This window comes from Nisaea acidiphila, from assembly GCF_024662015.1.
Lineage (GTDB): Bacteria > Pseudomonadota > Alphaproteobacteria > Thalassobaculales > Thalassobaculaceae > Nisaea > Nisaea acidiphila.
Window position 1 is genome coordinate 3,102,584 of the sequence record NZ_CP102480.1, and the last position, 57,671, is coordinate 3,160,254.

The 57,671-nt window shown below is 63.1% G+C and carries 53 protein-coding genes and 1 riboswitch (1 of these 54 cut by a window edge); of the genes, 37 read left to right on the top strand and 16 right to left on the bottom strand.

The window, feature by feature from the left end:
• The 5 genes from NUH88_RS14375 to NUH88_RS14395 form a co-directional block, all read left to right on the top strand.
• Positions 1–44, top strand: partial view of a carboxymuconolactone decarboxylase family protein gene (locus NUH88_RS14375; RefSeq protein ID WP_257767099.1) — the final stretch only. It extends 388 nt beyond the left edge of the window; 44 of the gene's 432 nt are visible here — the last part of the coding sequence; the start codon falls outside the window, past its left edge; it ends in the stop codon at positions 42–44.
• Positions 44–928, top strand: coding sequence for an RNA polymerase sigma factor SigJ (gene sigJ, locus NUH88_RS14380; protein ID WP_257767100.1), 885 nt, complete (start codon positions 44–46; stop codon positions 926–928). The genes NUH88_RS14375 and sigJ overlap by 1 nt, the downstream gene beginning before the upstream one ends.
• Before the next feature lie 67 nt (positions 929–995).
• Positions 996–2,255, top strand: coding sequence for an MFS transporter (locus NUH88_RS14385; protein WP_257767101.1), 1,260 nt, complete (start codon positions 996–998; stop codon positions 2,253–2,255).
• A 71-nt stretch (positions 2,256–2,326) separates the two neighbouring features.
• Entirely contained in the window at positions 2,327–2,851 is a 525-nt protein-coding gene (locus NUH88_RS14390) for a hypothetical protein (protein ID WP_257767102.1), read from the top strand.
• Between the two features lie 80 nt (positions 2,852–2,931).
• Positions 2,932–3,840 carry a ChaN family lipoprotein gene (locus tag NUH88_RS14395; RefSeq protein WP_257767103.1) on the top strand — a complete coding sequence of 303 codons (909 nt, stop codon included), beginning with the start codon at positions 2,932–2,934 and terminating at the stop codon, positions 3,838–3,840.
• 53 nt (positions 3,841–3,893) lie between these two features.
• Here the strand turns inward: NUH88_RS14395 and NUH88_RS14400 are convergent, their stop codons facing one another.
• The 7 genes from NUH88_RS14400 to NUH88_RS14430 form a co-directional block, all read right to left on the bottom strand.
• Positions 3,894–4,277: a c-type cytochrome gene (locus tag NUH88_RS14400; protein ID WP_257767104.1), complete on the bottom strand. Its 384-nt coding sequence runs from the start codon at positions 4,275–4,277 to the stop codon at positions 3,894–3,896.
• Positions 4,278–4,429: 152 nt separating this feature from the next.
• The gene (locus tag NUH88_RS14405; protein ID WP_257767105.1) at positions 4,430–5,557 is read right to left on the bottom strand and encodes a DUF1513 domain-containing protein; all 1,128 of its coding nucleotides are present in this window, start codon (positions 5,555–5,557) and stop codon (positions 4,430–4,432) included.
• A gap of 4 nt (positions 5,558–5,561) precedes the next feature.
• A complete protein-coding gene (locus NUH88_RS14410; RefSeq protein WP_257767106.1) occupies positions 5,562–6,647 on the bottom strand; it encodes an imelysin family protein in 1,086 nt (361 codons plus the stop codon).
• Positions 6,648–6,657: 10 nt separating this feature from the next.
• On the bottom strand, positions 6,658–8,151 hold the full coding sequence (locus NUH88_RS14415) for a di-heme oxidoreductase family protein (RefSeq protein ID WP_257767107.1): 1,494 nt from the start codon (positions 8,149–8,151) through the stop codon (positions 6,658–6,660).
• A gap of 143 nt (positions 8,152–8,294) precedes the next feature.
• The gene (locus NUH88_RS14420; RefSeq protein ID WP_257767108.1) at positions 8,295–9,584 is read right to left on the bottom strand and encodes an imelysin family protein; all 1,290 of its coding nucleotides are present in this window, start codon (positions 9,582–9,584) and stop codon (positions 8,295–8,297) included.
• A gap of 174 nt (positions 9,585–9,758) precedes the next feature.
• Positions 9,759–10,136 carry a PilZ domain-containing protein gene (locus NUH88_RS14425; RefSeq protein ID WP_308220066.1) on the bottom strand — a complete coding sequence of 126 codons (378 nt, stop codon included), beginning with the start codon at positions 10,134–10,136 and terminating at the stop codon, positions 9,759–9,761.
• 9 nt (positions 10,137–10,145) lie between these two features.
• Positions 10,146–11,384: a pentapeptide repeat-containing protein gene (locus NUH88_RS14430; protein WP_257767109.1), complete on the bottom strand. Its 1,239-nt coding sequence runs from the start codon at positions 11,382–11,384 to the stop codon at positions 10,146–10,148.
• Positions 11,385–11,631: 247 nt separating this feature from the next.
• Between NUH88_RS14430 and NUH88_RS14435 the strand changes: the two genes are divergently transcribed.
• Positions 11,632–12,693 carry a nucleotidyl cyclase domain-containing protein gene (locus NUH88_RS14435; protein ID WP_257767110.1) on the top strand — a complete coding sequence of 354 codons (1,062 nt, stop codon included), beginning with the start codon at positions 11,632–11,634 and terminating at the stop codon, positions 12,691–12,693.
• A gap of 13 nt (positions 12,694–12,706) precedes the next feature.
• Here NUH88_RS14435 and NUH88_RS14440 read toward each other — a convergent pair whose 3' ends face one another.
• A complete protein-coding gene (locus NUH88_RS14440) occupies positions 12,707–13,912 on the bottom strand; it encodes a pentapeptide repeat-containing protein (protein ID WP_257767111.1) in 1,206 nt (401 codons plus the stop codon).
• 234 nt (positions 13,913–14,146) lie between these two features.
• Here NUH88_RS14440 and NUH88_RS14445 point away from each other — a divergent pair, with 234 nt between their 5' ends.
• The 8 genes from NUH88_RS14445 (at position 14,147) to NUH88_RS14480 (ending at position 20,072) form a co-directional block, all read left to right on the top strand.
• Positions 14,147–14,587, top strand: a complete 441-nt coding sequence (locus tag NUH88_RS14445; protein WP_257767112.1) for a protein tyrosine phosphatase family protein — start codon at positions 14,147–14,149, stop codon at positions 14,585–14,587.
• A 205-nt stretch (positions 14,588–14,792) separates the two neighbouring features.
• Entirely contained in the window at positions 14,793–15,347 is a 555-nt protein-coding gene (locus NUH88_RS14450; RefSeq protein ID WP_257767113.1) for a PAS domain-containing protein, read from the top strand.
• A gap of 71 nt (positions 15,348–15,418) precedes the next feature.
• Positions 15,419–16,552: a TIGR03364 family FAD-dependent oxidoreductase gene (locus tag NUH88_RS14455; protein WP_257767114.1), complete on the top strand. Its 1,134-nt coding sequence runs from the start codon at positions 15,419–15,421 to the stop codon at positions 16,550–16,552.
• Between the two features lie 17 nt (positions 16,553–16,569).
• Positions 16,570–17,385 (top strand): phosphonoacetaldehyde hydrolase, encoded by an 816-nt coding sequence (gene phnX / locus NUH88_RS14460; protein ID WP_257767115.1) that lies wholly within the window; start codon positions 16,570–16,572, stop codon positions 17,383–17,385.
• A 143-nt stretch (positions 17,386–17,528) separates the two neighbouring features.
• Positions 17,529–18,128: a DUF2062 domain-containing protein gene (locus NUH88_RS14465; RefSeq protein WP_257767116.1), complete on the top strand. Its 600-nt coding sequence runs from the start codon at positions 17,529–17,531 to the stop codon at positions 18,126–18,128.
• A gap of 30 nt (positions 18,129–18,158) precedes the next feature.
• Positions 18,159–19,100: an acetamidase/formamidase family protein gene (locus NUH88_RS14470; RefSeq protein WP_257767117.1), complete on the top strand. Its 942-nt coding sequence runs from the start codon at positions 18,159–18,161 to the stop codon at positions 19,098–19,100.
• 17 nt (positions 19,101–19,117) lie between these two features.
• A complete protein-coding gene (locus NUH88_RS14475; RefSeq protein WP_257767118.1) occupies positions 19,118–19,582 on the top strand; it encodes a DUF8265 family protein in 465 nt (154 codons plus the stop codon).
• A gap of 7 nt (positions 19,583–19,589) precedes the next feature.
• Positions 19,590–20,072, top strand: coding sequence for a gamma-glutamylcyclotransferase family protein (locus NUH88_RS14480; protein WP_257767119.1), 483 nt, complete (start codon positions 19,590–19,592; stop codon positions 20,070–20,072).
• A gap of 10 nt (positions 20,073–20,082) precedes the next feature.
• Here the strand turns inward: NUH88_RS14480 and NUH88_RS14485 are convergent, their stop codons facing one another.
• Positions 20,083–20,670 (bottom strand): 3'-5' exonuclease, encoded by a 588-nt coding sequence (locus NUH88_RS14485; RefSeq protein ID WP_257767120.1) that lies wholly within the window; start codon positions 20,668–20,670, stop codon positions 20,083–20,085.
• Between the two features lie 439 nt (positions 20,671–21,109).
• Between NUH88_RS14485 and NUH88_RS14490 the strand changes: the two genes are divergently transcribed.
• Positions 21,110–21,877 (top strand): short-chain dehydrogenase/reductase, encoded by a 768-nt coding sequence (locus NUH88_RS14490; RefSeq protein WP_257767121.1) that lies wholly within the window; start codon positions 21,110–21,112, stop codon positions 21,875–21,877.
• Between the two features lie 93 nt (positions 21,878–21,970).
• On the opposite strand, the gene NUH88_RS14495 is transcribed toward NUH88_RS14490, so the two are convergent.
• On the bottom strand, positions 21,971–22,651 hold the full coding sequence (locus NUH88_RS14495) for an energy-coupling factor ABC transporter permease (RefSeq protein WP_257767122.1): 681 nt from the start codon (positions 22,649–22,651) through the stop codon (positions 21,971–21,973).
• 58 nt (positions 22,652–22,709) lie between these two features.
• Positions 22,710–22,921, bottom strand: a riboswitch (cobalamin riboswitch).
• 193 nt (positions 22,922–23,114) lie between these two features.
• Here NUH88_RS14495 and gdhA point away from each other — a divergent pair.
• Entirely contained in the window at positions 23,115–24,470 is a 1,356-nt protein-coding gene (gdhA, locus tag NUH88_RS14500; RefSeq protein WP_257767123.1) for an NADP-specific glutamate dehydrogenase, read from the top strand.
• Between the two features lie 115 nt (positions 24,471–24,585).
• On the opposite strand, the gene NUH88_RS14505 is transcribed toward gdhA, so the two are convergent.
• A complete protein-coding gene (locus tag NUH88_RS14505) occupies positions 24,586–25,044 on the bottom strand; it encodes a GNAT family N-acetyltransferase (protein ID WP_257767124.1) in 459 nt (152 codons plus the stop codon).
• Positions 25,045–25,093: 49 nt separating this feature from the next.
• A complete protein-coding gene (locus NUH88_RS14510; RefSeq protein ID WP_257767125.1) occupies positions 25,094–27,343 on the bottom strand; it encodes a CHASE2 domain-containing protein in 2,250 nt (749 codons plus the stop codon).
• Positions 27,344–27,480: 137 nt separating this feature from the next.
• Here NUH88_RS14510 and NUH88_RS14515 point away from each other — a divergent pair, with 137 nt between their 5' ends.
• The 12 genes from NUH88_RS14515 to NUH88_RS14570 all read left to right on the top strand — a co-directional run bounded on the left by NUH88_RS14515 (position 27,481) and on the right by NUH88_RS14570 (position 38,693).
• Complete coding sequence (locus tag NUH88_RS14515) at positions 27,481–29,118, top strand: GspE/PulE family protein (protein WP_257767126.1); 1,638 nt, start codon at positions 27,481–27,483, stop codon at positions 29,116–29,118.
• A gap of 10 nt (positions 29,119–29,128) precedes the next feature.
• On the top strand, positions 29,129–30,145 hold the full coding sequence (locus NUH88_RS14520) for a type II secretion system F family protein (RefSeq protein WP_257767127.1): 1,017 nt from the start codon (positions 29,129–29,131) through the stop codon (positions 30,143–30,145).
• A 20-nt stretch (positions 30,146–30,165) separates the two neighbouring features.
• Complete coding sequence (gene gspG, locus NUH88_RS14525) at positions 30,166–30,600, top strand: type II secretion system major pseudopilin GspG (RefSeq protein WP_257767128.1); 435 nt, start codon at positions 30,166–30,168, stop codon at positions 30,598–30,600.
• Entirely contained in the window at positions 30,597–30,962 is a 366-nt protein-coding gene (locus tag NUH88_RS14530) for a PulJ/GspJ family protein (RefSeq protein ID WP_257767129.1), read from the top strand. Before gspG ends, NUH88_RS14530 begins: the two co-directional genes overlap by 4 nt.
• Entirely contained in the window at positions 30,959–31,510 is a 552-nt protein-coding gene (locus NUH88_RS14535; RefSeq protein WP_257767130.1) for a PulJ/GspJ family protein, read from the top strand. Before NUH88_RS14530 ends, NUH88_RS14535 begins: the two co-directional genes overlap by 4 nt.
• Entirely contained in the window at positions 31,507–32,253 is a 747-nt protein-coding gene (locus NUH88_RS14540) for a hypothetical protein (RefSeq protein WP_257767131.1), read from the top strand. Before NUH88_RS14535 ends, NUH88_RS14540 begins: the two co-directional genes overlap by 4 nt.
• Positions 32,254–32,319: 66 nt before the next feature.
• A complete protein-coding gene (locus NUH88_RS14545) occupies positions 32,320–33,330 on the top strand; it encodes a PilN domain-containing protein (protein ID WP_257767132.1) in 1,011 nt (336 codons plus the stop codon).
• Positions 33,327–33,872 carry a type II secretion system protein GspM gene (gene gspM, locus NUH88_RS14550; RefSeq protein ID WP_257767133.1) on the top strand — a complete coding sequence of 182 codons (546 nt, stop codon included), beginning with the start codon at positions 33,327–33,329 and terminating at the stop codon, positions 33,870–33,872. The genes NUH88_RS14545 and gspM overlap by 4 nt, the downstream gene beginning before the upstream one ends.
• Before the next feature lies 1 nt (position 33,873).
• Positions 33,874–34,395 carry a type II secretion system protein, XpsN-like gene (locus NUH88_RS14555; RefSeq protein ID WP_257767134.1) on the top strand — a complete coding sequence of 174 codons (522 nt, stop codon included), beginning with the start codon at positions 33,874–33,876 and terminating at the stop codon, positions 34,393–34,395.
• Positions 34,392–36,470 (top strand): type II secretion system secretin GspD, encoded by a 2,079-nt coding sequence (gspD, locus tag NUH88_RS14560; protein WP_257767135.1) that lies wholly within the window; start codon positions 34,392–34,394, stop codon positions 36,468–36,470. The genes NUH88_RS14555 and gspD overlap by 4 nt, the downstream gene beginning before the upstream one ends.
• Entirely contained in the window at positions 36,467–37,606 is a 1,140-nt protein-coding gene (locus NUH88_RS14565; RefSeq protein WP_257767136.1) for a zinc-dependent alcohol dehydrogenase family protein, read from the top strand. Before gspD ends, NUH88_RS14565 begins: the two co-directional genes overlap by 4 nt.
• A 7-nt stretch (positions 37,607–37,613) precedes the next feature.
• A complete protein-coding gene (locus NUH88_RS14570; RefSeq protein WP_257767137.1) occupies positions 37,614–38,693 on the top strand; it encodes a hypothetical protein in 1,080 nt (359 codons plus the stop codon).
• 47 nt (positions 38,694–38,740) lie between these two features.
• On the opposite strand, the gene NUH88_RS14575 is transcribed toward NUH88_RS14570, so the two are convergent.
• A complete protein-coding gene (locus tag NUH88_RS14575; RefSeq protein WP_257767138.1) occupies positions 38,741–40,060 on the bottom strand; it encodes a multiheme c-type cytochrome in 1,320 nt (439 codons plus the stop codon).
• Positions 40,061–40,131: 71 nt separating this feature from the next.
• Positions 40,132–40,485, bottom strand: coding sequence for a tetratricopeptide repeat protein (locus NUH88_RS14580; protein ID WP_257767139.1), 354 nt, complete (start codon positions 40,483–40,485; stop codon positions 40,132–40,134).
• Positions 40,486–40,593: 108 nt separating this feature from the next.
• Here NUH88_RS14580 and NUH88_RS14585 point away from each other — a divergent pair, with 108 nt between their 5' ends.
• The 9 genes from NUH88_RS14585 to NUH88_RS14625 all read left to right on the top strand — a co-directional run bounded on the left by NUH88_RS14585 (position 40,594) and on the right by NUH88_RS14625 (position 55,076).
• Positions 40,594–41,325: a prepilin peptidase gene (locus tag NUH88_RS14585; protein WP_257772222.1), complete on the top strand. Its 732-nt coding sequence runs from the start codon at positions 40,594–40,596 to the stop codon at positions 41,323–41,325.
• 166 nt (positions 41,326–41,491) lie between these two features.
• Positions 41,492–43,885, top strand: coding sequence for a cyclic nucleotide-binding domain-containing protein (locus NUH88_RS14590; protein WP_257767140.1), 2,394 nt, complete (start codon positions 41,492–41,494; stop codon positions 43,883–43,885).
• Positions 43,886–43,887: 2 nt separating this feature from the next.
• Positions 43,888–44,715, top strand: a complete 828-nt coding sequence (locus NUH88_RS14595) for a hypothetical protein (protein ID WP_257767141.1) — start codon at positions 43,888–43,890, stop codon at positions 44,713–44,715.
• A 7-nt stretch (positions 44,716–44,722) separates the two neighbouring features.
• On the top strand, positions 44,723–46,441 hold the full coding sequence (locus NUH88_RS14600) for a hypothetical protein (RefSeq protein WP_257767142.1): 1,719 nt from the start codon (positions 44,723–44,725) through the stop codon (positions 46,439–46,441).
• Positions 46,438–46,884, top strand: a complete 447-nt coding sequence (locus NUH88_RS14605; protein ID WP_257767143.1) for a hypothetical protein — start codon at positions 46,438–46,440, stop codon at positions 46,882–46,884. The genes NUH88_RS14600 and NUH88_RS14605 overlap by 4 nt, the downstream gene beginning before the upstream one ends.
• Positions 46,885–46,900: 16 nt before the next feature.
• Positions 46,901–48,790 (top strand): heme-binding protein, encoded by a 1,890-nt coding sequence (locus NUH88_RS14610; RefSeq protein ID WP_257767144.1) that lies wholly within the window; start codon positions 46,901–46,903, stop codon positions 48,788–48,790.
• The gene (locus NUH88_RS14615; RefSeq protein WP_257767145.1) at positions 48,775–50,559 is read left to right on the top strand and encodes a hypothetical protein; all 1,785 of its coding nucleotides are present in this window, start codon (positions 48,775–48,777) and stop codon (positions 50,557–50,559) included. The genes NUH88_RS14610 and NUH88_RS14615 overlap by 16 nt, the downstream gene beginning before the upstream one ends.
• An 11-nt stretch (positions 50,560–50,570) precedes the next feature.
• Positions 50,571–54,344, top strand: a complete 3,774-nt coding sequence (locus NUH88_RS14620; protein WP_257767146.1) for an LVIVD repeat-containing protein — start codon at positions 50,571–50,573, stop codon at positions 54,342–54,344.
• Positions 54,345–54,428: 84 nt separating this feature from the next.
• Entirely contained in the window at positions 54,429–55,076 is a 648-nt protein-coding gene (locus NUH88_RS14625) for a c-type cytochrome (RefSeq protein ID WP_257767147.1), read from the top strand.
• Between the two features lie 3 nt (positions 55,077–55,079).
• Here NUH88_RS14625 and NUH88_RS14630 read toward each other — a convergent pair whose 3' ends face one another.
• Positions 55,080–56,552, bottom strand: a complete 1,473-nt coding sequence (locus NUH88_RS14630; protein ID WP_257767148.1) for a hypothetical protein — start codon at positions 56,550–56,552, stop codon at positions 55,080–55,082.
• Between the two features lie 145 nt (positions 56,553–56,697).
• A complete protein-coding gene (gene rlmB, locus NUH88_RS14635) occupies positions 56,698–57,510 on the bottom strand; it encodes a 23S rRNA (guanosine(2251)-2'-O)-methyltransferase RlmB (RefSeq protein WP_257767149.1) in 813 nt (270 codons plus the stop codon).
• Positions 57,511–57,671: the final 161 nt, after the last annotated feature.

Below are 57,671 nucleotides of genomic sequence, written 5' to 3' on the forward strand. Positions count from 1 at the left end.
CGATGATCAATCTCTGGAACCGGATCCAGGTGTCGCATCACTGATGGAACAGATCTCGAACCATATCGAGGAGTTCGAGCGGGCGCGGCCGATGCTGATCGGCCTCGCCTACCGCCTTCTCGGAACGCGCGCCGAGGCGGAGGATGTCGTTCAGGACGCTTTCCTTGCCTGGAGCGAGGCCGACCGGGCGTCTATCGAGCGGCCCCGCGGATGGTTGTCCTCCGTGGTCACGCGAAAGGCGCTCGATGTCTTGAAATCAGCGCGGCGCAGCCGGACCGAATATGTCGGCTCCTGGCTTCCGGAGCCGATGGAGACGGTGGAGGAAGGAACGCCGGAGACGGATCTGCTCGTGAGTGAGAGCGTCACCATGGCCTTCCTGCTGGTTCTCGAACGGCTGGCGCCAAAGGAGCGCGCGGCCTTCATCCTGCACGACGTCTTTGGCATGGAGTATGGAGAGATCGCGAAGAGCCTGGAGATCGGCGTGGCGACTTGTCGCAAGCTGGCTTCCCGTGCGCGGGTAAACGTCCGCAGTTCCGGCAATACGAAACCGGCGCCGAAAGCGGTTCAGCAGAAGCTGGTTGAGGCCTTTCAGGCCGCTTTGCGAACCGGGGTCGCCGACGGTCTGGCGGCCATGCTTTCCAGTCATGCGGTTCTGACAGCCGATAGCGGCGGCAAGGCGGACTCGATCCGCAAACCTCTTCTGGGCGCGGAACTGATCCTGCAATTCGTCACCCGCTATCTCGGGCGCTGGTACACGCATCTTCAGCTTGCGGTCGCCGAGATCAATGCGCAGGCGGCCCTGATCGCCCGGGACGGCGCCAAGACGGAGGCGGTCATCACGTTCGCGGTGGGGGATGACGATCTGGTCACGGAGATCATGATCACCCGCAATCCGGACAAGCTCCGGCACTTCGACCTGCCGCACTAAGCCCCATTCATCGTCACCAGTCTGGCGCGGCGGGTACGAGCTCCCGCCGCGACGGGAGGAGTCCGTCGTGTTCACAGGCAAGAACGCACACGAGACCGCGGTTATGAGCGTGGTCTTCATGACAGTCCTCGTTGGATGGGTCGGCTTCTCGCTACCCTATCCGGTCTTCGGGCACCTTTTTCTCAACCCGCAAAGCGATCTGCTCCCTGCCGAAACGCCGGGAAACATCCGCACACTGCTGCTCGGTCTCGCCATTGGGCTCTATCCGGCCGGCCAGATCGCCGGGTCGATGCTCTTCGGACGCCTATCCGACCGGTTCGGGCGGGCCCCGGTCCTCGCCGTGGCATTGGCCGTCGCCGTTCTCGGCGCGTTGATGCTCTGGAGCGCGGTGGAAACCGGGATGTTGTGGCTGCTTCTGCTCGGTCGGATGGTGGCCGGGATCGGTGAAGGCAACATCGCGATCCTGCAATCGCTCGCGGCCGATGTGAGCCGGCCGAAAAGCAAAGCGCGGAACTTCGCGCTGATCGGGATCGCGATGGATCTCGGGTTTGTCGCCGGTCCGATCGTTGGCGGATTGCTCGCCGTAGGAGGCGCAGAATGGGCTCCGGATTATGGCGCGCCGTTCGCTGCGGCCGCGGCTTTGTTTGCCGCAAATGCGGTCCTTGTTCCGTGGCTGTTGCGGGGCCGTGTGAGTGCCTCAGAGCGGCGTGGTGAGCCGGGCGGCGCAGCGCTTGAACCGCGCGCGCGACGGCGCCTGATCGCGCTTCTGGGACTGTCTTTTCTCGCCTTCTGGGCTGTGATGGTGTTTCTGGAATTCTTTCCGGTGTTCTTCGTCCAGCGTTACGCGACGCCGCCGCTCGAGCTCGGGATCAACGCGGCTTTGCTATCGGTACCGTTGATTCTGTCGGGGCTGATTGTCGGCCGGATCGTCAACCGGCTTGGCGCGACCGCCGTCACATTGCTCTCCCTTCTGATGATGGGATCGGGAAGCTATGCGTTCGTCGAAGCAGGCAGCCCTCTCGGGCACATTCTGCCGGCAGTTCTTGTAGCGGCGGGAATCAATTTCGCCCAGACGGCGACATCGGTCCTCATCTCAGATGCCGCTCCCGCCGCGGCGCAGGGAGCGGCCATCGGGATCTACCGGGCGACCACGATTGCCGCGGGGGCTCTAGTCGGGATCGCCGGCGGATGGCTCTCCGGGATCGATCCGGCCGCGCCGTTTTTGACCGGCGTCGCCGCTTGCCTGCTTGCCGCTCTCGGTCTGACCGCTTTCGCGATTCGGACCAGGCGTTCCCGAACTTCCGCCGAGTGTCGGCAGTTTTCCTAAAATATACGCAATCTTAATGAGTTGGAGTGTTGTCTTGGAGAATTGCATCTGTATTGAGCCGGGAATGCGCTATGGTTGTCGCGATGGAAACGCAGCCTCGCCTGACCAAGACCTACCGATTGCTCGTCCGGGGGACGAACATCAATGAGACGTCCCTGCTGGCGACGGACTATCTGAACCATTTCAACGAAGTGGTGATGCTGTTGGAGCTGGTTCCGGACATGCCGGAAATGCTCGAGGAGGTCGAGGAGTGGAAACCGGCCACCTATACCGAGCATTTCGCCGCCAGCGGGTTCTCCGACAAGGAACTGGCAATCTGGGCCTATGAGAATGCTCCGAGCGAGTACATCCAGGCGTTCGAGGATCTCGTCGGAACCGCCAACGAGCAAGTGTTCAACGCCGCCGACCTCCTGAAGAAGCTCAACGGAACGGTCCCGGTCGAGGAGTTCCAGGCTCAGACCATGGCACAGGTGCGCGAGATCAAGGCAACGCTCGAACAGATCTCTGGCGTGATCAACGGTACGGTGCCGCGCTACGATCAGGCCGAGATCGACGACATCATGGACCAGGACGCCATCGACAGCCTGTTCGACTGACCGACTCCGACAAATCGCCGCAACGTACTAGATTATCCTTGAGACTATCTTCGTTAGACGATGTTCGAGGGAGACACCGCATGCAGTGCGTGCGATGCCGTCATTTGCTCCACTGGCTTGTGGCGGCAGTGATACTGGCGCTGGCGCCATTGCCGGATGCCAACGCGGACGTGCTACCGGAAACGTATCTGGCTCGGTCCCTGGCCGCGCACAAATTCGTCATGCTGGGGGAGAAGCACGACAATCCGGAGCATCACCGGATCCAGGCGCGCCTCCTCGCGGGATTGGTCGCGGCGGGCCGGCGCCCGGCCGTGGTCTGGGAAATGATCGTACGCGACAAGCAGCCTGCCATCGACGCATTCGCCGCCACGGGTGAGACCGATCCGGACCGTTTCGCGGAGATTGTCGATTGGGCCGGCTCCGGTTGGCCGGACTGGACTTACTACCGTCCGATCGCGGAGGTTGCGCTTGCGGCGGGGTTGCCGATGGTGGCGGGCAATATCGGACGCGACGCGGTGCGGACGATCGCCCGAAGCCCGGAGAATGTAACTCCCGAACTGCGCACCCGGCTTAAGCTGGATGAGCCGCTGCCGGAGAATGTGGAGCAGGCCATCGGCGACGAGGTCTATCGCGGTCATTGCGAACTCGTGCCGCGAGAGCATCTGGCACCGATGGTCCGGGTACAGATCGCGCGGGACGCCAGCCTCGCCGAAGCGATGGTGCGGGCGAGCGGGAGCGCGGATGGTGCCGTTCTGATCGCCGGCGGTCAGCATGTACGTAAGGATATCGGTACCGGGTACCATCTGCGGCGTCGTTTCGGCGTCGATGACGTGGCCGCGATTGCCTTGCTGGAGAGAAGCGGAACAGAGGTCGCGGAGCCGGATCTCTCCCTTTCCCGTAGCTTCGACTTCGTCTGGATGACTGACAAAGCTCATCCGGAAAAAAACTATTGTGCCGAACTGGAAGCGCGTTTCTCAAAGCACAAGTAAAAACCGCGCCGTCGGCACGTCGACGACGCGGTTCGGCGTTCAGACGTTTCGGTCTACTTGGCGGTCTCGGCTTTCAGATACGCGATGATGTTGTCGATATCGCCCTGCTTCTTCAGGCCGGCGAAGGCCATCTTGGTGCCTTTGACGTATTTCTTCGGCGCTTTCAGATACTCGGTGATGGTCTCTTCGTTCCAGACGAGACCTTCTTCGCCTTTGGTCTTCATCGCCTTGGAGTATTTGAATTTCTCGACCGTGCCGGCGGTCCGCCCAAAGAGACCGACCAGATGCGGGCCGACGCGGTTCTTTTCCTTGTCCACAACGTGGCAGGCCTTGCACTTTTTGAAGACCTTCTCGCCTTTCCCGGCGTCTCCCGCAGCCAGTGCGGGGCTCGCGACCAGGGCCAGAACGGCAGCGGCGTAAGCGACTTTGCGCAACATTTCTCTCTCCAATTCAGGTCGACGAAGCGACTGCGTTGTGAATTTAGGGCGCCGGGGTGACCCTGCCCAGTCGTCGAACTGTCGCACCGTTGATCGATGCTGACCGGGCGCAGCGTTACGCATTCAACGCGCCGGGTAAAGGTCCGCGTGCCTTAGAGCGCGCGCTCCAGCATGGTCATGTGATTGTCGAAGGCGAGGCCGGGGAAACGCTGGTCCGGTCCCTCCGCTACGGCACCGTCCGTTCCTGCCAAGCGTGTCAGCAGTCGGCCGAAGCCGGTCGAGAAGCGGAAGCCGCCGGGATGGCCTTCCGGTGCGATCCCGGCGCTGTCGCGCACCTGGTTCAGCTCGATCAGCTTGCCGTCCGGCAGAGACCAGATTGCAATCCGGTCGCCGCGCGGGAAGGTGCTGGCGCCGAATCGCCCGGAGGCATCGATGGCAACGTCCGCACAATAGCCCCGCAGTTGCGGTGTCAGGGTCTGCTCCGCATCGAAAAGGGTGCAGGTGCCGTCCGCGCCAATATAGCCGACCAGCGGCGGTGCGTCCGTCGTCGCCCCCTGATATTGCATGCCGAAGATAACGCTGCCGTCGGGACCGGAATCGAGGTGACGGATGCTGTTTTTGTGCAGTTCGGCCGGCAGTTCGATCTGGCGGAGGAAGGATCCGTCGCGCATGTCGAGAAAGGTCAGGTTCGGCCGCATGTCGGCGATGTTGAGCTTGGCGCGGCCGCTGTCCGGATGGGTGAGGATGCCGCCATTGGCGATCGCCATTGCGCCGCCGTGCGGCAGCAGCGTGAGGTCGTGCGGCCCGATGCCGTGGCTGTCCCATTCCCCGACGCGCCGGTAGCCGTCCCGGCAATCCCAGATCCCGATGACTCCGCGCGCATTGTCGTAGTCGTTCTCTGTGGTGAACAGCAGGGCGCCGTCCGGGGAGAAGCCAGCATGGCCGTAGAAATGCCGCCCGGCGGGCGCATTGACCATGTCGCTCAATGTTCCGGTTCCAAGATCGACGACCAGCATGAAGCGGCCTGGGCGGCGCGCCATATGGACCGCGGTGTTCCCGTCTGGAGATATCGTCGTCGCATGCCCGCGGCCCGGAAGCGGGATCTCGAAAGGCGTGGCGCCGGCCTCGGTGCAGCCGACCAGAACGAAGCTGCCATTCTCCTTGCGGGCGGCGGAGATCAACAAGCGGTCGTCTCCGCTGCCTGCGGTCAGCGGGCGCGGGAGCAGGGCGGCGGCGCCGGAGAGGGTAAGGCCGGTGAGGAAGTTGCGGCGTGAAATCATAGGATCAATCTCCGTCCCTGCTGTTGAAACCGGGAGAGATGTCTAGGGAAACGGCGAGGTCTGTGCGGATCATGCCGGCGAGTTCCTTCAGTTCGGCACGGATGGTCTCCAGTTTCCGGCGTGCTGCCGCGTCCTCATAGGCCCGGTAGAGCGGCATGCCGATGGCGGCGATATCGCCGGAGACTTGGCTGAACAGGGTAGCGATGCGATCCGCGAGCTTGGCGTTTCCCGCCATGCGCAGGGCGGTGTCGAAGCCGCCGTTCAGGTAAAGGTCCGCGATGCCTTCGACGGAAGTGGCCATGATCTCCAGGGAGAGGCCGCTGCGCCAGGCTTCGGCCAATTTCGGCCGGGCCGTCTCGACGCTAGAGCCGATCGGCCGCCCGATACGCAGGTCCCGGCTGGCCTCCACCTCGGCCAGAAGGCTTTGCAGCAGGTCGATAGAGACCTGACCGATCTCCGTATCGGGATCGCTGCCGGCTCCGCTGAGGTATTGGGCATAGCCGTCGGTCGGGTTCCATTCGACCGCAATATTCCGGGCCATATCGGCGAGGTTTCGGGCAATGACCGTTGTCAGCGAGCAGCGGAACGTGCCTTTCTCGGTCGCATAGCTCTCATGACCCTCCGCGAGCAGGCGCTCCAATGCGGGCAGTCCCTGGATGGCGACGCTCGTCCCTGAGAAACGGTCCGCAGAGAGAGCCGTCTCGTCTGCGGCCGACAGGGTGCGTGAGAGCTGTTTGCCGATCTTGTTTCGGGTGTCGGGCCAGAACTGGATCCGATAAGCGCGATCGAGATAGGTCACCGGACCGAACTGGATATGCCGGATTCCCGCCCAGGCGATCCAGTAATCCCGGAAGGCCCGGTCGAGCGTTGAGAACGCGGCGGCATTCTTGACCGCACAATAGGTGTCCGCGGCTGCGGTCAGCGCCTCTCCGGTTTCGGCGAGACGCTCATAGCGCGGCAGGATATGGCGCGTGACGCTCGCCTGAGCGATGGCTCCATGCGTCGCTTCGCTGTCCTGCGCCGACGCCGTGCCGGACCCCGCCATCGCCATGGCAAGCACTGCCGTCGCTCGGAAAACGAGCTGTCTCATTCTTGTCTCCTCAGAGGGAATTCAGGAAGCGGAGAAGATTCTCCCGCTCCGCGGCTGAGAGGGCGATGACGCGGTTCCGGGCCGCCTCGGCCTCGCCGCCATGCCAGAGAACTGCTTCGAGCAGATTGCGGGCGCGGCCGTCATGGAGGAAATAGGTGTGACCGTTCACCGTGCGCGTCAGGCCGATGCCCCAGAGCGGTGGTGTCCGCCATTCGCGTCCGTCCGCGATCCCGTCCGGCCGGTTGTCGGCAAGACCGTCGCCCATATCGTGCAGCAGCATGTCCGTATAGGGCCATATGAGCTGGAAGGACTGTTCCGGGCGTAGCGGATCGCGCGGCGTCACGAATTTCGGCCGGTGGCAACCGGTGCAACCAGCCTCGTAGAAGACCTTTTTGCCGGCAAGCACTTCCGGGGCTCCCACATCGCGCCGTGCCGGCACCGAGAGGTTGCGGCTGTAGAAGGTGACGAGATCCAGCAGGTGGTCGTTGACCTCTACGTCGCCGTCGGCAGGGTCTCCGCCATGTGGGGCGCCGAGGCAGACTGTCTGTGCCTCCGTACAGTCGCCGCCATTGGCGGGGTGCAGCGTCGAGGAGATCCCGATATCGCCCGCGAAAGCGCCGGAGACCTGGTCCTTCAGGGTCGGCTCGTTGGCTTTCCAGCCGAACCGGCCGAGCATGATTTCGCGGGAGAGGGCGCTCATTACCCGGTTCGCGCGGCCCGATATGCCGTCGCTGTCCTCATCGTCCGGATCGGCCCAACTCAGGATGTCGGCCTCACCGAGCGCTTCCAGCATGCCGAGCCCGATCATCGGCGAGGCGATCCGCGGCGAGATCATCAGACCTTCGGGAAAATCGCCGTAATTCGGGTCCTTCAGCGCGTAGACCGGCTTTCGCAGCTCGACCGTCGTGCCGTCAGCAAGGGCAATGGTTTCCAACGCGTAGCTGATCTCGATCCGCGCTTCGGCCTCCTGACCGGGGATCGCGAATGTCTGCAACTGCCCGCCATAGACCGGGGCCGGCAGCGAATGAGCCGCACCGCTTTCGAGCAATGCCCGTTCCTCGCCGGTTTCGGGCGGGACGCTCAGCCGGATCAGCAGGGCGACGGAATCCGCGTGCTCGCCATCCGGTGGGGCGCCGCGGCCGTCCTTCAGGTGGCAGCGCTGGCAGGAGCGTGCATTGTAGAGCGGGCCGAGCCCGTCGGAGGATTTCGTGCTGGCGGGCGAGCTCACCCACATCTTCTTGAAGATACCGTCGCCGAGTTCGAAATAGAGGCGCCGATCGAAGGCCATGTTTGCGGAGGGGTGGGAGAAGACGTCGCCGTTGACCCTTTTCCTGTGGGTCGCGGCGCCACCCTGCATGGTCTCGTACTTCTCGGCCTTGGAGAAATCCGCCGTCGGTTTCGTGACCCTGGCGATTCGCGCGGCCTCGCTCTCGGCGCGGCCTTCCGGGGCGGCTCCGAAAGCGAAAACGACTGCGGTCAGCAGCAAAAGCACTTTGTTCAGCATGACTTCGTTCTATCGCAAGAACAGGGGGACGTGCCATCCCGTCGAGCGGGACCTTTTAACGCAGCCCTACATACTCACCAAAGAAAAGCGGGGGCGGCAAAAGCCGCCCCCGAGTGGGAGAGATATGCTGGTGTCGCACCCGTTTACTGAAAAACAGCACCCGGGTTGTCGAGACTGTCGGAACCTTCGAACTCGAGGGCAGACAGACCGAGCGCTGCGACGACACGCTCGATCGACTCGGTTTGCGCGGTGAGGGCGTCGACGGCGGCTTGAACGATCTCGTTCCCGCGCGCGTTTCCTTCCGCGAGCATCTGGTCGTAACTCTGTCCATTTCCGGCTTCGTCGGAGAGGACGGTCATTTTGTTCATGGTGATGTCGAGGGCGGCGCGAAGCTCTTCGTCGGCCGCGCTGTCCTTCGCGGCAACCAGGGCAGAGAGGCTCTCGCCTTTCACCATCGTGCCGTTGGTCCGCTTGTACTCGCCGAGATAGACATTCCGGATGCCCAGTGCGTCATTGTAGTGCGAGCGGTGGGTGTTATCGCTGAAGCAATCGTGTTCTTCCTCGGGATCGTGAAGCATGAGGCCAAGCTTCATCCGTTCGCCGGCAAGCTCGCCATAGGACAGGCTGCCCATACCGGTGAGGATGGTGGCGATACCCTTGTCGGCATCGCCTTCGAGAAGGCCGGTGCGCGCGGCGCCGCCTTCGGTCCACTGGGCCGTCATCCACTCAAGTTCGTCGACCAGCATGCCGGTTGCGACGGTGAGGTAGGCGGCGCGACGCGCGCAGTTCCCGTTGGTGCAGTTCGCGGTGTCGAAATCGCTGGCCTTGCGGTCGCCGGCGCCCGGCCCGGTGCCGTTCAGATCCTGACCCCAGAGCAGGAACTCGATCGCGTGGTAGCCGGTGGACACATTGGCTTCGATCTCGTCGATTTCGTGCAGGGATTCGACGAGCGCCCGATCGATCTTGCTGGCGTCGATCGTCTTGCCGCCGATATTCACGGACGGATTAGCGACCACGTTGGCCGTATAATAGGGGTTGGCGTCTGACTCGGAGCCGTAGACATCCGCCTTCACATAGTCGATCAGACCTTCGTCCAGCGGCCAGGCATTCACCTTGCCCTCCCAGTCGTCGACGATGGCATTGCCGAAACGATAGGCCTCAGTCTGCTGGTAGGGCTCGCGCGCGGCGATCCAGGCAGTGCGCGCCACGGCCAGATTGGCTTCGGTCGGCGCTGCGATCAGCGTGGAAACGGCGCTCTGGAGGGACTTGGCGCCAGCCAGGGAATCGCCATAGCCGGCAGCGGCAATGTCCGCGTACGTCGCGAGAACCGCCTTCTTGGCGCCGCTATCGTTTGCGTCGGCCGGAAAGGCCGTCAGCGCGCCTGCTATGGAGATGGCTGCGATCGCCATGTTCACAAAAACCTTCTTGCTCATATCTCTCTTCTCGGTTCGATGTTGCTCGGTCGTTTCAGCGCCGATCACGTTGTCGATGAGAGGGACATTATTGAAAGTCATTCTCAATTGCAATAGACAATAAGCGACTAAATTGGTCTTATTTAAAATTGCGAAAATTCAATGAGTTATGTAGAAATTTACTGTTTTTGGCGGCTATCTGGCGGAATAAATACCCGGGATGGATTCAAGGATCAGCGATGCGTATGTGTCAGATTCCTGCATCAGCTGATCGATCTCGAGGTCGTCGAGTTTGATCTTTACCCGGACGCCATTCGCATTCTGGGAGACCAAGTCGCAGGGAATTCTGCTGTGGGTACCCTCGAGGACGAGGTAGATCCGGGAATTTTCGATCACGGGGAGTTCCCCGACCAGGAGCATGCCCGTCAAGGAGATGTTCCGGACCGTTACGGGCCAGGTTTCGCCAGCACCCTGTGTCGGCGATAGCTCGCCGCTGAGGGACGTCGGTCTTCTGGCGAAATCACGACGTTCCACGGGAGGCGGCATTCTTGATTTTCGATCGTTCGCGCTCATGGGCGGACCTCAATCGACTATTCCCATGCAATTTTCAATCTTAGCATGTTCCCAGATCGTGTTCATCTGGGTCGAATCCGTGAAAATTGCGCCTTCGATCTTGGCGCGGCTGAAATTCGTCTGGCTCAATACGGCGCCATTGAACATGACCGGGATCGTTTTGCCGGTCCGCTGATGCTGCGCGTTAAAGATCTCCGCCACCTCCAGGCGCGCGCCGAGAAACTTGGTCTCCTCGAGATTGGCGTTTGTGAACATGGTGCCGCGCAGGGCCGCACCGATGAAGCTGGCCCGGGTGAGGTTTGCACCGGAGAAATTGGCAAGCATGAGTTCGGACTGATCGAAGGTCGCGCCGGTCAGGTTTGCGCCGGCGAATGTCGCACCTCGAAGATCACAGCCGGTCAGTTCGATCTCACGCAGGTCCATACCGCTGAAATCCGCACGCTCCCCGATCTCACCGTTCGAGACGATCCATTTGCTGTGGAGGCCGATCATCTCGGCAACTTCGGCCGGCAGGTCCTCGCAGTTTTCCAGCGTGATCGCGCCATCGAGGTTCGTGTTGTGCAATTTCGCCGTCGACAGGTCGACATTGCGCAGATTCGCGCCGGACAAGTCGCAATTCGAGAGGTTGGTGCCGTTGACGGAGGCGCCCGCCAGAATGACGCCGCGGAGCTTGGAGCCGGCAAGGTCGGCCCCGTCGAGCGTTGCACCCGCCAGATTGACGGCGTGCATGTCGTCGTCGGTGAACATCGTGCCGATGGCCCGGACATTCGTCAGGTTCGCGTCCTGAAGATCGGCGCCGCGCAAATCGACGTCGTTCATGTTGGCGCCGTCGAGATTGGTGCTGACTGCTCCACCGCTATTCCCAGCCCAACGAACTATCTGCCCCGGACGCATGTCCACATCGAGAAGCGACGCGCCGGTCAGGTCCGCCATGATGAAATTGGCGCCACGCAGGTCTGCCTTGGAGAAGATCGCACCTTTCAGGTCGGCCCAGGCGAAGTTCGAGCCATAGAGATCCGAGTTGCTGAAATCGGTCCGTCCGCAGGACGTCTCGGTGAAATCAGCGCAAGGGAGAACGGCCTGGGTCAGCGACATGTAATCGAAGCGGCATTTCGAAACTTCGAAATTGTCGTCGTTCAGTCTGAGCCCCCCTGGACGTCCCGCTATGTAAGCATGGTGCGATTTGATCGCGGCCATGATGTCTTCGGGAATAGGCCTGTGCTCGGAGATATCGAATGCCACGGTCATTTAACATCCAAAGCGCTCGGAAGCGCAGAGACGCGACTCTTTTGGATCGGATTCGGGTGACGGCGCTGAATCCGTTCGTGTACGCGGGGGCGGTGCTGTTCTCGCCGGGCGAAAGACGAGACATTATCGAAGTTTTCGTCTGACATAGTATCGCTTAGACTAGGGGTTATTCCTTTACACTTGGTGAACAGAGATGCAGGACCCGTTGAGACAGCCGCTGCCCGTCGGACGACGGGACGACCTGCGCATGTCTCTCAACCAGCTTCTTTTCGGGATGTCGCAGTTCGGCTCCAGTGCGGTCGTGGCATGGCGGCCGTCGCGCAAGGGGCTTGAGATCATCTTGCTGCCGAAAACCCGCCTGTTCCAGCTGGAGGAACCGGAAGAGCGGGTTTTCGAAGGCCCCCGTCACTGCACTGACGAGGAGTTTCGGCGGATCTACGAGTTTCTGGGCGTCCAGCCGACGGAGATCCGGCTGGATTTCCCGATCGGCGGTGGCGCGAACGGTCTTGCGCACGAAGATGTTGAATCCGTCATGTCCCGTTACTCGATCGGTTTCGCACGCTTCCGTACGGTTTTTCTGATCGATGTCGTCGGTTTTTCCAAATATTCCCCGGAAGAGCAGGCCAATCATCTCTCGACGCTGAAGTTCAGCCTGTCTCTGGCGGAGGCGACGCTGCACCAGAAGGGGCTGCCCGTGGAAATGGGGCGCTCGACGACAGGAGACGGGTACTACGTCTGGAACCTGCAGACCGGGATCGAGGAGGATATCAGCCTGTTCGTGCTGATGTCTCTATTTTCCTTGTATTACAAGAGCTTGCAGAGGGAGATGTCGGATAAGATGCCGCTGCCGGAACTGCGCATGGCGATCAGCGGCGGCAGCCACTACGTATTCTACGAGCCGAGTCCGAAATATGTAGCTCGGCACGAATATATTGTCGGGGATGTCACCATCAATGTCGCCCGGCTGATCGGCAAAGCCCGGACCGATCAGATACTTGTCGGCGATTGTTCCAATACGACGGAGGGCTCTGACGTCTGGACCGCCCATCGCTACGTCATGGCGGCAAACAAGGTCCTTGACGGCTTCCGTACCCTGAAGGTGTTCGGGGACGAAGTTGAGGAAATCCGGTTCTACCTGACCGGCCCCAAGGACGAGGCGCGTTTCCGCAATCAGAAGATCAAAATCGTGGACAAGCACGGTTTCGAACACATTTGCTACAATGCAAAGGTCAACACGCACATGAAGAGTGCGACCTCGATCTTCGCTGGTCTGCAGCATCAGGATTTGCGGAGTTCGATGAAGGGCTGAGCCGGCGCTCGCCTTACTTCATAATGTTGTCTGTATCGACGCCGTCGAACTTCACGTTGTTGAGGTTCGCGGCTGTCATGTCCGTCTTGCGCACCTTTCCTGTCCGCTTCCCGTCGGCGCCGAAGATGGGCATTGCGCCGACATGTGCGTTGGACATGTCAGCGCCGCTGAGGAAGGCCCCCTTTAGGTTCGTGCCGAACATCAGAGCGCCGGACAGCGTGGCATTCATCAGATTGCATTTTTCCAGATCGGCCAGAACCAGGTTGGCAAAAGACAGATCGGCGTCGCTCAGGTCGCAGGAATATAGCGAGACGCCGGTCAGGTTCTGGCGCCGGAGCTTGAGTTTGCGGAGCGACATAGATTTGATGATCGCCCGCGAGCCGCGCTCACCGTTCGATTGCAGCCACTCGAAATGCTGCGCCAGCGCGATCCGGAGCTCCTGCGGGAGCGATTTGAAATCGCCCGTCGTGTTCAGATCGATGCTGAGTTTGACGTTGTTGATTTCGTCGAACGCATTCGAATCTGTCTCGGCCCTGGCGAGGGCATCCTCGCTCACCATGCTGTTGGCGAGCCGCGCGCCTTTCAGGATCGTGCGTTCGAGCTTGGCATCCGTCAGCCTAGTATCCGAAAGATCGGCATCTTCCAGATTGGCTCCGGTGAGGTCGACGCCGGAGAGGTCGGAGCCGAAAAGCTCGGCGCCCTTGAGGTTGGCGTCCCGCAGGCTTGCGCCGCTGAGATCGACATTGGAGAACTTGGCACGCTGGCCGCGCGCGAAATCCATCAGGCAGGCGCTGAGGTCGCTCTGTTCCATGCCGATGGTCTCGTCAGGCGACTCGCCGAGAACGAGTCCCCCGCGAAAATCCGCGTCCTCAAGATCGGCATGGGAAAGATCTGCATTCTTCAGATTCACGCCGCGCATGATCGTGCGCTTCAGCTTGGCGTGTTTCAGGTTCGCACCTTGGAGTTTCGCCCCGAAAAGGTCCGACTCGCTGAGGTCGGCGCCTTCCATCTGCGCGTTCTGAAGTCCTGTGCCTACGAGCACGGCACGCGGCAGAAGAGCGTTCTTGAGATTAATTCCGGCAAGATCCAGGCGCGACAAATCGCACTGCTTGCCGCCGGGTTTGCGCTGCAGCCACTTTTTGTGTTCGGCGAGGAAGGTGCCCATGAACTTTTGGGCATCTTCTTCCAAGAGATGCTGGTCGATCGACCTTGACACCATAGGTTCCCCCAAACCCATCTGCTAACCCAGTCTCATCTGTAACAGAGCAAGCGGCATGGTGGTCTTCCGCGAAATTTATATCAGATCGGGTATGATAATGAACCAGATACCGGGAATCGGTTGGTGGGATTCGTCACGAAAAAGTGCATTTCTAGTAGCCTCCGGGCGTGTATGAACCCTGCATTGTGAGAAAAATCAACCCGATTTGCCGTTCGCGCGTGGGAGAGGGCTTAAATGAATATCAAGATGATCAGCGAGAAATATGGAGTAGATGGGCAGATTCAGCCTTCCGATATGAAAGCAGTTGCGGAAGCAGGCTTTAAGCTCGTGATTAATAATCGGCCCGATGGCGAAGAGCCGGGGCAACCTCCGGAAAGTGACCTCAGGGCAGCGGCGGAGGCGGCGGGGTTGTCGTACCAATTTATTCCGATGACGCTCCCGACCCTGACCCCGGACGTGGTCTTGCAGCAGCATGGCGCGATCGAGTCCGTCGAAGGCGAGGTTTTCGCATTCTGCCGGAGCGGGACCCGGTCGACGATTCTCTGGGCGCTGTCGCAGGTTTGCTGCAATGGAAACTCCGTCGCGGCGGTATCGGCGGCCGCGGGAGAGCAAGGTTACGACCTGTCTGGTGTCGAGCCTTTGCTTGAAGGCTATCGTGAGGCGATGAAAGCCTGAATAACTCTTCAACGTGGAAAACATTCGTCGGCCTGAACCTGTAATGGTTCGCGGGGAAATCTGCTGCACCGATAAGATTAGTTCCGCGAATGTTTTTCTATTCGAAAACAATTTGAATAAATTTAAAATCGAATGATAGAACCGTCCCTGGACCGGGGGGCATTTCATTGTCGTCCAATTTGCACCGCGTTTGGGGCGTGATGCGTTGCGGGAAATTACCGAAACTGAGTTCGGGAACGGCACTCTAGGCCGGGCCTTCGACTATTGGAATGGGATCAGGGGGCAATCGGCATGGCCGATGCGCCGCGATCTCGACCCTATGGATATTGGACCGGCCTTGTTGCCACACAGCATGCTGGTCGATGTCGACCCCGTGGCGCGCAATGTGCGCCACAGGGTCGTGGGGACGAGTTTCAGCGACCATTTCGGGCGCGAGCTTACAGGCACGACACTGACCGAAATTCTCAGCGGCAGTTACCTCGATTTCATTACAGAGCTGTTCATGACCTCGTTCGAGCGCGGGGCACCGATCTTCTCCGAGAGCCGGTTCAGGTGGGATGAAGGGCGCCTGCTGCGGACCTGGCGGCTTATGATGCCGCTTTCCAGGGACGGAAAGAGCCCGGACATGTCTTTCGTCGTGCAGGTCTTCGACCAGACTCCACCCCCGCCGTTGCCGAAGGTGAAGCTCTTCGAGCGCGGTGCCTGGAACGATATCTCGGAACGATTTTCAGTATTCGCCGTTGATGCCGCGGTGCTTTAGGCACTACTCAATAACTCCGTTGTTACGCCGGTATGTTGACCGCTTCCGGCACCTCAGTTCGGACGGGCGAAATGGGACATTCCTACGACCTTGCAATTGTCGGTGGCGGCATTTGCGGACTTGCCAGTGCGCTGGCGGCGTCGAAGCGCGGCAAGAAGGTGGTTGTGATCGACCGGGACGCCCAGTCGAACGGTGCCTCCGTACGGAATTTCGGCTTTGTGACCGTTACCGGGCAGAAAGCCGGCGAGACTTGGCTGCGGGCGGCGAGATCGGCCGAAATCTGGCGAGATATTGCTCCGAAGGCGGGAATTCCTGTTCATCACGAGGGTCTTTTGGTGACCGCGCAGCGGCCGGAAGCGGTCGATGTGCTGGAAGAATTCGCCGGTACCGAGATGGGGCGGGACTGCCGTCTGCTGACGGCGGCAGAGGCGGCGGCGAAAGCGCCTGTGCTCGCGTCCGGCAATCTCCGTGCGGGTATGTGGAGTCCTCACGAGGCCCGCGTCGAGCCGCGTCAGGCTCTGCCGCGGCTCGCGCAATATCTGGTGTCGGAACACCAAGTCGATATCCGCTGGTCGACGGCGGTCGTCGGGGTCGAAGACGGTCGCGTAGAGACGACTGCGGGCCGGATAGAAGCCGGGGCGGTAATCGTTTGTCCTGGCCCGGACCTTTCGACCCTGTTCCCGGAGCGGCTCGCGGCATATGACCTGCGTCTCTGCAAATTGCAGATGCTGCGGCTCGGACCGCAACCGCCGGAATGGAAACTGCCGGGTGCCATCATGTCGGACCTCAGTCTGGTGCGGTACGAGGGCTATACCGGTCTTGCCTCGTCGGCGGCCTTGCGCGCGCGTCTCGATGTGGAGCAGCCGCAATGGCTGGCACACGGGATCCATCTTATTGTGGTGCAAGGCGCGGACGGCTCCCTGGTCGTCGGCGACTCGCATCACTATGCCGCAACGCCCGATCCCTTCGCGCCCGCAGTGGTCGAGGACCTGATCCTCGAGGAGGCTGGTCGGGTCCTCGCTATTGAGAACAGCAAGGTCATCGAGCGTTGGATCGGAATCTATCCATCCGCGGCGGATCGGACCGCGTTCATCGACAATCCGTCCGAGGGCGTGCGTATCCTCGTCGTGTCCAGCGGCACCGGCATGAGCACCGCCTTCGCGCTTGGAGAGGAGACCATCGCCTCGCTTTATGGCGCGGCCTAACCTGAAAGGAATTCCAGATGTCCGCGGAAGAGCTGGGCGTGAAAGCTGTCATCTTCGATTGGGCCGGTACGATCATCGATCATGGCAGCCGCGCACCGATGGGCGTGTTCCAACGCGCTTTCGCCGCTTTTGATGTCGAGATCACGATCGACGAGGCGCGGGCGCCAATGGGGCTGCCGAAATGGGATCATATCAAGGCCGTCGGTACCCAGGAGCGGATTGCGCAAGTCTGGGCGACCACCCACGGCGCGCCGTTTTCGGACGCGGACGTCGATCGGATCTACGAGGTCTTCGTACCGATGAACGTAGATGTCATTCCGGACTTCGCGGATATGATTCCCGGTGCGCTCGATACTGTCGCCGCGTTGCGCGGGCGTGGCCTCAAGATCGGCTCCACCACCGGATATAACCGGGAGATCATGGAAAAGCTGGTGCCGATCGCAAAGGACCTCGGCTACGCGCCGGACAATCTGGTCTGCGCAGGCGATCTCGCGCACGGTCGTCCGACGCCGCTCATGATGTATAAATGCTTTCTCGATCTCGATGTCTGGCCGGCCGCGGCCTGTATCAAGGTCGACGATACCGAGCCGGGGATCGCGGAAGGCAATGCCGCCGGATGCTGGACGGTTGGCGTGACGGTCTCAGGCAATGCTTTCGGGCTTTCCCGAGAGGAAACGGAAGCATTGGGCGAAGCGGATTTCCTGGAGCGCAAGAAGAAGGCCGAGCAGACGCTCCGGAGCGCCAACCCGCATTACTTGATCGACAGCGTGGCCGCGCTTCTCGACGTCGTCGACGATATCGGGACGCGTCTTGCCAAGGGTGAGCGCCCCTAGTGCACGGCTTTCCTGCCAAAAAGGCAACACGGTCACTAAATGTAAAGAGAATCGTGCAATTCTGACTTTGGCGCGGTGCCGCTGCTTGCTATGGCTGATCGGTACCGTTCTGTTGGCACTCTAGGCTCCGTTAGATTGACCCCATGATTACTCCGCTCAGGCGCCTCATGCGTTACCGGCTCGTCATTCCGATCCTGCGCGGGAAGGATTTGCCGGACTATACGGCACGGGGCGTCGGTATCGGCGTGGCGGTCTCCCTCACTCCTCTTGTCGGAGTGCAGATGCCGATCGTCGCGGGCATCTGGTCGCTCGTGCGTCTGCTGCGTCCGAACTGGACCTTCAGCCTTGTGGTCGCCCTTGCCTGGACTTGGGTCACCAACGTCTTCACGGTGCCGATCGTCTATTACGTCTTCCTGCAGACCGGGAACCTGATGTTGGGCCGCTGGGACAATCTCAGCGCATTCGAGCATTTCGCAGATCGACTCGACCAGATCCTCGGGCAGGACGTCACCGGTATCATGGCGGTGTGGGTTTATTTCGCTGCCATGCTGGACGAATGGGGTTTGCCGTTGTTCGTCGGCTGTCTTCCGTGGATGATCGGAGGAGGCTGGCTCAGCTACCGCTGGAGCCATGTTTACATTGAGCGCTTTAAGGCTGCACGGCGGGAACGTCAGGCTCGGAAGGCCGCTCGAAAACAGGCAGCGCTGAATACCGGGCCTGCGACGGCCGATAACGGGCGCTGACTGTTTTCGAAGCAGGCGGAAGGAAAGCGGATGTCCGGATACAGGCTTGAGAGCAGTCCTAATACAGTCCATTGGGGCTTTTTCGATGCCGGTCTAGAGCCGGTGTTGAAGGTCGCCTCCGGGGACGAGGTCACGATCGCGACCATTTCAGGCGATAAGCCGGCTCTTCCGGGGCCCGGCTATACGGTGCTGCCGGAACATCGCGAGGTCATCGAGACCATGCGGCCGGGGCTTCCGGGTCACATCTTGACGGGGCCTGTCCATGTCGAAGGGGCGAAGCCCGGGCATGTACTGCAGGTCGATATCCTCGATGTCAAACCGCGCCAGGACTGGGGCTTCAATTACAGCGCGCCGCTGAAAGGCGCGCTGCCGGACGATTTCGACGAGGTCACCCATACCATCATCGCCATCGATGCCGAGCGGAATGTCGGCCGCTTGCCCTGGGGACTGGAACTGCCGCTTGCGCCGTTCTTTGGGGTTATGGGCGTCGCCCCGCCGCCGGCCTGGGGGCGCGTCAGCACGATCCAGCCGCGGGCCAATGGGGGCAATCTCGACAACAAGGAACTGGTTGCCGGGACGACGCTCTTCCTGCCGGTTTTTGTCGAAGGAGCTCTATTCTCCGCCGGAGACGGGCATGGGGCGCAGGGCGACGGAGAGGTCTGTGTCACCGCGATCGAAATGGCGCTCGAAGGACGTTTTCGGCTCACCGTGCGGGAGGATATGAGCCTTCCGCTGCCGCGCGCCGAGACGGCGGACCATTTCATCACAATGGCGTTCAACGAGGATCTGGACGAGGCCGGGCGCGAGGCCCTGCGGCAGATGCTGGACCTGATCACCGAGCGGACCAACCGCAGCCGTCCCGAGGCGTATATGCTCTGCAGCCTTGCGGCGGACCTCCGGGTGACCCAGATGGTGAATGGAAACAAGGGCATCCATGTGATGCTGGCGAAGCATCTGCTGGATGCCGGGTAACGCGGCGGGAGATCCCGATGAGATATCCGTTTCGCAATCTGAGTACCGCAGTTCTGTGCGCCGCGCTTCTGGTCGGCGGCGCCGGGACGGTGAGCCCCGCTTCCGCGGAACGTGTCTCGCCGGACCGGACGAACGCGCGGCACATGTCGCGGGCCCCCGAAAAGCCGGACTGGCGGATGAAGAGGGTCACGTTCAAGAAGAGCACGATCTACGAGAACGCGGCGAAACGCGGTCTGCTGATGGTCGAGAGCGGTCCCTTGAGACAGGTCGCCGAATACGACAAACGTGCGACCGACGCTTGCCGGGACGGGCGTTTCAACCGCTTCGGCGGCGGGTTCGTGCGGATCGGCGGACGGACCTATCGTGCGGCACGGTCCCGCGATATCCGGCGGCCGCGCAATTTCGAAGTCCAGCCCGGCGTCTATATTTTCTCCCGTGAAGGCTCGACCCGCTGCACCGTTCATCGGGCCGAGCGCGAATAGACGACGGATGAAGCTTCCCTACTTCTTTTTCGGCACGCTGATGGATCAGGACGTGCTGGAGCGGGTGCTCGGTCGCGCGCCCGGACCGCTCTCAACGGCGGCTGTGTTGCATGGATATTCGCGGGTGCGTGTCGACCGCGAGCCCTATCCGGCGCTCGTCACAGCGCCCGGACACCGGGTGGCTGGGCTGCTGCTGCGCGACTATTCCGCCGAGGACGATCGCAGGATCCGCTATTTCGAGGATTTCGACTTCGCCATCGAGCAAACGGAGGTGGAAACCGAGGCGGGAAGCGAGACGGCACATTTTTGCGGCGCGGTCAGCAACATCACGCCGATGGACGAACCCTGGTCGTACGAAGAGTGGGTCCGGACGGACAAGGAGCGCTTTCTCAGGGTGACCGACATCTACATGAAGGGCTATGGCACGCTCGATGCCGAGGCGGCGGACCGGCTCTGGCTGGATACGGTCGCCGAGCTGTTCGGAGACTGAGCGGGCCGCGTCAGTCGAAATGTTCGTGCGGCAGGTAGCCGAGTCCGAAGCGTTCCCGCCAGGCGAGGAAAAGCCGCGCAGTGTCTACCGCATCGCTCTCCGCCCGATGCGCGGTGCCGGCGCGCTCTAGTTTCATCACCTCAAGCGCTTCGTCGAGTGAGATCCGCCGTCCGCCGGCGAGCACGTATTCCTGCACCTGGCAGAGATCCAGATAGGCGTGCGAGGCGGGATCGACGGCATCCTTGGCCCGCACCTCGGCATCGAAGAGCACATTGTCCGAGCCCCAACCGATCCAGAGCTTAGAACTCGATCCGTAGGTTTTACGCAGCCTGTGGCAAGCGTCCTGAAAGCGGATGCCATTGGCTGCGATCATCTCCTCGGTAATTCCTGTGAATGCGGCGCAGAACGGGGAAATCCGGGACGCGACCGGTTTGGTCAGTATGGAGGCGGTGCGCACGATCTCGTCGCGCTTCAGGTCGATTTCGGCGAGGCCGATCTCGATGATCTCAGGGCGTTCGCCCTCCGGCGGAGGACCGTCCCAGCAGGTCAGTTCGAGATCCACGGCCAGGAGACGGTCGTGCCGCAGATTCTTGTGCATGGCGTTGCGCTTCCGTTCGATCCGCGCGACGGGCCGCTGGATGTGAGGCTGACCGAAATGCAAAGCCCCACCGCGCGTCTGCGTCAGGTGGGGCATAGCATTTTTATGTCTGTTGCATAAGACAGACTATCGAGCCTCAGGCTCTCGGATATTCATATGTCTGCGGACTTATGACGGCCCGGGCCGTCTCGCTGCCGTTGCGTCCCTTCTTCAGAGACGCGTTTCCTGCATCGGTGGTTCCATCGCGATTAACGACCTCCCTGAGTGGGTTTCGCCTTGTCCGGATGGGACAAGAAAAGCGTGACTCCGAATCGCCGGAAGGTCAATCGGAGCGGGTGGAATCGCGGCGCATGGCACGTCCGCCCGCTTTGCGCGCCATGCATGCCGATGCTACCAATTCAACATAATCAACGATCTGAAGAACCGGGGGAGCGAAGCGATGGAACTGGGTCTCAAAGGCAAGCGGGTTCTGATCACGGGGGCGTCGAAAGGCATCGGCCTCGGTTGCGCGAAAGCTTTCGCCGCCGAAGGCTGTGCGCTCGACCTTGTCGCCCGCGACCGGGAGCGGCTGGAACAGGCGCGCGACGTGCTGAGCGGCGCCGGAGCGGACTGTGCGATCCATTCGCTCGACCTCTCGGCCTCGGGGGCCGTTGAACGGCTCTGCGAGGCCGTCGAGGTGCCGGACATCGTCGTGAACAATGCGGGCGCAATCCCCGGGGGCGACCTGCAGGCGGTGGTCGAGGCGACCTGGCGTGAGGCTTGGGACCTCAAGGTCTTCGGTTATATCAACATGGCGCGGGCCTTCTACCCGGTGATGAAGGCGAACGGTGGCGGCGTGATTTTCAACGTGATCGGCCTCGCCGGTGTGAAGCTCGACCCGAAATACATTGCGGGCACGGCAGGCAATGCCTCGCTCAACGCCTTCACCAAGGCGATGGGATCGAACGCGCTCGCCGACGGGATGCGGGTGCTCGGGGTCAATCCGGGGCTGGTGGAGACCGACCGGCTGGTTACGCTGCTGAAGACGAAGGCGAAAGACGAAAAGGGCGACGAGGACCGCTGGCAGGACTTTCTCGCCGGTCAGCCGCTTGGCCGGGCGGCGACGGTAGACGAGATTGCCGACGTGGTGACCTTCCTCTGTTCTCCGCGGGCCGGATGGGCGACCGGAATCGTGGTCGACCTCGACGGCGGCCAGACCTACCGCTGAGCCAGGCCTACCGATGAGGACGGGGCCGCAGAGCTTTTGGGCATAAAAAAACGGCCTCCGGAGAGGCCGTTTTCTCTTTCAGGAACGCCTGTCTCAGACGCCGGCCCGGTAGAGCCGGTCGTGGAACAGCGGGCTGTCCTTCATCTGGTGCAGCGTCTTCGCAGCGGCGAGGATCGCCAGATCCGCCAGCGGCTCGACGATGATAACCATCATGTAAGCGCCGCCGAACAGGCCCACCTGGCTAAGTGTCTCGGCGCCGAAGCCCTGGCCGTAGAAGGCCCAGAAACCGACCCAGGCGACCACGCCGCCCTGATAGGCGGTCGAGAGCGCGAGCGCCTGACCGTAGCCGACATCCTTGTAGGCGGTCTTCGCCGGGATGATCTTCTGCGCGACCAGATAGACCGCCATCAGCGGCACCAGCAGCGTGGTGATGTTCATGCCGTATTGCGGCAGGTCGAACGGCGCGAACAGCACGCCCTGGATCAGCAGGCCGAGGGCGAGGCCGATCGCCGCCGGCGCGAGACCGAACATGAGGAAGAGGGTGGAGCCGAGGATGAAATGCACCTCGGAAACGCCAACCGGATAGTGCGGGAGGACCTGGAAGAAACAGAAGACGAGCGCGGTCGTGATCGCGCTGCGCAGGACAAGCTGCGTCAGGCCGTCGTTCTTGATCGTGTTCCAGGACAGCTTGGCGAGGCCGCCGAGGCAGCCGGCCGCGGTGCCATAGCTGAGCAGAATTTTCGCGCCGTTCACGACACCGGGTTCGATATGCATAAATCGCTTCCTTTCCCGCACCCTCCGTGCGGTAGAGCGCCGGGCGGGCGCCCGGCCGGGTTGGACATGGACATGGGCAGGTTTCCTGACTTGCGTTCCCTGCCGTCTTTCCGCCTTCCCGGCCGGGGCCAGTGGCATTGTGGAAACGGCTCACGCTCACAGTTGCGGGGGCAGTCACGGCCCGGGCCCCTCTTGGGTCGTCCCTTCCGTGTTCCCTCTTAAGTCCCCGCAGGCTTGGCCCGCGATGGAACCCATATCGTCCGACAGACTCCGGGATATCGCTCGGCGGATCAACTGCTTTTTGAAGAGGCTAGCGTCGCGTGTTGCCGGAAGTATCCCGCATCTACCCAGGGCCGCGTTTTTCTTCTTATTGGAAAATGTAAGGTTGTTTCGGCGTGTCCCCCCTGCGCACACTTCGGGACTCAAGAAAACGGACGGATTGCCCGTCATAGGGAGAGAGACGATGGCCGCGGATCAATCGACCGAGCTTGAAGGTTTCATGGAGCGGGTCAAAGCCCGAAATCCCGGAGAGCCGGAGTTTCTCCAGGCCGTGCAGGAAGTCGCGGCGGACATCATGCCGTTCGTCGAGGCCAATCCAAAGTATCGCGACGCGAAAATCCTGGAGCGGCTGACCGAGCCGGACCGGATCGTCAGTTTCCGTGTGTGCTGGCAGGACGACAAGGGCGACGTCCAGGTCAACAGGGGGTTCCGGATCCAGGCGAACAACGCCATCGGACCTTATAAGGGGGGGCTGCGCTTTCATCCGTCCGTTACCCAGTCGGTGCTGAAGTTCCTCGCCTTCGAGCAGATCTTCAAGAATTCGCTGACCGGTTTGCCGATGGGCGGCGGCAAGGGCGGGGCCGATTTCGATCCGAAAGGCAAGTCGGCGGCGGAGGTCATGCGTTTCTGTCAGTCCTTCATGACGGAGCTCTACCGACATGTGGGCCACGACACGGATGTACCGGCGGGCGATATCGGCGTCGGCGGGCGCGAGATCGGCTACATGTTCGGCCAGTACAAGCGCATCACGAACAACTTCACCGGCGTGCTGACCGGCAAGGGCCTGGAATATGGCGGCAGCGAGATGCGCCCGGAGGCCACAGGCTATGGCGCGGTCTATTTCATGGAGGACATGCTCCATACCAAAGGCGAGCAGATCGAGGGCAAGACCGCGGTGATCTCGGGCTCCGGCAATGTCGCCACCCATGCCGCCGAGAAGGTGAACCATCGCGGCGGCAAGGTGCTGACCCTCTCCGACTCGGCCGGTTTCATTTACGATCCGGACGGGATCGATCTGGAGAAGATCGAGTGGGTGAAGGAATTGAAAAACGTCCGCCGCGGCCGGATTTCCGAATATGCCGAACATTTCCCCGGGGCGGAATATCACCAGGGCAAGCGTCCCTGGGGTGTGGCGGCGGACCTGGCGCTCCCTTGTGCGACGCAGAACGAGATCGATCTCGAGGATGCGAAGACCCTGCTGGCGAACGGCTGCAAGGCGGTGGCGGAAGGCGCCAACATGCCGACCAGCCTCGACGGTGTGCATGCCTTCCTCGAGGCGGGCGTCCTGTTCGGTCCGGCAAAGGCCGCGAATGCCGGCGGCGTCGCGATGTCCGGCCTTGAGATGAGCCAGAACTCCGCCCGCCGCGCGCTTTCCAGCGAGGAACTGCGCGATCTGCTGCGCTCGATCATGGACGGTATCCACAAGCGCTGCTACGAGGCCGGCCTGCAGGGCGACGGCTTCTGCAATTACGTGAAAGGCGCGAACATCGCCGGTTTCAAGAAGGTCGGAGACGCGATGCTGGCCTTTGGGGTGGTGTAGCTTGAGCCTTTAGAAGCGATGTTGCGGTGAGGCGCGTGTACTGCAGCGATGCGCCGGGCCTTGATTTCGCAACCCTGTCTTTGTGCAAAAATCAGGACAGGTATCGACCAATCGCTCAGACCTTCAGCTTGAACCCCTCGTGGCTGGCCGTGAATCCGAGGCTCTCGTAAAACCGGATCGCGTCGTTTCGGCTCTTGTCGGAAGTGAGCTGGATGATCCTGCAGCCGCGTTCCTTGCAGGTCGCGATGGCCCAGTCCAGCATCTGCCGGCCGATGCCGCCGCCGCGTGCCTTCGAGGAGATCCGGACCGACTCGATCTGGCCGCGCCAGAGACCCTGATGGGAGAGGCCGGGCAGGAAGCTGAGCTGCAGGGTGCCGATCACCGCGCCGTCCATTTCGACAACGGCGAGATACTGGTTCGCATCCTTCGAGATTGCCGAGAATGCCTGCCGGTAGCACTCCGCGACGGGAACGCTGATGTCCTCTCGCTGGCGGCCCAGTTCGTCGTCGGCGAGCATTTCGATAATGGTGGGCAGGTCTGATTCGATGGCGCGGCGGAAGTTGAGAGAAGGCACGGGATGGCTCGCTAGGTAAGGGTCGGCGGATCCTCTCTATAGCCCGGCGTCACTTGGTGCGCGAGACGTAAACCCCGTCCCAGTCATCGGGCGGCGGGTTTTCCTTCGCTTCGGCGATGCGCAGATCGTAAAGGCCGTAGAATTCGTCCAGCTTTTCCCCGAGTTCGGCCGCAAGCCTCCGGGCGGATGCCGCATATTCCGCTGCATCGTCCCAGCACTTTTCCCGGTAGGCCGCGATCATCGCGGCGTTATCTCCGGTCAGGCTCCGGAAAGTCGGGTTTGCCGCTTTCTCCCGGTCGCCGAGAACGGTGAAGATCCGTATCGGAACCGTCTTGCCTTTCACCGTGATCAGGTCGAGTTCGAGCACCGCATAGTCAGGTACCTCGTCTTTGGTGCTCTCGCTGATCACGATCTCGACGCCGTAGGTCTTGCACTGGCCTTCGAGGCGGGATGCGAGGTTCACCGTGTCGCCGAGGGCGGAATAGTCGAAGCGCTGGTCCGAGCCGACATTGCCGACGCAGGCCTCGCCGCTATTGAGGCCGATGCCGATGCCGAGCTCGATATCCGGCTGCTTCTTCGCCGCCGCTTCCAGCTTCAGCTCCGAGTTCAGCAGGACCAGCCGCTCGCGCATGGCTAACGCGGAGTCGACCCCGAGCCGACCGTGCTCCGGAACGTCCAGCGGAGCGTTCCAGAAGGCCATGATGCAGTCGCCCATATATTTGTCGATGGTGCCTTCCCGGCTCATGATGATGTTGGTCATCGGTGTCAGGAAGCAGTTGATCAGGTGCGTCAGTTCCTCGGCGTTCAGCCGTTCCGAGATCGTCGTGAAGCCGCGGATGTCGCAGAACAGCAGGGTCAGCGGCCGGATCTCGCCGCCGAGCCGAAGCTGGCCCGGATCCTCGGCCAGCCGTTCGATCAGGGCGGGCGCCATATACTGGCCGAAAGCAGTGCGGATTTGCTTGCGCTCCCGCTCGGTCGAGACGAAGCGCAGGAACGATGCGCTGGTATAGACCGCGATTCCCATGATGCCCGGATAGATCGGGTCGAGCAGCAGATTCTGGTCGGTATAGGCGTACCAGCTCGCGGCGACTCCCCCGCCGACGATCCCCAGACTGAAGATGGTCGCCGGCAGGGTCGCGATCTGCGGCAGGGCGAACAGCAGGACGATCAGAAGCCCGAGAAAGAGCAGCAGCAGCACTTCAAGGCCGTCGGCCCAGTCGGGGCGGTGCAGGAAATCGCCGTAGAACGCCTGCTCGAGGATTTGGGCATGGACCGTGACGCCGGCCGCGTTGGGGTCGAGCGGCGTGGTCTGTTGGTCCTTGAGCCCGACGGCGCTGGTCCCGATGAGCGCGATCGCGCCTTCGAGCCGCGGGAGAGGTTGCTCGGCAGCCATCACCTGCCAGGCCGGGAGGGAGCGCGCGGCGACCGGACCGCTGTCATGCAGCAGGACCCTCCCGCCCTTGTCCGTCGGGAGCACCAGTTCGCCGACCTTGATCTCGACGATCCCGGTCGCCTCTCCGAACGCCTCCTCGCCGCTGGCGCCGGAAGATTTCACCACGAAGGTCGAGGCGCCCTGGGCGACGCGGAGGATCTCCGCCGTGAGCGACGGATAGAGTTTGCCTTTATGGGCGACAAGCATCGGTACCCGGCGCACGACTCCGTCGCTGTCCGTGATCGCGTTCAGACTGCCGATGCCGGTCGCAGCCTCGTCGATCGGTTTCAGATTGGCGACGGCGCCTTCGAAATCGGTCAGGAACTGGATCGGATCGTCCCCGGCCATGGCGAAGCCGGCGCGGCTCGGCGGGGCAGACCCTGTATCCTGCTGGGTCAGGATGAAACCCGCGACCGTCGCCGCCGGAATCGCGGCCATGGTTTCGGCGAAATGGAGATCGTGGTCGAGCGCGCCGCTCTCCCGTATCAGGTTCCAGACCTGGCCGGTCGCGTCCCGGCTCGCGAGATCGCCGAGCAGCCGCGACGGGGATGTCCGGTCAGGTTCGGAAAACACGACGTCGTATGCGATCAGCGCGGCGCCGTGGTCGCTGAGCCGCTGGACCAGTTCCGCGACCTCGATGCGCGGCCAGGGCCACTGGCCATGGCGTTTCAGTGTCTCCTCGTCGATATCGATGACCACCACGGGCGCGTCCTGATAGGGACGTGGTGCCAAGCGCTGGTAATTGTCGAAGATGCGGAGCCGGAATTCCTCCAGCAGGATCGGGTCGGCGATGCGGAAACCGACGGCCGACAGCAGGATCAGGAGCGGAAAGATCAGCTGAAGTTTCTTGCCGCCCAGAATTTTCATGCCCGCTCGCTGCTCCAGCTCCTACCACGACCTATTTTGTCATGGATGTAGGGGCTAGGATACTGATTCAGGCTGATTTTGCGAGCCCAGGCGATTGCGGGGGGCGACGTCGCGGCGTAGAGTCCGGCGAGTCTTTCTTGAGAGACGCGATGATCGAATATGGCGGATTGCGGGACCTGCTGCGCGAGCGCGGCCACGAAGTGCCGGACGGAGAACCCGGAGGGGACGCGTTGCGGGACCGTCCCGACCGTGCGCTGGTTTCCGCGGGTCTCGTCGGCGAGGCCGAGATGGCGGAGGCTCTCGCGGCCTATCTCGGTGTCCCGTTTGCCGGCACGGAACGTTTCCCGGCGGCACCTCTCGAAGCGGGCGGAGCCACGCTCTCCTTTCTCCGCCAATCCCGGATTCTCCCGGTGGAGGAGAGAGCGGATCTTTTGATCCTCGCGGTGGCCGATCCTCTCGACCGCAGTGCGCTTCAGGCGATGGAGCTGCTCGTCGGCAAGGAGATCAGGCTCGAAGTCGCGAGCCCTTCCGATCTCGACCGCGCGTTCGACCGGCTTTACGGACAGGGTGCCGATACCGCGCTGGCGCAACAGGGAGAGAAAGCGGCGGCGACGGGTGAGGACGGACCGGCGGTCCGGCTGCTCGAAGATCTGGTGCGTACCGCGATCTCGAACCGAGCCTCCGACCTGCATCTGGAACCTTCCGGCGCCGGGCTCCGGTTACGTTACCGGATCGATGGCCGGCTGATGGAACTCGGCGCCCGCCCGCCCGCTTATCTGACGGATATGCTGGTCGGGCGCATCAAGGTGCTATCCGGTCTCAACATCGCCGAGAAGCGCCTGCCGCAGGATGGCCGCGCCAGCATGTCGGTGGCGGGGCGGAAGATCGATATCCGGGTCTCGACGGCGCCGACCCTGAATGGGGAGAGTGTCGTGCTCCGCCTGCTCGATCCCGAGCGCGGTCCGACCGATATAGAGAGGCTCGGTCTCGCACCGCCGGTCGCCGAGGCCCTGACCGCCGTGCTCGCCGCACCGCACGGGATGGTGCTGGCGACCGGTCCGACCGGCAGCGGCAAGACCACCACGCTCTATGCCGCGCTCCGGCGGCTCAATCTCGCCGAGCGCAAGATCGTGACGCTGGAAGACCCGATCGAATACCGGCTCGACGGGGTAAACCAGATCCAGGTCAATCCGCGCATCGGGCTCGGTTTCGCCAATCTACTCCGCTCCGTGCTGCGGCACGATCCCGACGTCATCATGGTCGGCGAGATCCGCGACGAGGAGACTGCGCGCCTTGCGGTGCAGGCGGCTCTGACCGGGCACCTTGTGCTCTCCACCCTGCATACCAACGACGCGCCCGGTGCGGCCGCGCGGCTGATGGATATGGGGATCGAGCCTTATCTGCTGAGTGCGTCCCTGCGCGCGGTGCTGGCGCAGCGCCTTGTTCGGCGGCTCTGCCCAGAATGCGGCGGCAAGGAGCGAGTGGAAGAGGTTGCCGCAACCCGGCTCGGCCTGCCTTCCGGCAGCGAAATCGGCAAGGCGGTCGGCTGCCCGCGTTGCCATCAGACCGGGTATCGGGGGCGACTGGTTCTGTCGGAAATCATGCCTATGGACGAGCTTCTCGAGGCTGCCATCGCCGGGCGGGCTGACGCATCCCGTCTGCGCTCGGTCCTGGATAAGGATCTCTCCATGCTGGCCGACGCACGTCGCCGTTTGCTTGCCGGAGAGACAACGGCGGGCGAGGTGCTGGCCGTGCTCGGCGGCGCCCGGGCCTGAGATGGTGGCAGTGCGCGGCGACCTCCGGCTGTTCTTCCGGCAGCTTTCCACCCTGCTCGACGCCGGCCTTCCCGCCGACCGCGCTTTTCGCGTGCTCGCCGGGGACCGGGCAATGGCCGGTCTTGCAGGTGTCGCGGGAAAGATTGCCGCCCGGCTCGAAGCGGGGGAGAGTCTCTCTTCCGCCATCGGAGAGGCGGGCGAGCCGTTTGACGGTTTCGACCGGGCGGTGATCGCGGCATCGGAGAAAACCGGAGAACTCGGTCCCGGCATTGCCGCGCTCGCCCGTCATCACGAGACACGTCATGCGGATCGGGAAAAACTGCGCACGGCGCTGACCTACCCTGCGGTTCTGACTGTGGCCGCGATCGGCGCTATCACGGCCCTGATGGTCTTCGTCATCCCCCGCTTCGAGCCGATCTTCCGTCAGGGCGGAACGGACATGCCGGCCCTGACGCAAGGCCTGCTCACGCTCTCCGAAGCGGTCCGGGATTACGGCTGGATTGCGCTCGTCCTGGCCGGAACGCTCCTCGCCGGGCTGTTCACGCCCGCCGGGCGCCGCCAGGCCGACGAGGCGCTACTGCGCATGCCGGTGTTCGGCCGTCTGCTGGAAAGCATCGAGATCGAACGATGGACGCGCGGCCTCTCCCTGCTCGCGGGCCGCGGCGTGCCGTTGCCGGATGCACTCGTCGTTGCGTCGGCTCTGTTCTCCAACGGTGTGATGCGGGAGGCAGCTGAGCAGCTTGCGGCCCGGGTGCGCGAGGGGCGGACATTGTCCGCGGCCGCCGCCGAGAGCGGGCGCTTTCCCGACGCGGCCCTGCAGCTGATTCGTATCGGCGAGGAGAGCGGAAGCCTCGATCTCATGCTGGCGCGGACGGCGGATTACCATGGCGAGGAAGCGCGCGGCCGGCTTACGCGGCTGACAGCGTTGATCGAGCCGTTCATCATCATAGTATTGGGCGGCGTGGTCGCCACGGTGGTCATCGCGCTGATGCTGACCGTGACAAGCCTGAACGACGCGATGCTCTGAGACGGGCCCAAGGGGGACGCATGAATCGGACGAAACGCAAGCGCCAGGGCGACGAGGGCTTCACCTTGCTTGAACTGCTCGTGGTGCTGGTGATCCTCGGCCTGCTCGCGGCCTTGGTCGGCCCCCGCGTGATGGGTGTGCTGGGCAAGGCGAAGGGTGACGTCGCCGCGGCCCAGATGGAGAATCTCGCCACGGCGCTCGATCTCCTGCATCTCGATACCGGGCGTTATCCCAGCACCGAGGAAGGCCTTGCGGCGCTGGTCTCCCGGCCTTCGGGGATGGGGCGCTGGAACGGGCCCTATCTCCAGGGCGAGGAAGTTCCGCTCGATCCGTGGTCGCGGGCATACGATTACCGCCAGCCGGGTGGGAACGGCGCGCCCTACCGCTTGACGAGCTTCGGGGCGGACGGCGCTCCCGGCGGCGAGGGCGAGGATGCCGATCTCAGCAGACCATGAGCCGGGACGGCGGATTTTCCCTGCTTGAAACCCTGGTCGGCCTGACGCTGATCGCACTGGTCGCGACCTTGCTGGCGGAGACCCTCGGTGCCGGGATTTTCGCGTCCTCGCGTGCCGGCCGGACCGCCGAGGCTATGAGCGCCGCGCGCTCGGTGCTGGCGGAACTCGGTGTCAGCCGTCCGCTTCACTCCGGCGAACTGACCGGAGATCTGGACGGCGGGGGAGAATGGACGGCGACCGTCACCGAACGCGGCGGAACCGACTCTTTCATCAGCTACGATATTGCGCTGGCGGTCCGCCTTGGCGGAGCGGAGATCGCGCTTGATGCCGTCAGGACGCTTCCGGTTGGAGTGAAAAGGTGAAGCCGCGGCGGGACCGGGAAGCCGGGTTCACGCTCCTGGAATTTCTGGTGGCGCTGGCGCTGATCGGTCTTGTTTCGGTGCTCGCGACCGGCCTCGTCCGTTTCGCCCTCGACGGCGAGAGGCGTCTCGCGGCGCGGGTAGAGGTTATCGGGGACCGTATCGCGCTCGAGCGGCGGCTCCGGCGAGAGATGAACGCGGTGCTGCCGCTCCTCGATTATGATTCAAGCCGCCCGGAGAGCAGCTTTTTGGGCGACGCGCGCAGCTTCCGTTTTGTTGCTGCCGGCGCCGAAGGTCCACGCGGCCGCGTCTTCGCGATTTCCGAAGAAGGCTCCATCAGGCTGACTGAGGGACGGTTCGCCGAGGACGTCGCGAGTTTCGATGCCGGCGCCGGGACATTTTCCTATTTCGGCCGAAAGAGCGCGGAGGAAGCACCTGCCTGGCATGACATCTGGCGCGGCGAGCGCACGACGCCCCGCCTTCTCCGTCTCACGCTTGAAGACGGTCCGGCCATTGTCGTCGCGGTTCCAGTCGAAAGGGCGGATCAGTGAGTGGGCGTCCGGGAAATGCCGAGCGCGGCACGGCGATGCTGCTTGCGCTCGTCATCCTCGCGGTCGCGTCCGGTCTGCTTGTCGGTCTGACCGGTCTCGGCCGCACGGCTGTCGGCTCGGCCTCGGTCGCGGTAGAGCGATCGCGGAACGCGGTTCTGCTTGAGAGCGCGGTGCAGGCCGTGATCCCGGAACTTTTCGACGCCGATCTCGCGGAGAGTCTGGGTGAGCGCATTTCCGCCCGCGAGGTGAATATCGGCGGGGAAACCGTCGAAGTGCGGGTCGCGGATATTTGCGGCCGATGGGACCTCAATCACGGCGATCTCGATGTGCTCTCGGAAATGCTCGCCGGTCTCGGGCTCGAAAAGGTGCGCGCTTCGGCGGTCGTCGAGCTGGTACGCGCGGCGCGCAGCGCGCGGGAGCCATTCGTCGATGTCTCCCAGTTGCTGGTCCTGCCGGGGCTTGGCCGGGCCGAACGCGAGCATCTCAAATCCCGGGTGACGGTCCAGTGCCGGGCCGGTTTCGTCGACAGCGTGCATTCCAAGCCCGACCTAGCTGCAGCGGTGGAGCGGGCGGAGCGTCGATCCGGCAAGGTGCTCGACGGGCGAGGCGGCGGCCGTACCTGGCAACTTTCTGCAGAGCACGAGACCGGGCCGGGCACGCTGGTCGCGCTGGATGCGGTGATCGCGCTCTCCCACGACGTCCGGCGACCCTTTCGCATCCTCGAATGGCGCTCCAGTGAGTAAGGCCGCTTGCCGGGGACATCCGGCCCTGTACCATGGCGCGCGGATAATGGATTTCCGGGGGAGCCCGTGACGGGACTGGGTGCATTCATCGATGCGTGGGGCGACGGTCTCGTCGCCGGCCTGCCGACGCGCCTGCGGTTCCTCGTCGGCCGCTCCGTCACGCTCGTCGATCCGCTTGAAGAAGGTTTTCGGCTGTTCGGTATTCGCGGCGGCAAGGTTCAGCCGCGCGGCAAAGCTACTAGCGAGGATCTCTCGCGTCAGATCGGCCAACTCGGGCGTCCGGTCGCGCTTGCGATGCCGGAAGGGGCGCGGGTGACGGTAACGCTCTCTGTTCCGGCCTCCGCCCGCCGCTCCCTCGGTCCTTTGCTTGACGGGGAGGTCGAGCGCCTGACGCCGTTCAAGCGGAGCGAGGTCCGGCTCGCCTACGATCTTCTGGAAGAGCGAGACGGGAAGTTGCAGATCCGTCTGCATGTCGTTCCGAAGGTCCGGCTGGATCAGGTACGGCAGCAGTTCGAGATAGCGGGCGGTGGGGCGCCCGACCTGCTGGTTGCGGGTACGGAGCAGTTCGATGCGCCGTCCGCCGTCGATTTTTCGGGCGCGCCAGTCGTCGCAAGCCGCGCGAATGCAGCGGCATGGATCGGGCTGCTGTCGGTCCTGCTGCTTGCCGCCATCCTGTCGCCTGCGCCTAAGCCCTATCTCGCGCTGGAAAACGTGACGCGCGAGACGGAGCGCCTGCGTCCCCAGGTCGCGGCTTTGCAGAGCGCGCGTTCGGACTTTCTGGCGCAGCGGGAGCTGGCAGGCCGGTTTCAGGACCTGCTGCGCGCCTCGCCGGACGTCGCCGGACTGCTTGAGCAGGTTACGGTCGCTGTCCCGGACGATGCCTGGCTTACGGGCTTCGTCATCGCTCGGGACAGGCTCACGGTCGAAGGCTTCGCGCGCGACGCCAGCGGGTTGCTGGAGCGGATCGAGGCGGTGGCGGGATTGAGTGAGGCGCGCTTCGAGGCGCCGGTGACGCGGGAGCCCGGCAGCGGGCGCGAGCGGTTCCGTATCGTTGCCCGATTGGGGGTGTCGCAATGAGTGGCGGGCTGCGTCTTTCGCCGGTGCTCGCGTGGAGCCTGCTGCTGGCCCTTGTGGTGTCGCTCTGGGCCGGCCTGGTGCTTCCGGTTCAGGATTGGAGCCGGGCGGAGCAGGCGAGGCTCGATCAGCGCCGTGCCTTGCTTGCGCGCCAGCAGGCACTGCTCGAAACCAGCGACGCGCTCTCGACCGCCCTCACGCTTGCGTCCGACACGATGCACACCTGGCCCGTGCATTTCGGTCCGCCGGACAGCCGCCGGCAGACCGATTTTCAGGCGCAGCTCCGACGGATGGCGTCGGAAGCCGGGGTCGAGCTGACACGCTTCCAGGTCGGAGAAACCGAACGGGACGGGAGCCGCTTGTCGCTGCTGGCGCTCACGCTCGACGGCGAGGGGACCCTGGAACAGATCCAGTCGCTGCTGATTGCCGTGCGGGGCGCGGAACCGGCAATCCTGATCGAGGAAGCCGCGATCCGGGCGACCGGCCGGACGGGGCGCATGACGCTGGCGCTCGACCTGCGCGCGCCGGTGCTGGAGATCGACTGAGATGCGCTGGGGACGTGTCTTCGGGATCGGGCTGTCCGGTCTGCTTCTGACGGCCGCGCTTTTGCCGTGGCTGCCTGACGGTCCCGATGTGCTGCGCCCGGTCGAGGTGGCGGACGCCGCCTTGGAGCCTTTGCCTCCGGTGGAACGCGTTACGCCCCGATCGGCATATCCCGAAACACTTGCACGCCCGCTCTTCCGCTCCACCCGCCGGCCGGAACCTGCCGCTCCCGTCGCCGAAGCGGCGCCGCCGGCACCGCCGCGGCTTGTCGGTTATCGCCTGACCGGTATAGTCAGCACGGGGGCGAGACATATGATTTTATTGGAAACACCCGGCGGCAAGTCGGTGCAGCTTTACGAGGGGGAAAGCGTGGACGGCTGGACGGTCGAGACGATCACCACGGAGACCGTGGTCCTGTCCCAGGGAGAGACCCGCGTCGACCTGTTGAACGGCGCCGCCGAGGATAAATCCGGCGGCACCGGACGCAATACCCGCTGGCTTCCCGCAGGTGGGCAGACACAATGATCCGGACATTCCGTCTCGCTCTGCTCGGTGCGGTTCTCCTTTTCGCTGTCGGCGCCTGCGACCGTATCGGGCAGGACCGGCCGGAAGCCGGACGCGACGTTCCGGCGGTCTCCAACGCGCTGGAGGATAGCGGCCGGGAGAAACCGGCCGCGACCCGGGTCGATTCCGAGGTTTCCAGCACCGACCCCACCAGCCTCGAGCCGGTCGACGAAGTCTATCCGGGAACCGCGCGCGGCGCCGGTCCGGTCGCCGAAACCGCCCCGCGCCCCGTTGGCACGCTCTCGGTCGCCTTTGATGGCGCCGAGCTCGAACAGGCGCTGAAAGTCATCATCGGAGACCAGCTCGGCCTCTCCTACGTCCTGCCCCCGGACCTGACCGGCCGGGTCACCTTGCGCACCGCACGGCCGCTCACGCGCGGGCAGATGACGGTGCTGCTGGAAGGGCTGCTCTCGGCGCACGGTCTCTCGGCCATCTATGAAGGCGATCTGGTGCGCGTGGTGCGTGGCACAGGCGGGGCGGACGGCGGTCCCGGGATCGGCCTGACCGATGGCGGGCCGGGCTCCGGCGCCGAGGTGTTCTCGCTGAGCTATGTCTCCGCGACGCAGATGGTCCGACTGTTGGAGCCTTTCGTGCGCACCGGTCGTGTGCTGCCGGTCGGGTTGGGAGACGATCTCGTTCTGGTTTCGGGGCCGGCGACGGAGCGTCGCGCGGCGGAACGGGCGATCGGCCTGCTCGATGTCGACCGGCTTGCCGGTCGTTCGGTCGCGATCATCGGGCTCGCCAATGCCGCCGTCGACGCGGTGATCCCTGAGCTCAACGAGCTGTTCGCTGCGGGCGGCGAGGGGGCGAACGGGATTGTCCGCTTTACCGCGATCGACAGACTGAACGCGATCCTCGTCATCGCCGCGGACGAGGCGCAGGTGATCCGGGCCAGGACCTGGATCAAGCGGCTCGACCGCACCACGAACGCGGACGAAAGGCGCCTGTTCGTCTATTTCGTCAAGCATGGCGAGGCGGCCTCCCTGGTGAAGACGTTGGAGGGGGCCTTCAAGGACGAGAGTTTCTTCGGCACCCCGTTGCCCGGCAATTCGGAAGACAAGACGGTCGAAGGTGGCAACGCCTCCGATCCGCGCGGCAGCGGACCGCGCTTCAATGCGGATGCCGCCAGCAATGCGATTCTGGTCTGGGCGACGGGGCGTGAGTATGAACTGATCTCGGAAGTTCTGGCTAAACTCGATATCACGCCGCTGCAGGTGCTGATCGAAGGCACGGTGCTTGAGGTGACACTGCAGGACGACCTGCGTTACGGCCTGCAATATTACATCGAGACCGGCGAGTTCAGTGCGATCTTCACCCGCGGCACGGACACCGCGTCGGTCGCGCCGCAGACGCCCGGTTTCGGAATTTCGATCGGCGGGCCGAACAGTACCAATATCGTGATCGACGCGCTTTCCGAGCTGACGGATGTCCGTGTGGTTTCCTCGCCGCAGCTGCTTGTCCTCGACGGCGGCACGGCGCGGCTTCATGTTGGCGACCAGGTGCCGATCGTCACCCGCACCTCGTCGGCCACGGTGACCGACGACAACCGTATCGTGAACGAGATCGAGTACCGCGATACCGGCGTGACCCTGAACGTGACGCCGAAAGTGAAGGCGAGCGGCGTGGTCACGCTGGAGGTCGTGCAGGAGGTGAGCGATGTGGTCCGGACCGACAGCTCCGACATCGACTCGCCGACGATCCAGCAGCGCCGGGTGGTGAGCACCGCAGCGGTGGAAAGCGGCAGCACGGTGCTGCTCGCGGGGCTCATCCGCGAGTTCCAGAACGACATCAAGTCCGGCATTCCGGTCCTGCACCAGTTGCCGGTGGTGGGCGATCTGTTCGGCACCACGGACAAATCCACGCAGCGCACCGAACTCGTCGTGCTGATCACGCCGCGGGTGATCCGCAATCGCGAGGAGGCGACCGATGCGACGCGTTCGCTGCTGCGGCAATATCGCGGACTGATCGATCAATTCCAGGGGCCGGGCGGCAATGCACCGGCACAGCAAACAGGCAAGACGGGGGAAAACTCATGAAGATGCGGGCGGCCGTTCTGCGGCAATCCGGGGCGGAAGCGCCCTATGCGGTGTCGCAGCCGATTTCGGTCGAGGAGATCGAGCTTTCGAAGCCGGAAGCGGGCGAGGTGCTGGTTCGGGTTATCGGTGGCGGTCTCTGCCATTCCGATCTTTCCGTCATCAACGGGTCGCGTCCGCGTCCGCTGCCGATGGTGTTGGGCCACGAAGGTGCGGGCGAGGTGGTCGAAACCGGGCCCGGCATCCGCGACCTGAGGCCCGGCGACCCGGTGGTATTCCAGTTCAGCGCCAACTGCGGACGTTGCCGCCGTTGCCTCGAAGGTCGGCCGCAAATCTGCGAGGTCAACGCGGCAGCGCGGGCGAAAGGCGATCTGATGGGCGGCGGCAAGCGCCTGAAAGCGGCAAATGGCGAGGAGCTGGGACACCATTCGGGCGTGTCGTGCTTCGCCGAATATGCGGTGATCGACCGGGGCAGCTGCGTGAAGGTCGACAGCGATATTCCGCTGGAGACTGCTGCGATCTTCGGCTGCGCAGTGATGACCGGCGTCGGAGCCGTACTCAACACGGCCCGGATCCGGGCCGGTGACACGGTGGCGGTAATCGGGCTAGGCGGGGTCGGACTGAACGGCCTGCTCGGAGCGAAGGTCGCCGGGGCCGGGGCCGTCATCGCCATCGACCTCAACGACGACCGGCTTGGCCTGGCGCGCCAGCTTGGAGCAACTCATACCTTCAACGCAGCCGACCCGAACCTCGCCGAGCAGGTCCGCGACCTGACGAAGGGCGGCGTCGATTTCGCCTTCGATTTCGCCGGCGTGGTTCCGGCTCTGGAGACCGGCTACAGCCTGCTCCGCACCGGCGGTGAACTGGTGATCGCGGGGCTCGCGCCGGCGGACAGCAAGTTCTCCTTCAGCCCGCCGCAACTGGTCTCCGACGAGAAGGCGATCCGCGGCAGCTATATGGGCGGCTGCGTGCCGGTGCGGGATATTCCGTGCTTCATCGATCTCTATCGTCAGGGGCGCCTGCCGATCGATGCGCTGATCAGCCGTTCGGTCGGGTTCGAGGATATCAATGAAGGCTTCGACCGGCTCGCCGACGGTTCCGCGATCCGGCAGATCCTGACCCCTCACGCGGCGGCCTGAGGCGGCGATGCGCGCGGCGTCTCTCCTTCTGGCAGGCGGCATGCTGGTCCTGGCGATGGTAGGACCAGCCCCGGCGGCCACCATCCGGGAAGGGGCGGCGGCCGTGCTGGAGAGAGCGGAGAGTCGGGAGACCGCGCTCGGCACGCTGATATTCTACGATCCGGAGGCGGATCTCGCCGGCGGCGAGGGCGGTCAACCGTACGGAGCCGGCGACAGGGAATGGGCGGAAAGCTGCCTTGCGATCTACGATCTCTATCGCCAGCTGGGCGGTGAGAAACCGGACGGTCGTCTGCATTTCCGGCGTGATGGCGGACGCTTTTTCATCGCCGTTTCCGGCGCCCCCGGGCGATGGTTCGACTCGCGCGATGCCGCGCTTTCGGATCTCCTCCGCCTGCTGCTGATCCGCAGCGGGACGGTGGCGGAGAGTCTCACCTCCGCTGCCCGCTCGGCTTCGCCCAATGCGTCGCTTGCGGCCTTGTCCTCGGCACTCGACCGCGTGCTCCTGGATGAGATCTCTCCCGTCATCCTGTCGCCGGGAGAGGTTCGGACGCTGCAGTTCGATGACGCCGATATTGCGGTCGGCACGAAGGGGCTCAAGGTGCGGACCGATAGTGGCGAAAGCGGTGGTGTGAGCGCGGCAGTGTCGCCGGCATCGATCGGTACAGGCAGCAGACAGTTCGTGCTCGGGTTCCGCGAGGGCCGGTATTTCCGGCCGGTCTCGGAGCGCGAAGTGACCGTCCGGGACGGTATGGCAAGGGAGGCGGCGACGGCCGACGAACCGGTCCAGACGGCGGCGGTACCGCTGCAGGACGGCGTGACCGCGGCGATCGCATCAAGCGGCGAGATCATGCGCTACACGGTGCCGGTCTCCGAGGGCGGGCAGATTTCCGTGACCTCGACCGGGCCGAGCGATGTCGAGGCCGTGCTATGGGCAAGTGACGGAACTGTCGTGGCGCGGGATGACGACGGGGGCGACGGCTACAATTTCGCCCTTGAGGCCGATCTGGAGGCGGGATCCTACACGCTTGAGGTGCGGCATTGCTGTGCCGGAACCGGCCCGTTCGGCCTGACGGTCAGCCAGCAATAGGCTGAAAGATCCAGGCGCCGCCGCGGGGAGGCGGCGGCGCCCTGTCTTCAGTTCGGAACCGGAATCGACTCGACGGCGCTGCGGAACGCCGCGTAATCCCAGGCATCGTATTTGGCGAGGGCAGCGAATGCCTTGGCGAGCGGATCCTGTGCCGTTTCCGCGACATCCTTCATGCCCATCTCGGCTGCCGCCGAGACCACCGCGCTGATTCCCATCAGCGCCTGCTCGGCGCCGGCATAATCGGAATATTCCGCGCTTTTCGCTTCGCCAAGGAGACCGGCCAGCAGCTTGGCGATATCCCCGCTGCCGAAGCTGTGGCCCGAGAACATGGCGACGAGATCGCCGGTTGTTTCCTTCAGTGCCTTCGCCGCTGTATGGAAGGCCTCGACGCTTTCCGTGCTGGCCTTGTGCAGGGCGGTCGTCTGCCGCGCAAGCGTCGCGCCTTTCTCGGCATCGAGCGCGGTCACCAGGACCCGCAGCATGAGCAGGTTGGAATCGTCGAAACGGACGACACCCGGGCCGAGGCCCGTGCTCGGACGCGCCTGCCAACGCGGTTCGGTAAGCGAATGATGGCAGGCCTGGCAGTCGAACAGGACCAGTTCCGGAAAGATCCCGTCCATGCCGCGTTTCGGATCGAGCAGGGCATCGACGCGGCGTTCCAGCGCGATGGCCTGGCCGATAGCCCAGGTCTGCATGCCGTTCGCCACCTGCTTGCGTTTGCGGTAATCGTCGTCGATCACGTAATGCGCCGGCTGGATCGCGGTGAAGGTGTCCAGTTCGAAACTCATACGCGGGTGACCGGCGCCCATGATGCGGTGTGTCACGAACTTGTTGTCGTCCCCGAAATGGCAGGAGAGGCAGAGTTCGGCGCGCTTCACCGGATCTTCGAGCGGATACATTCCGGCCGCCACGTTCTTGGCATGGTCGCGCACCCCGACATGTTGCCCGAGCCATCGTATCGAGCCGCCATGGCAGGCTTCGCACCCGACGCCGTCGGAAATCTGAAATACCTGCCCGCGCATGTTCGCGGGAACATTGTCAGCGTGGCAATCGAGGCAAATATCCGCCTCATGCGCGTTCGCAAGCCCGAGATTTGCCGCGATCCGCTTTGAGGCGTCGTTCATGAGCACCGTATATGCCTTGGCGTGACTGTCCTTCTGCGACCAGGTCACGTATTCGTTCTGAAGGACGACCGATTTCTCGAAGGGTGTCGCGGCACCATGGCACGTGCTGCCGGCGCAAGAGGTGACCCCCACATGGACGTCGGACCTGTATTGAGGCAGGTCGGGAGTGGCAGATGATTCCCGCGGTCCGGCGGCGAATGCCAGGAGCGCGATGGACCCTGTGATGATAATTCGCTTCAGCATAATCTCTCCGGATCTCCCCATCCGTTTGTTCTTGTCAGGTTCTTCGACTCTTTGCGGTCGACGATACCCGGCTAGTGTTTCCCTTTTTGCTGCGCCCGCGCCTGCAGTTCAATCAATGCACGCTTTATTTCAGTATCCCCGGGTCGTTCGATCGAGGCCGAGACGTAGGCCGACACGGCTTCTTTCAATTGGCCGGTTTCGGTATAGAGGGCTCCAAGCCGCTTCAGGGCATCGCCGTCGCGTGGTGATCCCCGAAGGTAGGTCAGCAGATCTTCTATCCGCGTTTCGGGCGACACGACCGATTCAACTGCTGGAACCGCCACAATCTTTGATGGTGATTCCGCCATCCATACACCGGCGCCCACAAAGACGGAGCAAGCCGCGGCACTCGCAAAGAGAAGTGCTAGCGTATCGTTTCTCGACATGGTCCGCCTCATTCGTTACGGGGAGTTTCACACCTTAAACTCGCGGGTGACAAGAGGCGGGTCGCCGGGAGCGCGGATTTTTTGTTTGGCGAACAGCTAGTGCACTTTGTGTTTCTGCTGCTGGCTGCGGCGGCAATCGGCAGTTTCCTTGCGACATGCGTTTCCAGAGCGGCGCGGCAGGTTTCTGTGTTTGGAGCTGTACGTTCGAGTTGTCCCACATGCGGGGCCATTGTGCCCGCATATGCTTTGCTGCCCATTCTCGGATTCCTTGTGTTGAGGGGGCGCTGTGGAGATTGCGGAGCGCGCATCGATCCACTTCATCCGATGATGGAAGCCGCGACAGTGGCCATGTGTGTCAGCGCGCTCTGGGTCGCGGGATGGCTACTGACTCTCGAAGCGGCCTGCGGTCTTGCTCTCGGAACCGCACTTGTCTTTCTCGCCTCCCATGATGCTCGGACCGGACGGTTGCCGGATGTCGTTACCCTGCCATTGATCGTCGCGGGGTTGGCAGTTTCGGCTTGGCTTGAGCGCGTCGACTTTTCGGAAAGTGCGTTGGGCGTGATCCTCGGCGGTGCGGGGGGCTGGGCGGTCTCCGCGGCGTACAGGCAGTTGCGTGGCCGTGAAGGGCTCGGCATGGGGGATGTGAAGCTCGTCGCCGGCCTCGGAGCGTGGCTGGGCGCCGGAGCGTTGCCCGGGTTGCTCCTTGTCGCTTCGGCAAGTGCGCTCGCCGTGTTGTTCGTGAGGGCGGTCTCCGGAAGGCGTATTTCTCGTCATGCGAGAATTGTCTTCGGTCCGTTTCTGGCTCTGGCCGGATGGGTCCTGTGGCTCGCCGGTGCGTGAAGGACTTGCCTTATCTCGAATGCCTTTCGAGCCAAATTCTCATGTGTTTTCAAAAAACTGAACTTTGACAGTATGTGAGGAAACGCATATCGTCCGTTGGTAGTTTAAGGGCAGTCAATAGTCCGCAGAAACTAGAGAGATATGTCTGGGAACCTGGCGATAACTTGTGACGGATCGCTATGAAATCGTGATCGTGGGGTCCGGGCCTGCCGGGCTGAGTGCTGCCGGCCGCGCTGCCGAGCGGGGCATTCCACACTTATTGCTTGAGCGGACCGATCACGCCGCCGATACGATTTTCAAGTATCAGAAAAAAAAGTTCGTCATGGCGACGCCGGACATCATGCCGCTCAGAAGCGACATGAGCTTCGAGGCCGGTGTCCGGGAGGACATTCTCGGCGCCTGGGACCGGGAGCTGGAAAGCCTCGGGGTCAATGTCCGCTACAAAGCGGAAGTGACCGGTATCAGCGGCGAAAAAGGCGATTTCACAGTGACGCTTGCGGGCGGCGAGACGGTTTCCGCAGGCCATGTGGTGCTGTCGATCGGCCTGCAAGGCAATCTCCGCAAGCTCGGTGTGCCGGGCTCGGAGTGGGAAAAGGTCCAGTACCAGCTCGACGATCCGCTCGAATATGAGGACGAGACCATCGTCGTGGTCGGTGCCGGCGACGCGGCGATCGAGAACGCGATCGGCCTCGCGGTCCAGAACAACGTGGTCATCGTCAACCGGCGCGGTGAATTCGCGCGGGCCAAGCCGGGTAACCTCTCGCTCATCACCGAAGCGATCGAGAGCGGCACGATCGAATGCTTCTACAATGCCTCTCCGGCGAGTGTTGAGCCGGGCAAGCTGACTCTCAAGGTGCCCGAGGGGGAGACCGAGGTCGCTTGCGACCGGATCATCGCGCGTCTTGGCGCCAATCCTCCGCGCAAGTTCGTCGAGGGCTGCGGTATCAAGTTTTCGAGCGACGATCCCTCGGCGTTGCCAGAGCTCTCGCAGACCTACGAATCCTCGGTACCGGGCCTCTACGTCATCGGAGCGCTGGCGGGCTACCCGCTGATCAAGCTGGCGATGAACCAGGGTTACGAGGTTGTCGAGACGATCATCGGCAATGAGGTGAAGCCGGCTGACGAGCCGCTGCTGGAAGAAAAATTCCGCGCGCTCGGCAACGTCAAGGTCGAGGACGTACTCGGCGCGATCCAGTCCAACGTGCCGCTGCTCTCCTCGATGACGGTGCTGCAGCTGCGTGAGTTCATGATCGACAGTACGGTGCATCTGAAGCAGCCGGGCGACATGATCTTCGAGCGCAACGACTACACCAACAGCGTCTATTCCATCGTGAACGGCGCGGTCGACGTTCAGATCAATCCGAAGGATCCGCGCGAGGTCGTGACGCTCGGAACGGGCGCATTCTTTGGCGAGATGGGCCTGATCGCCGGGCGCCGCCGGACCGCGACGATCGTGGCCAGCGAACAGTGCTTCCTGGTAGAGACGCCGCGCCGCGCGATGCTGCGTTTGATCAACTCGGTCCCGGCTGCCCGCCGCGTGCTGGACCAGGCCGCGATGACGCGCCAGATCCAGACGCATCTGGCGCCGAACATCGATCCGGAGATGTTGCAGGAAGTGGTCGAGACGGCGGAGATCGAGAGTTTCTCGGCCGGCGATACCGTCATCTCCGAAGGCGAGACGAGCAACGACGTGTATCTGATCCGGACTGGCTCGATGACGGTTTCCCGGCGCATTGCCGGCCGTGACATCGTGCTCTCCTACATCCCGGCCGGGAATTATATCGGCGAGATGGCGCTGTTGGGGAACACGCCGCGGTCTGCAACGGTGAAAGCGACGGTGGCCTCGGAAGCGATCAAGATCGATGCGGGCGCCTTCAAGCGTTTGATCGAACGGGAGCCGGATCTCAGGCGGCAGATCGAAGCCCGTTTCCAGGACAGGCTGGTCGAGAATGTCGAGACCGAGACGCGCCCGGAATCCGGCGACATCATCGATTTCCTGGTGACCCAGGGAGTTGGCGAGGCGACAGACATCCTGCTGATCGACGAGAGTCTCTGCGTGCGCTGCGACAATTGCGAGACGGCCTGCGCGGAGACCCACGGCGGCGTCTCCCGGCTGAACCGGGAAGCGGGACCGACTTTCGGCACGCTGCATGTCCCGACCTCCTGCCGGCATTGCGAACACCCGCACTGCATGGCGGATTGCCCCGCGGATGCGATCCATCGCGCACCGGATGGCGAGGTCTTCATCGACGACAAATGCATCGGCTGCGGCAACTGCGCGCGCGACTGTCCGTACAACGTGATCCAGATGGCTTATCCGCGGCCGGAGAAACCCGGGCTCCTGTCCTGGTTGTTCTTCGGTGCCGGTCCCGGGCCGGGTGAGGACAAGCGGCCGATGGTCAAGCCGGACGGCGCCCGCGAGTCCGCGGTCAAATGCGATATGTGCAAGGACGTCACCGGCGGCGCTTCCTGCGTCAGTGCCTGCCCGACCGGGGCGGCGGTGCGTGTCAAGCCGGAGGAGTTTCTCTCCATCACCAATCTCGCACGGTTCGGGAGGTAGGGATGCACGAGGGGTTCCTGGTTCACGACCGTTTCAAGTTCTTCAAATGGGCGAGTGCGCTTTGCATCACTTCAGCGGTTGCCTACGCGATCTACGACCCGCTTGATGTGCAGAGCGGCGGTACCTGGCTCGGTTACGGGCTCGGTACGATCGGCGCCTTGCTCATCCTCTGGCTAATGTGGTTCGGCATTCGCAAGCGCCGCTATGGCGGTGCCTTCCGCCTGCGTGCCTGGCTTTCGGCCCATGTCTATCTTGGGCTCAGCCTGATCGTCGTCGGCACGTTGCATACCGGGTTCCAGCTCGGCTGGAACGTTCATACGCTGGCCTATGTGCTGATGATGCTGGTGATCGCGAGCGGGGCCTTCGGGATCTATGCCTATGCCCGTTACCCGCGCCTGATGACGGAGAACCGGCGCGGACAGGCGGTCGACGAGTACCTGAGCCAGATCAGCGATATCGATCGGGAATGCCGGCAAGTTGCCGGCAATCTGCCCGACGAGATCACGGCGCAGGTGATGAAATCCTGCAACGAGACTCGGATCGGCGGATCCTGCTGGAGACAGCTTTCCGGCCGCGACCGGAGATGCGCCTCGGCCGAGGCCTTCGAGGAATTGCGGCAGATGAGCACCAATGTCTCCGCCGGCGACGGACCCGCGGTGCGCAAGCTGATCACGCTAATCGGCAAGAAGTGCTCGCTGCTGGCTACCGTTCGGCGGGACATCCAGCTGAAGGCGCTGATGGATATCTGGCTGCATCTGCATGTGCCGCTGTCCTTCGCGCTCCTGGCGGCGCTGACCGCACACATCTTCTCCGTCTTCTACTACTGGTGACCGGATCATGGATGCACGGATCACCACGCTGACACGCCGGGCCAAGGGCGGAATCGGTCGCAAGGAGGAGCTGGTCTCGGCCGAGGTCCTGCGGATCGGGCGCGGCAGCGACAACGAGATCTACCTTCCGGATCCGCGGGTTCCCCTGCATCTCGGCGCGATTCATCTCGGCAATGACGGCCTCTTCGTGGAAGCGGTCGGATCGGTCGACCTGCGCCTCAACGGGGCGGTCACCCGGACCGCACATCTCAAGACCGGCGACACGCTCGGGGTCGGACCATACGAAATCGTCGTGGAAGAGCCCCCGGAGGGCCTCGATCTCGCGCTGACCCATGAATTGACGCAGCCGCTGGGCGACGACCTTGAGGAGTTGCGCCGGAGGTCTTGCCTGTCCGTTTCGGAATCCGGGCTCGGCAAGCGCAAGTTCGCTTGGGTGATGTCGCTCGCCATCCTGGTGCTGTTCCTTGCGTTGCCCGTCGCCTGGCCGTTCTTCGCGCCGGCGGAGGACGCGGCGCCGGAGCAGCAACCCGCCGCTTCGGCCGGGGCGACGATGGCGCAGGGGCATGCGATGTCGTTCGACATCAGCTGGCTTCCGGGCGAGATGATGAACTCGCACAAGTTCTTCGCTGACAATTGCACTGCCTGCCACAAGAAGCCGTTCGTCATGGTTGAGGATGAGGCCTGTGCGTCCTGCCATACCGGACAGCACGCTCATGCGATGCCGGAAGCCTCCGCGGCAACCGGCATTTCCGATACGCGTTGCGCGACCTGTCATACCGAACATAACGGGCCGAAGCAGATCCGCTCCGAAAAGCAGCGCCTGTGCGCCTCCTGTCATGGCGGGCTCGACCAGCAGTGGCCCGAAACGCAGCTGATCAATGCCGCCGATTTCGGTACCGCGCATCCGCAGTTCAAGGCGACCGTCTGGACCGAGCCCAGCGCCGGCAAGACCAGCCGCGTTAGTCTCGACGATTCACCGAAGGAAGTGTCCAATCTCCGGTTCCCGCACAAAACGCATCTCGATCCGACCAAGATGAAGGATCCTGAGACTGGTCTGAACACCCAGCTGGAATGCGCGAGCTGCCATGTGCCGGAAGCCGGCAAGGCGCTGATGCAGCCGGTTGCCATGGAGACACATTGCGGCGATTGCCACAGACTCACCTTCGACAAGGATGCGCCGAAGCGGACCGTCTCGCACGGCAAGCCGGGTCAGGTTTATCGAGAGCTGCAGGAATTCTATGCCGCCCGAGCTCTAGAAGGCGGTGTTCAGGAACTGGAGGCGCCCGCCGTGGTGCGGCGCCGGCCTGGAACCCCGCTGAGCACTCCGGAGCGGCTTGAGGCGCTCGCATGGTCACGGGAAAAGGCCGATTGGGCGGCCCGTTATCTGTTCTCGAAGAGCCAGTGCGGAAGCTGCCACGTGCTGACCAACACGGACGGTCCGCCGGATCAGCTTTCGGTCGAGCCGGCGAAAGTCGCCAAGCACTGGTTCCCGAAAGCCCGCTTCGACCACGGTGCGCACAAGGACGTTGTCTGTTCCGATTGTCACGTCGCCGCGGACTCGATGGAAAGCTCGGACGTGCTTTTGCCGAAGATCGCTGTCTGCCGGGATTGCCATGGCGGCGAGGCGGCCTCGGACCGGGTACCCAGTCCCTGCGTAACCTGTCATGCTTTCCATCTGGACGAGATGCCGCCAATGCATCCGGCGAGGGAGACTGCGGCCAAATGACGAACTGGCGCTCGTATTGCGGAATCGTTGCCATACTCTCCGCACTTATCCTTGCCCCGGCCGTCGCTGCGGCGGATCCGGTAAGCCTCAGCGAAGCGGGTGAACGCCTCCCGCCGATCGTGGTGGACAGCGGTTCCGTCACGCTTGAGTTCGAGATTGCGCTCAATGGAGACAGGCCGACGGCGAGTTACGTCACCGCCCGGACCGGCGACGGCGACGCGTTGCAGCGGACCAATCTCGGATATTGGGTGCCGTGGGACGGGCAGCTCGGCAGTCTGATCGACAATCATGCGCAGGTCGCCGCCGGGGTGATGAAAGTCAAGGCCTTCAAGGACGAGGACCTCAGCGGCGAACTGTTCCCGATCCGTCTGACCATCTCCTACGAAACGGCATCGGCCTTCAAGTTCGGGGTGGTTGAACTGGTTCACCCAGGCACGCATTAGGGGGATATGCGGGGGGATGAGGAGAATTATTCGAGCTCTCGGGACCGGTATGCTGCTCTGCGGCCTCGGCGCCGCACATCCGGTCATCGCGGCGGAAAGCCTGTCGGTCGCCGAAGTCAAGCAGGTGCTCGCCCAGGCGATCCAGGAAGCCCAGGCCCGAGGTGCGCCGGCATCGATTGCGGTCGTCGACCGGGTCGGCAATGCTCTCGCGCTCTATACCATGAGCGGTGCCAATACACAGTTGGACGGATCGGCGTCCGACTGTCCTTCGGGATGCGTGAAGATCACGTCCGGGGACGCGTCCAAGGGCGGTCTTGAGGGCACTTTCGTGCCGGGGCGGGTCGCCGCCCTCGCGAAAGCAGTGACCGGAGCGTACCTTTCCTCGCGCGGAAATGCCTTCACGACCCGCACGGCAAGCCAGATCATTCAGGATCATTTCAATCCTCGCGAGCGATTTGCGCCAAGCGGCCCGCTCTTCGGCGTGCAGCTGAGCCAGCTCCCCTGCTCCGATCTTGTGATCGCCACGAATAGCGCGGCGGTGACCGTAGGCCCGAAACGCTCGCCGCTCGGCCTCGCGGGCGATCCCGGCGGGATTCCGCTGTACAAGAACAATGAGCCGGTCGGGGCGATCGGCGTGATTTCGGACGGGATCTACTCTGTCGACCTCAATGTCGGCGATGTCGACAGCGACAACGACGAATTGATCGCGGTCGCGGGAACCGTCGGTTTCGAGGCGCCGGTCGATATCCGGGGCAACCGGATTACGGTGGAAGGCAAGACTTTCCGCTTTACCGACCGGGGAACCGAGTCCCTGCGCTCGACGCCAAATGCGGCGCCGTCCTTCGACTCGCTTTCCGCGTCGGTCGGCTCGCTCCTCACTTTGAACACCTATTTCGACGGAACCATCCGCTCCGGGACCGCCTTCGGGGACGCCGCGAGCGGGTATCGCCAGGATACCAGCGGCGTGTTCGGCAGCTTGGACGCCTATGTGCTGGTCGACACCGCGAACCAGGCGCGCTTTGCGCCCAAGGCCGGCACGGAAGGGACGGCCGACGCGCTGACCGCCGTGGAGGTTCAGGCCATCCTGCGTAACGCGCTTTCGATCGCGTTCCGGGCTCGCGCACAGATCCGGCGGCCGCTCGGAAGCCATGCCCAGGTGACGATTTCCGTGGTCGATACCAACGGCGATATTCTCGGTATCGTGCGGACGCCGGACGGACCGGTCTTCGGCACGGACGTCTCTCTGCAGAAAGCCCGAACGGCGGCCTTCTTCTCCAGCACCACCGCGGCGACGGAACTGATTTCCGGTGGGCTTGCAACATATGTGTCCGCCGCTCAGGCCTTCATCGGGCCGACCGCGCTCACGGACGGTACCGCCTTCGCCGACCGGTCCGGCGGGAATCTTTCCCGACCTTATTTCCCGGACGGTATCGACGGCGCCGCCAACGGACCTTTCAGCCAGCCGATCAGTCTCTGGAGCCCCTTCAATACCGGGCTGCAGCTGGACGCGATCGCCGCCAATGTCGTCACGCACCGGTCCTTCCTGCTCGGCACCAGCGCCGTGGACACCGCGCAGAACTGTTCCAACCTGCCGCTTCAGGCGGAGACCGGGAAAAGCCGGATGGCGAACGGGTTCCAGATTTTCCCCGGCAGCGTGCCGATCTATCGCGGGGCTACGCTGGTCGGAGGCATTGGCGTCTCGGGTGACGGCGTCGATCAGGACGACATGATTTCCTTCCTCGGCCTGCACAATGCGGGAATCGAACTCGGCACTGGCGTCGGAAATGCGCCGAAAGGCATCCGGGCGGACAATCTGGTCCCGCAAGGCACCAGACTGCGTTATGTCTCCTGCCCGTTCGCGCCGTTCCTGGACTCCGGGGAGCAGACGCCATGCAACGGCAAATGACCGGCGCATTTCGCCGCCTGTTGCTGGGCGCGCTGCTGGCGAGCGCTTGCGGCTTTGCACCTGATCTCGCGGCGCAGACGGTTGAACGCCAGCGCCCGGGTGCAACACCGCCGTCGGAAATCGAGGAGCGGAAGCCGCTTTCTTCCGCGATCCAGCGCCGGGTGGCTCCGCCGACCCGAAAGGATCCCTCGAATATCGCCCCGATTCCGGACCGTTGGCGGCTGATCGAGGCGGTCGGGGTCGAGGAATCCATTCTCGATCCCTATAACCGGAACCCGATCAAGGGAGACCGGCCGCTCTTCGGGACCAAGGACTGGTTCATCAATATTCTGGCGATCTCAGACACCGTCGCAGAACCGCGCAGCGTGCCGACTCCGGTCGGCATTCAGTCCTCCGACGATGCCGGCGATTACGACCTGTTCGGCGATGCGGACCAGTTCATCTTCAATCAGAATTTCATCTTCAGCGCGTCGCTGATCAAGGGAGACACCGCTTACAAGCCGCCGGATCTCGAGTTCCGGCTGACGCCGGTTATCAACTACAACTACGCGGACGTTCAGGAGCGCCGTGTGCTTTATGCCGATCCGCGCCAGGGTACGGAGCGGACGGACACGCATTTCGCGCTGCAGGAAGCCTTCGTCGACTACCATATCCGCAATGTCTCGGACCGTTACGATTTCGACTCCGTTCGCGTCGGCATCCAGCCTTTCTCAACCGATTTCCGTGGCTTCCTTTTTCAGGACAACCAGCTCGGCGTGCGCTTTTTCGGTGACCGGGACAACAACATCTACCAGTACAATCTGGCCTGGTTCCGGCGGCTTGAAAAAGACACCAACAGCGGGCTCAACGACGTCGACCGCAAACTGCGCGAGGACGACGTCTTCATCGCCAATCTCTACTGGCAGGATTTCCCATCGCTCGGCTTCCAAAGCCAGGTTACCGGTGTCTATAACCGGAACCGGGAAGGTGACGATTTCTTCTTCGACAACAACAATTTCATCCAGCGCCCGTCATCCTTCGGAGCGGAGCGCGGGCGGAATTACGACATCGGCTATCTCGGCTATAACGGCGACGGGCATTTCGGCCGGTTGAACCTGACGACCTCGTTCTATTACGCGTTCGGCAATGACCGGAACAGCACCTTCACCAACGAGGATGTCGATGTCAGCGCCTTCTTCGCGGCGGCAGAGCCGTCGGTGGATTTCGACTGGGTTCGGCTCCGCGGCTCGCTCGTCTATGCCAGCGGCGACGACGATCCGTTCGACGGAACCCATACCGGTTTCGACGCGATCTTCGAGAACCCGCAGATCGCCGGATCGGACACCAACTACTGGATTCGTCAGGCAATCCCGTTGATCGGCGGCGGCGGTGTGGTGCTCTCGAACCGTAACGCCATGCTCCCGTCCCTCCGGGGCTCGAAGGAGCACGGTCAGTCCAATTTCGCCAATCCGGGTTTCCGTCTGATCGGCGCGGGCGCCGATTTCGACATTTTGCCGGAGCTCCGGCTCTCGACGAACCTCAATTACATGCAGTTCGACGAGACCGCCGTGCTCGAGGTCGCGCGCAACCAGCAGGACATCTCGCGGGACATCGGCTGGGACCTTTCCGCCGCGCTGATCTATCGGCCGTTCTTTTCCCAGAACATCGTCTTCCGGCTTTCCGGCGCGGCTCTGTTCGCCGGGCAGGGCATCAAGGACCTCTACGGCGAGCAGAATGGCGACGACGATATGTATTACACGGTTCTCGCGAACCTGATCCTGACCTACTGACGGGAGCGGTGATGCGGCGCGGCACTCCAATCATCCTGACTTTGCTCCTAGCGGTATTTGCCGCTGCGCCGCAGGCGGTCATGGCGGCTGCGGGCGAAAAACCCCGCGACATCCACTACACGGTGACGCCGCCGGCGCCGAAATGGCAGCCTCAGGAAGCGATCGACGCCAAGAGCGCCGGCTGCATGAGCTGCCATACCGAGACCGACGAGCCGAGCATGCACCGCACGGGCGGTGTACCGATCGGCTGTACGGACTGTCACGGCGGCGATGCGACGGTGAAGAAGCCGTCCGAAGGCGCGCCCTCGGAGGCGGCCTATCGCACGGCACTAGACATGGCTCATGTGCAGCCGCGCTATCCAGAGAGCTGGCACTATCCGGCGAGCGCCAATCCGGAGCGCTCCTACACGCTGCTGAACCGGGAAAGCCCGGAATTCATCCGCTTCGTCAATCCGAGCGATTATCGCGTCGTCGACGAGGCCTGCGGCGCCTGCCACGCGCGCGAGATCAAGGCCGCGAAGAACAGCCTGATGGCGACCGGCGCCATGCTCTGGGGCGGGGCGGCCTACAACAACGGCATTCTGCCCTACAAGAACTACATCCTCGGCGAGGCCTATACGCGCGACGGTCAGCCGGCGGCGCTGACCAACCCGGTGGAGCCTACCGACGAGATGAAGGCGACCGGAGTGCTCGGCAGCCTCGTGCCGATGCCGGCCTGGGAGGTGATCCCGCCGGGCGACATCTTCCGGGTCTTCGAGCGCGGTGGACGGAACATCGTCAACCTGTTCCCGGAAATAGGCTTGCCGAACGCGCTCGGTCAGCTGCAGCGGCTGGAAGAGCCGGGTCGGCCGGATCTCCGGCAGTCGAACCGCGGCCCGGGCACCGGCCTTCGCATCGCGGTCCCTGTGATCAATATCCACAAGACCCGCCTGAACGACCCCTTCACCTGGTTTCTCGGCACCAACGACCAGCCGGGGGATTTCCGGTCCTCCGGCTGCGCCTCCTGTCACGTGGTCTATGCCAACGATCGCGATCCGCGCCATTCGGGACCTTATGCGGCGCACGGACATATGGGGGTGACGGATACGGCCGACCCGACCATTCCGAAGAACGAGCCCGGACATCCGCTGAAACACGAATTCACCAGCGCGATCCCGACCAGCCAGTGCATGGTCTGCCATATGCACCAGCCGAACGTCTTCGTGAACTCGTTCCTCGGCTACACCATGTGGGACTACGAGTCGGACGCCCCGCACATGTGGCCGGAGGAGCAGAAATATCCGAGCAACGCGGAGATGCACGCGATCCTCGAGCGGAACCCGGAAGAGGCGGCGATCCGCGGCCTCTGGGGCGACCGGGCATTTCTCGCCAAGGTCTCGGAGATGAATCCGAAACTGAACAATACCCAGTTCGCCGATTATCACGGCCATGGCTGGAACTTCCGCGCGATCTTCAAGAAGGACGAGGCGGGTAACCTCTTGGACAAGGACGGCAACATCGTCCCGCCGGACGATCCGGACAAGTTCAAGAAGGCCGTCCACATGTCGTCGATCCATCTGGATGTCGGCATGCATTGCGTCGATTGTCATTTCGAGCAGGACGCGCACGGCAACGGGCATCTCTATGGCGAGGTCGCAAATACGATCGAGATCACCTGCCAGGATTGCCACGGCACGGCGGATGAGTATCCGACTTTGCTGACATCCGGTCCGGCCGCGCCCGAGGGGGGGACCGACATCTCGCTGACGCGCAATTCTGACGGTTCGCGCCGCTTCGAGTGGCGCGGCAAGACGCTGATCCAGCGTTCGGCCCTCTGGGAGGGGCTCGAATGGGAGGTCAGCCTGGTCAAGAACACGGTCGACCCCGCAAGCGCGGACTACAATTCCAAGGCCGCGCGGGCGAAGCTGATGAAAGGCGATCCGGACGATATGTCCTGGGGCCCCGGCGTTCCGAAGGAGGCGCGGGCGCACAAGGACGACGAGATGGAATGCTTCACCTGCCATCTCTCCTGGACCACGAGCTGCGCCGGCTGCCACCTTCCTATCCAGGCCAACTGGAAGACGGAGCGTCATCACTACGAGGGCGGCGAGACCCGGAACTACGCGACCTACAATCCGCAGGTCGTGCGCGATCAGATGTTCCAGCTCGGCAGGCACTCCACGCCGAAAGGCAACACGATCGCACCGGTCCGCTCCTCCTCGGCGCTGATTCTCTCCTCGACCAACATCAATCGAGAGAAAATATACATCCAGCAGCCGCCGATCGCGGCCTCGGGCTATTCGAGCCAGGCTTTCGCGCCGCATTTCCCGCACACGGTGCGCAAGGAAGAGACCAAGACCTGTTCCGATTGCCATCTTTCCGAGGCGAACGACAACAATGCCCGAATGGCCCAGCTCCTGCTGCTCGGCACCAACTTCGTGAACTTCGTCGGCTACAATGCCTGGGTCGGCGGCGACGGCGGCATCGAGGCGGTGCGCGTGACGGAATGGGACGAGCCGCAGGCGGTGATAGGCTCCTACCTGCAGCGCTATGCCTATCCGGACTGGTACGAGGATCATCAGCAGGCCGGGCGGGAGCTTCAGGAAAGCTACAGCCATGACGGCCCGGGCGCGGCCAATTGCGTGCAGTTGCGGGGAGAGTATCTCTTCACCGCCGAAGGTCCGGGCGGCTTCCATGTCTACGATGTCGCCTCGATCGCCAACAAGGGTTTCAGCCAGCGGATCATCACCGCGCCCTTCTCCGAACTCGGCCACGACACCCAGGTGGAAAGCGCGAACGCGACCTGTATGGCTCTGCCCAGCACCCAACCGATCCATCCGCCACGCAACGAGGGCGAGTTGATGCGGGTGGCAAACCAGGAACAGCCTTTCCATCCAATCTATAACTATGCGCTGGTGACTGACGCGGAGGAGGGACTTTATCTCGTCGACGTCAACACGATGGCGGACGGCGAGCCGCGCAACAATTTCCTCGACCGTGCGGTGACCTGGAACGAGGGCGGCGTGCTGACCGGTGCGCGTCACATCACCATCGCCGGCCACTTCGCCTACGTGACCACCCCGAAGAGTCTGGTCGTGCTCGATCTCGACAATCCGCTCGAGCCCGTGCTGGCGGCGACGATCCCGATGAAGGATCCGCGTGCGACGGCGGTGCAGTTCCGCTACCTCTTTGCCAGCGATGCCGAGGGTGTGAAGGTCTTCGACGTGACCGACCCGCGCGGAATTCGGAAAGTTCCGGGGGCGATGGTGCCGCTCGCCGATGCGCAGCGCATCTATGTCGCGCGGACCTATGCCTATGTCGCGAACGGCCGCGACGGGCTTGCGATCCTCAATGTGAAGAACCCGGCAATGCCGGTCCTGCACCAGATGTTCGACGCGGACGGGGCGATCTCCGATGCCCGGGACGTCGTCGTCGGTTCCACCAACGCCTCGCTTTTCGCCTATGTGGCTGACGGGGTGAACGGGCTGAAGGTGATCCAGCTGACGGCACCGGACACCCAGCCGCGCTATTACGGGTTCAGCCCGGAGCCGAAACCGGAGCTCATCGCCTGGAAGAAGACAGCCTATCCGGCACTCGCGCTTTCCAAAGGGCTCGACCGCGACCGGGGCGTGGACGAGACCGGCGGACAGATCGCGATCTTCGGCCGGCTCGGCTCGCGTCCCTTCACGCTCGAAGAGATGAAGCACTTCTACCTGAACAAGTCCGGGAACCCGTATTTCGTCAGCGACGAGGTGCGTGAGCAGGACTTCGTTCCGGCGGATGAGCAGCAGGCGAAGGCGAACTGACGGCGTGGCAGCATTGGCCCGGCATGGTGCCTTGTCGTATCATTCCGGACATGTCGAAGCGTCCAAGGTTTGCGGAGACGGAACATGAGCCGTACCGGTGACGAACGCCGCGCGCGCCGACTGGCGCGGATGAGGGCTCGTGCGTTCGGCACGGAACGGCGCAGCGACCATATGCTCCGCGCTCTGGTCGATCAGGCCGAGGACGAGGTCGAAGCCGCCGAGCGGGGCTTGGTCGGCCGCCTTTCCCGCAAGCTCGGTCCGAAAGGCCGTTTTCTCGCAGTAGCGACCCTGATAGCGATCCTTATCACCGCGGTTTCGATCTACTACGACCGGCGCATGCTGGAGACGGCGGTACAGGCGAACTGGGATGACCCGGTCCTGGTCGCCGAAGGGCAGACCCTCTACCGCAGGAATTGTGCCTTCTGTCACGGGGACGCTTTGGAGGGGCAGGAGGGCTGGGACGGCGATTTCCCGACCGGGCACCGGCCGGCCTTGCCGCTCGACGGTTCGGCGCCGACATGGCGTCTCAGCGACGACGATATTTTCGACGTGATCAAATATGGCGGCCAGCCGTTCTCGCCGCGCAGTTACAAGAACGACATGCCGGGATTCGAAATCCAGATTCCGGATGCCGGAATCTGGGCCATCGTCGCGTTCATGAAAAGCCGTTGGCGGGACGAGGTCCGGGCGAAACAGGAAGAGGCCGCGGCGTCGCGATCGCCCGGCGGCTAGTTCTCAGGCAAGGCCTGCGGCTTTGAGGCGCTGCTCGAGATCCTTCAGATGCGCCTTCTTGTCCGTCTCGGCGCTGCCTTCGGCGATGTAGCTCTCGAGAAAATCCGGCTTCTTCATGAAGTCGTGTACTGTCTTGCGGGCAAATTTGACGTTGCCGGATCCGATAAGGGTTCCGTCAGCGAGCATGTTGATGACCTTGAGGGCCTTTGCCGCTGTGGTCGCCTGCCGGCCGTCGAGCTTCTTGTAGAAATTCGACTTCTCGAGCAGCGCTGCCTGCAGTTCCTCGGCGACATTGCAGATACGATCCTCAATCCGCGGCGGGAACCGGTTCGCCTTGGTCTCCTTGTGAATCTTTGCGAGCAGGGCGAGCTTGTCTTCGAGTGAGCCTTCGTTCGAGCTGACGGCGCGCTCGAAGTCGGGCTGGCCCATCACCGAGGTCACATATTTGGACAGATAGTCGAGCCCTTTCTCGCTGATGGCGCCTTTTCGCAGTTGCAGGGCCATCAGAATCTTTTCCGAGATGTCGATGCGCCCGCCAACGACCAGATCGATCGTTTCATCGCTCAGCAGGGAGGCCTCGCGCTTCTGCAGCGCGGTCTCGCATTCCTCGCCGCCGAGGAAACCGTTCGGCGTCTTCAGTTTATTGTAGATGGCGCGGACCTGTTCCAGTTCCGCACCAAGATTGCCACGGGTCAGCTTGCCGCTCGACTCGAGGGCACGGATCAGTAGGCGCAGGATGACGTCGCGGGTTTCGGGGATATAGCCGGATTTGGCGAGGGCATAAAAGTTCTTCGCATTGGCGGGCTTGTCCGGCGCCTCAAACGGCTCGACCTCGCCGCGATAAAGAGCCATCAGGCGTTCGACTTCCTCGCCGGTCGAGGCCATCTGGCCGAAGATGTTCTTCGCCGCGTCCGGTGCGCGCAGGATCTCGGCGATGAAGGGGTCGAAATGCCCGAAGGCCTCGATGCCGGTAATCGAATGCCCGATCTCGTGCAGCAGCTCGAATTTCTTTACCCAGTCCTTCACTCCGTCGAGCGTTTCGGTAAGGACGGCGCGGACGCGGAAAGCGTAGTCGTCGGGTTTCTCGCCCGGACGCATGCCGATCAGATCAGGCAGGTTGTCCTTGTCCAGTTTCTCGGGCGGATCTTTCTCAAGCTTTTCGAGGCATGTCTTATGCAGAGCGTCGGTCAGCTCGTAGAGACGGCGGACGCGCTCGCTGACCGGCATCTGGGTGCCTTTGACCTGAGCGATGGAGGTTTTCTGCACCGCCTGCATCAAGGTTTGTCCGGCATCGCTGAAGACGCGCTGATGGCGTGTCGAGTGCAGCAGCTCGGTCGGAGTAATCCGGACGGATTGCAGATAGCGTCCGGCAGCCCGTCCGATCGCATCGCGGGACTTGCGCGAAAAGAAGTCTGGAACTTCCTCGCAGATCGCGTCCTTGAAATTCTGAGCTTCGGCTTTTTGCTGATCCGTCATGCGCGAACAAACGATTCCCGGAAAAAAGCTCATGATTCCAAAGGAATTATCGCTTTTTACCTTCGAATTAAACCACGTTTAACCCACGTGTTCTATAGCCCACAGTCGAATATGCAAGTGGTATAAGCCACTATTTGCTATGGAATTAACCAAGATTCTGGCGGGCCGCTTCATAGAGCGTCGCGGATGTGGCGGCGGAGACATTCAGGGTAGCGACGGGACCCGATGTCGGAAGTCGCACAAGGAAGTCGCAATGTTCCCGCGTCAGCCGTCGCAGTCCGCTGCCTTCAGCGCCCATGACGATCGCGATCCGGCCGGTCAGGTCGACCGCGTCGATCGTCTTTTCCGCCTCGCCGTCGAGCCCGATGCACCAGAATCCCGCTTCCTGCAGCAGTTCCATCGAACGGCTAAGGTTCGTGACATAGACAAGGTCGACCGCATCGAGCGCTCCGGATGCGGATTTCGCGAGCACGCCCGTCGCCGGCGCGGCATTCCGGTCGGTCGCGATCACCGCGCTCGCGCCGAAGGCAGCCGCCGAGCGGAGGATCGCCCCGACATTATGCGGATCGGTAACCTGGTCGAGCAGCACGAGGAGAGAGCGTTCGGCGGCGCCTTCGATAACATCCTCAATTGCGATGTCCGGCAGCGGCTTCACCTCGGCGATGACGCCCTGATGTACGGCGCCGTCGCCCGCAAGCGCGTCGAGAACGGCCTTGTCCCGTATCGAAGGGAGCGGAAGTTCGGCGCGGCGTGAGTCCGGCAGCGCCGAAAGCCGGGCCGCCAGTTCCGACTCGCTCCGGGCCGTGCAGAGCAGTCCGGTAATCCGCCTTCGGTCGTTCTGCAGCGCCATCGAGACGGCGTGCCAGCCCCAAAGAAGGTCCTTGCCGCTGCCCGGGCTTTGCGTTGGTTTGCTGCGACCGCGCCCTTGGGAGGGTTTGCGGGTGCGGGATTTCGTCATGGCACTCACCTGATCATGGAACGCTCGGCTTCGCCCGTAGCCTGAACGGCCTTTCATGGAACGAATGTCGCCGAGACCGCTTTTGCCATGTTTTTGCCGTTGACAAACAGAGTCTATTTCTCATATTTCGCACTCCCTTCAAGCGCGGGGTCCGGCCCAGC

Coding starts and splice junctions, on each gene's coding strand:
- sigJ (WP_257767100.1), top strand. CDS start 44: ATGGAACAGATCTCGAACCATATCGAGGAGTTCGAGCGGGCGCGGCCG.
- NUH88_RS14390 (WP_257767102.1), top strand. CDS start 2,327: ATGGTTGTCGCGATGGAAACGCAGCCTCGCCTGACCAAGACCTACCGA.
- NUH88_RS14395 (WP_257767103.1), top strand. CDS start 2,932: ATGCAGTGCGTGCGATGCCGTCATTTGCTCCACTGGCTTGTGGCGGCA.
- NUH88_RS14400 (WP_257767104.1), bottom strand. CDS start 4,277: ATGTTGCGCAAAGTCGCTTACGCCGCTGCCGTTCTGGCCCTGGTCGCG.
- NUH88_RS14405 (WP_257767105.1), bottom strand. CDS start 5,557: ATGATTTCACGCCGCAACTTCCTCACCGGCCTTACCCTCTCCGGCGCC.
- NUH88_RS14410 (WP_257767106.1), bottom strand. CDS start 6,647: ATGAGACAGCTCGTTTTCCGAGCGACGGCAGTGCTTGCCATGGCGATG.
- NUH88_RS14415 (WP_257767107.1), bottom strand. CDS start 8,151: ATGCTGAACAAAGTGCTTTTGCTGCTGACCGCAGTCGTTTTCGCTTTC.
- NUH88_RS14420 (WP_257767108.1), bottom strand. CDS start 9,584: ATGAGCAAGAAGGTTTTTGTGAACATGGCGATCGCAGCCATCTCCATA.
- NUH88_RS14425 (WP_308220066.1), bottom strand. CDS start 10,136: ATGAGCGCGAACGATCGAAAATCAAGAATGCCGCCTCCCGTGGAACGT.
- NUH88_RS14430 (WP_257767109.1), bottom strand. CDS start 11,384: ATGACCGTGGCATTCGATATCTCCGAGCACAGGCCTATTCCCGAAGAC.
- NUH88_RS14435 (WP_257767110.1), top strand. CDS start 11,632: ATGTCTCTCAACCAGCTTCTTTTCGGGATGTCGCAGTTCGGCTCCAGT.
- NUH88_RS14440 (WP_257767111.1), bottom strand. CDS start 13,912: ATGGTGTCAAGGTCGATCGACCAGCATCTCTTGGAAGAAGATGCCCAA.
- NUH88_RS14445 (WP_257767112.1), top strand. CDS start 14,147: ATGAATATCAAGATGATCAGCGAGAAATATGGAGTAGATGGGCAGATT.
- NUH88_RS14455 (WP_257767114.1), top strand. CDS start 15,419: ATGGGACATTCCTACGACCTTGCAATTGTCGGTGGCGGCATTTGCGGA.
- phnX (WP_257767115.1), top strand. CDS start 16,570: ATGTCCGCGGAAGAGCTGGGCGTGAAAGCTGTCATCTTCGATTGGGCC.
- NUH88_RS14465 (WP_257767116.1), top strand. CDS start 17,529: ATGATTACTCCGCTCAGGCGCCTCATGCGTTACCGGCTCGTCATTCCG.
- NUH88_RS14470 (WP_257767117.1), top strand. CDS start 18,159: ATGTCCGGATACAGGCTTGAGAGCAGTCCTAATACAGTCCATTGGGGC.
- NUH88_RS14475 (WP_257767118.1), top strand. CDS start 19,118: ATGAGATATCCGTTTCGCAATCTGAGTACCGCAGTTCTGTGCGCCGCG.
- NUH88_RS14480 (WP_257767119.1), top strand. CDS start 19,590: ATGAAGCTTCCCTACTTCTTTTTCGGCACGCTGATGGATCAGGACGTG.
- NUH88_RS14485 (WP_257767120.1), bottom strand. CDS start 20,670: ATGCACAAGAATCTGCGGCACGACCGTCTCCTGGCCGTGGATCTCGAA.
- NUH88_RS14490 (WP_257767121.1), top strand. CDS start 21,110: ATGGAACTGGGTCTCAAAGGCAAGCGGGTTCTGATCACGGGGGCGTCG.
- NUH88_RS14495 (WP_257767122.1), bottom strand. CDS start 22,651: ATGCATATCGAACCCGGTGTCGTGAACGGCGCGAAAATTCTGCTCAGC.
- gdhA (WP_257767123.1), top strand. CDS start 23,115: ATGGCCGCGGATCAATCGACCGAGCTTGAAGGTTTCATGGAGCGGGTC.
- NUH88_RS14510 (WP_257767125.1), bottom strand. CDS start 27,343: ATGAAAATTCTGGGCGGCAAGAAACTTCAGCTGATCTTTCCGCTCCTG.
- gspG (WP_257767128.1), top strand. CDS start 30,166: ATGAATCGGACGAAACGCAAGCGCCAGGGCGACGAGGGCTTCACCTTG.
- NUH88_RS14530 (WP_257767129.1), top strand. CDS start 30,597: ATGAGCCGGGACGGCGGATTTTCCCTGCTTGAAACCCTGGTCGGCCTG.
- gspM (WP_257767133.1), top strand. CDS start 33,327: ATGAGTGGCGGGCTGCGTCTTTCGCCGGTGCTCGCGTGGAGCCTGCTG.
- NUH88_RS14555 (WP_257767134.1), top strand. CDS start 33,874: ATGCGCTGGGGACGTGTCTTCGGGATCGGGCTGTCCGGTCTGCTTCTG.
- gspD (WP_257767135.1), top strand. CDS start 34,392: ATGATCCGGACATTCCGTCTCGCTCTGCTCGGTGCGGTTCTCCTTTTC.
- NUH88_RS14565 (WP_257767136.1), top strand. CDS start 36,467: ATGAAGATGCGGGCGGCCGTTCTGCGGCAATCCGGGGCGGAAGCGCCC.
- NUH88_RS14570 (WP_257767137.1), top strand. CDS start 37,614: ATGCGCGCGGCGTCTCTCCTTCTGGCAGGCGGCATGCTGGTCCTGGCG.
- NUH88_RS14575 (WP_257767138.1), bottom strand. CDS start 40,060: ATGCTGAAGCGAATTATCATCACAGGGTCCATCGCGCTCCTGGCATTC.
- NUH88_RS14580 (WP_257767139.1), bottom strand. CDS start 40,485: ATGTCGAGAAACGATACGCTAGCACTTCTCTTTGCGAGTGCCGCGGCT.
- NUH88_RS14595 (WP_257767141.1), top strand. CDS start 43,888: ATGCACGAGGGGTTCCTGGTTCACGACCGTTTCAAGTTCTTCAAATGG.
- NUH88_RS14600 (WP_257767142.1), top strand. CDS start 44,723: ATGGATGCACGGATCACCACGCTGACACGCCGGGCCAAGGGCGGAATC.
- NUH88_RS14605 (WP_257767143.1), top strand. CDS start 46,438: ATGACGAACTGGCGCTCGTATTGCGGAATCGTTGCCATACTCTCCGCA.
- NUH88_RS14610 (WP_257767144.1), top strand. CDS start 46,901: ATGAGGAGAATTATTCGAGCTCTCGGGACCGGTATGCTGCTCTGCGGC.
- NUH88_RS14615 (WP_257767145.1), top strand. CDS start 48,775: ATGCAACGGCAAATGACCGGCGCATTTCGCCGCCTGTTGCTGGGCGCG.
- NUH88_RS14620 (WP_257767146.1), top strand. CDS start 50,571: ATGCGGCGCGGCACTCCAATCATCCTGACTTTGCTCCTAGCGGTATTT.
- NUH88_RS14625 (WP_257767147.1), top strand. CDS start 54,429: ATGAGCCGTACCGGTGACGAACGCCGCGCGCGCCGACTGGCGCGGATG.
- NUH88_RS14630 (WP_257767148.1), bottom strand. CDS start 56,552: ATGACGGATCAGCAAAAAGCCGAAGCTCAGAATTTCAAGGACGCGATC.
- rlmB (WP_257767149.1), bottom strand. CDS start 57,510: ATGACGAAATCCCGCACCCGCAAACCCTCCCAAGGGCGCGGTCGCAGC.